This is a genomic window from Pseudomonas sp. TE21435 (assembly GCF_056279265.1).
Genome location: NZ_JBWBQZ010000001.1, coordinates 615,831 through 673,501, shown reverse-complemented (window position 1 = coordinate 673,501; position 57,671 = coordinate 615,831). Strand labels below are relative to the sequence as shown.

Below are 57,671 nucleotides of genomic sequence, written 5' to 3'. Positions count from 1 at the left end.
CGGGCATGGCGCCTCCTCTCCTAGTGGTGACCCCTACCAAAGGTCACGTGGGTTGGGATGAGCCAGTACAAGATCCGCCCTGCCTTTCCCGCGGGAAAGCCTGCCTCACAGTGGCAGAGACCTTTCGGCCTGCCAGGGACGAACCAGAGTGACTGGAAGGTATAAAAAGAAATGCGCCCGCACAGGGCGTGGCGCAAGGGAGGCATGCTAGCACGGGGCTAGAGCGGCCGGCAGAAATATTTGGAATTTACGCCTTGGCGGTGAACTCTTGCGGAAAATTTCCTATCAGACTTTCTGAAGCAACCTACTCTTGATGAGACCATTAACCAAGGAGTGTCCGGTTATGCGACTTCAGTCCCTTCTGGCTGCCTGCGCCGCGAGCGCCCTGCTGCTGCCCCTGGCTGCCAACGCAGGCAATTTCCCCGCCGGCAAGGAAGCGTCCTATATGGCGCAGTGCCAACAAGTGGCGAGCGGTCAAGGCGTGGATGCGGCGACAGCCAAGAAGCACTGCGAGTGTGGTGCCCAAGCCATCAAGAAGAATTTCAACGACAAGGAGATCGAGGACCTCGACAGCCAGGACGGCGTAGACGCCAAGCTGATGCAGAAGGCCCAGCAGGTGGTCCAGGCCAGCTGCAAGCCGAAATAGGCCGGATTTTCCGGCGATCCGTCGCATCTTTTGCCCTGGATCAACATCCTGCGAAGGTAATAGGGGCTAGATGCGAAGAATTAGACTATAGTGTCGTCGGTGCCACTGAAGCTTAGGCGACACTGCACCCCGATAAAAAATCATGTTTCTGGAGATTCACCCCATGTCCAATCGCCAAACCGGCACCGTCAAGTGGTTCAACGATGAAAAAGGCTTCGGCTTCATCACTCCTCAAGGCGGCGGCGACGACCTGTTCGTACACTTCAAGGCCATCGAAACCGACGGTTTCAAAAGCCTGAAAGAAGGCCAAACTGTTTCCTTCGTAGCCGAAAAAGGCCAGAAGGGCATGCAGGCTGCGCAGGTTCGTCCGGAGTAATTTTCGGATAGCTGCAAAAAAACCCGCCCTCGTGGCGGGTTTTTTATTGGGCGCCTGCCAAGGCAGGCTGTACCCCTGGACCCGCAATACCCCTCCGCTCCCCCCCTCCAAGCCCTCCTCATGGCCGGCAAGCGCGACAGCGCGACCTGGGCAAACCGTGATGAATTGCACATATACGCTCCTACCCCCCGTTGGCACTCTGCATCGCAGCCCCGCCCTGGGTACCGACACTCGGTCCCGCGGCGTTTGTCCTGCCGACGAGCGATGGAGAGCGATACGTGGACATACTCGGTTGCGATGCCAACACCCTGTCAGAAGCGGTCAAGCGCGGCGCGATCCGTCCGACACAGGTGCTGGACGCCTATTTCCGTCAGGTCGACAAGGTCAACCCGCAGATCAACGCGCTGATCCAGAGCAACCGGGCAACGGCCTACGAACAGGCGGCATGGATCGAGCGCAACCTGCCCCGCCTGCAGCACAAGCGCCTGCTCGGCGTGCCCTTCAGCGTCAAGAACACCTGCCACGCCCTGGGCTACAGCCCGGACAAAGGCTGCGCCGGCCTCGCCGGCCAGCCCAGCGAGGCCGACGCCACCGTAGTGGCACGCCTGCGTGGCGAAGGCGCGCTGCTGCTGGGCCTGACCAACACCCCCGAGCTGAGCATCGGCTACGAGACCGACAACCTGCTCTACGGGCAAACCCGCAACCCCCATGACCTGAGCCGCAGCCCTGGCGGCAGCAGCGGTGGCGAAGCCGCGCTGATCGCCGCCGGCGGCTCGCTGCTGGGCATCGGCTCCGATGCCAGCGGCAGCCTGCGGGTGCCGGCACACAACAGCGGCATCTGCACCTTGCGCCTGACCCAGGGCCGCGTGCCCTTGACCGGGCATTTCCCGCTCGACTGCATGGGCATGTTCAGCCCGTTCATCAGCTTCGGGCCGATGGCCCGGAGCATCGCCGACCTGCGCCTGGCCGCGCCGCTGCTGGCCGGCCCCGATGGTCGCGACCCCCATGTGGCCCCGGTGCCCTGGCAGACCGCGCCGGTGCAAGCGCTGGCGAGCCTGCGGGTGGCCTGGTATGCCGACGACGGCATCGCCCCCGCCGAAGCGGACGTGCGCCAGGCCGTGGGCCGCGCCGCCGATGCCCTGCGCGGCGAAGTCGCGCGGCTCGACGAGCGGCGCCCCGAGGTGCTCGGGCAGATTCAGCAACTGCTGGCCGACAGCGTCCTGCTCGGCGGAGACGAGGGCCAGTGGCTCACCGACCTGATCCAGCAACTGAACCTGCGCGAGGTCTCGCCACTGCTGCGCGAGTACCACGCCCTGACCCGTCGCAGCCGCCTCACGGTCACCCAGCTGCGCGGTATCTGGATGCAGTTGGACCGCTGTCGCCAGGCAATGCTGCGGTTTCTCGACGACTACGACGTGATCATCTGCCCGGTGGCCGCGACGGTAGCCAAGGGCCACGGCCGCTCCTACGCCGAGGTCGGCGACTTCAGCTATTCGATCTGCTACAGCCTGGTCAACTGGCCGGTGGCGGTGGTGCCTGTGGGCCAGTCCCGCGACGGCCTGCCGATCGGCGTCCAGGTGATCGCCCGGCCCTGGCGCGAAGACCTCGCCCTGCAAGTGGCCGGCCACCTGGAGCAACTGGCGGGCTGGCGCCTGCCGGCCCTGGCCCGGGACGCCTGACCGCCCTTCCCCCTCCCCCACGAATCCGCAGGTATGCCATGGAAGCGCTCGACAACCGTTCACTGCACAGCCACGCCGGCCATCCCTTCACCCTGGTCGCCGCCACCCCCCTGCAAAGCCGCCTGCGGCGTGTGCTCGGTGTGCTCGCCGCGCCCTGGCTGCTGCCCCAGCGCTGGCGCAATTCGCGTGCGCTGCGCGACCGCACCCGCCCCTACCACTACATCGGTCAACTGGCGCGGCGCGCCGATGGCAGCTGGCGTCGCTACCTGCGCCTGCCGACCTTCGCCGGCGACTACCACGTGCTGATCGGCGTCGAGGAAATCCGCGGGCTGATGCAGCACCCGCGGATGGGCCAGGGCGAGCTGGTCGGCGATGGCCGGCAATTCCTGGTGATCGCCGACGCCCTGGGGCGCATGCGCCTGAGCAAGGAACGCCAGGACGCCAAGCAGAAACGCAACATCATCGCCCATCTGGTCAGCGGCCCGGAACGCTTCATCCAGACCATGCGCAGCCTCAGCGAACAACGGGTGCGGCGCTGGTGGCAAGGTGCCCCGACCCTGCTGGTGAACCCCGAGCTGAGCGAGTTCACCGCCGAGGTGTACCTGCGCTCGGTGATGGACCTGCAAGGCCCGGTGGAGGGCGTGGGGCAGATGCTCGAAGAGCAGGTCGACCTGCTCGGGCAGGCGTTCGCCTACCACAAGCCGGCGCACTTCAACCGCCGCTTCGATGAACTCAAGCGCCAGTTGGTGGCGCGCATCGGCAACGACCCGGGGTTGCTCAACAGCACCGACTACACGCACCGCCTCAGTGCCTACATCGACCAGCACTACCAGTCGCAGCAGGACGAGGCGTTTGCCACCGGCCTCAATGGCGCGGTGCTGGCCGGCTATGTCGCGCCGTTTCCGTCGTTCCTCGCCCTGGTCGACGAGCTGGGCCGCCATCGCCACTACCAACAGGCCCTGCGCGAGGAGCTGCGTACGCAAGGCCAGGACCACAGCGCCTACATCCGCCGCGACGACACGCTGCTGCATGCCTGTGTCCACGAAGTGTTGCGCCTGCATCCGGCGCAGCCGTTCCTGTTCCGCGCGGCCAGCCGCGACCTGCTGCTCAACGGCCGGTTCGTTCGCCAGGGCAGCGAGCTGGTGGCCGACATCTACCACGTGCTGCGCCTGCCCGAACTGTGGGGCGAGGATCCCGAGCGTTTCCGCCCCGAACGTTTCCAGGAGGCCCCCGAACGCTACCGCCAGCCGTTCCTGGCCTATTCCAGCGGGCCCAACAACTGCACCGGGCAGATGTTTTCGCGCTACTCGCTCAAGGTGCTGCTGGCCGAGCTGGTGCGGGCCGGCGACTGGGAGGCCAGTGACGAGCCCCTCGAACACCACTTCCACTTCGCCCTGGCCATGAACCGCCCGGTGCGGATCCGCCTGAAGGAGCAGCAACATGCTTGAGGCCCGCGCCAACCCCTACCAGCACCGGTTCTTCCTCGAATGGCAACTGGCCCCCGACAGCACCCTGTACAACACCCCGCTGGTCTACCGGATCGCCGGCGAGCTCGACCTGCCAGCGCTGCGCACGGCCCTGGGGCACTTCGTCAACCATTACTACAGCGCCTGTCTGGGGCGCTTCGAACTGCGCGGCGAGGCGCTCTGGCAACTGCCCGGGCAGCCGCTGGATGACGTGCTCGCGGTACGCGAAGTGGCCAACGACCAAGACCTGGACGCGGCCATCGACCAGGTGCTGGCCCATGCGTTCGACCTGCAGGCCGGCCCGCTGTTTCGCTTCGACCTGCTGCGCCAGGGCGGCCAGCAGCGTCTGGTGCTGAACTTCCACCACATCATCGCCGACGCCACCTCGGCCCTGCAGTTCGTCCAGGTACTGGCCGCCAGCTACCAGTGCCAGCGCGAGGGCCACCCACTGCCGCTGCCGGAGCCGCTGGCCAAGCCGCTGGCGGTCGGCGCCAGCGATGCCGCCGATGTCGGCCACTGGTGCGCGCGCCTGGCTGGCCGGGCGCTGAATGTCGAGCTGCCGCGCCAGCGCGACGCCCAGGGGGCCGCGCACGGGCTCGGTGCCTCGCACTATTTCGACCTCGACGATACGCTGGCCCGCAACGTGCGCCGTTATGCCCGCAGCCAGGGTGCCACGCCGTTCGTGGTGCTCGCCGCGGCGCTGGCCGAGGTGCTGCGCGGCTACAGCGGCGCCCGTTCGCTGGTGCTGAACTATCCGGTGGATGAACGCCCCGCCGGTACCCGCCGGGTGCTCGGCTGCCACATCAACAACTACCCGCTGCCGGTCGAGATCAACCCCGGCGACAGCCTGCAGTCGCTGGTCGCTGCGCTACGTGAAGAACGCAAGGCGGCGCGCGGGCACGCCCGCTTCACCCTCACCGAGGTGATGCGCCACCTGCGGGCGCAAGGCCTGAGCGTCGAGCGGCCGTTCAATGTCAGCCTGGTCGAGGCCTACTTCGGCGACGATCAGTTGGCCCTCGGCGCGGCAACCCTGACGCCCCACGGCCTGGGGCGGCGCCAGGTTGTCGGCGACCTGGTGGTCGCCTACCAGGTCGAGGCGCAACGTATCCGTCTGCGCCTGGACTACCCGCTCGAGCGTTTCAGCCCAGCCTTCATCGAGCGCCTGGGCGCCAGCCTGGCGCACCTGCTGGAGCATGCCTTGGCCGAGCCCGAGGCGCCACTTGACGCCCGCTGGCTGTTGCCACCGGCCATGGCCAAGCAGCTGCGGGGCTTCACCGGCGAGCCCGGCAGCCGCGCCCTCGGCCAGGACGGCGTGATGCGCCGCTTCCTCGACCAGGTACAGCGCCAGCCCGAGGCGCCGGCCCTGCAATACCGCCAGGCCACCCTCGGCTATCGCCAGCTGGCCAGCGCCGCCTCGGCACTGGCCGAACGCCTGGGCGAGTGCCCTGCTGCGGCGTGCATCGGTGTCCATCTGCGCCGCAAGGACCAGGCCGTGATCGCCATGCTCGCGGTGCTGGGCAAAGGTGCCGCCTACGTACCGATCGACCCGGACATGCCGCTGGAACGCCTACGCGACATTGTCGCCGACAGCGCCATGGACCTGCTGATCACCGACCAGGCGCTGCCCATCGACGTGCGCCAGCTGTGCCACTCGCCGCTGCCCGCCCGCGCCACGCCCCACCCGGTGACCCTGCAGGCGCCCACGGCTGGGCAACTGGCGTACCTGATCTATACCTCCGGCTCCACCGGCAAGCCCAAGGGCGTGCGCATCACCCACGGGGCCCTGGGCAACCTGGTCGCCGATTTCGTTGCCGACCTGGGCCTGAACACCCAGGACCGGGTCCTCGGCGCCACCGCGGTCGGCTTCGACATCTTCGGCCTGGAGCTCTTCGGCGCGCTGACCTGCGGCGCCTGCCTGCAACTGATCGACGAGCAACTGCGCGAACCAGCGACCCTGGCCTGCACCCTCGATGAACTGCGCCCCACGTTGCTGCAGGGCACGCCCTCGTTCTGGTCGCTGCTGGCCCTGGCCGGCTGGCGCCCGGCCGAGCCCGAACGGGTACGCCTGCTGTGCGGGGGCGAAGCGCTGTCGGCCAACCTGGCCAGCTACCTGCTGGGTTGCGCCTCCCAGGTGGTGCAGGTCTACGGCCCCACCGAGACCACCATCTGGTCGACCCGCCAGCACCTGAGCGACGCGGGCCAGCACGCGCTGATCGGCCGCCCGGTCGGCGCCACCCGCTGCTATGTGCTCGATGAGCAGGGGCAGGCGCTGCCCTGGGGCGCCAGTGGCGAACTGTACATCGGCGGCGCCGGCCTGGCCGAGGGTTACCACCGGCGCGCGGCGCTCAATGCCGAACGCTTCCCGCTGCTCGACCCGCTTGGCCTGGAAGGCCAGCCGGCGCGCCTGTACCGCACCGGCGACCGGGTGTGCTGGGACGACCACGGCCGGCTGGTCTACCACGGGCGCCTGGATTTCCAGGTCAAGGTGCGTGGCCACCGCATCGAACTGGGCGAGGTCGAGCACGCGCTGCACCAGCTGCCCGGCATCCGCCAGGCCGTGGTACTGGCCTGGGACAGCGACGGCCAGACCGAGCTGAGCGCCCATGTGGTGCCGCGCGACGCCGGCCAGGGCGACCCTGCCGCGTGGCGCGCGGCGTTGCTTGAGCGGTTGCCGGCCTACATGGTGCCGCAACGCTTCGAATGCCTGGCGCGTCTGCCGCGCTCGCTCAATGGCAAGGTCGATCGCCAGGCCCTGAAACGCCCACCCCGCAGCGACCTGGTGGCCCAGGTAGCGCCGCAGGGGCCGACCCAGCTGCGCCTGGCGGCCATCTGGCAGACGCTGCTCGAGCTGCCCCAGGTCGGCGCCGAACAGTCTTTCTTCGAGCTCGGCGGTCATTCGCTGCTGGCCGCGCAACTGCTGGTGAGCATCGACCAGCAGTTCGGCGTACGCCTGAGCCTGGCCGACCTGCTGCGCCAGCCCAGCGTGGCGGAACTGGCCGCCCACCTGGACGCCGCCGGCCAGCGCGCCGTGCCCGCCGAACCACGCAGTGTGGCCGCGCGCTTGCCGCTGTGCGCCGCGCAACGCCAGCTGTACTTCAGCGACCGCTATGACGAAGGCGGGCCGCAACGCTTCAACCTGGCGGTGGTGCAGCGCCTCGACGGGCCGCTGGATGTCGAAGCCCTGCAATGGGCCTGGCAGCAGGTCGCGGCGCGCCACCGGCAATTGCACATGCGCATCGAGGCCGACGTCGAGGGCCTGTGGCAGGTCTACGACCCCGTCGCCGAACCGGCCCTGACGCCAATCGAGGTGGCACCCGCGCAACTGCCCGAGTTGCTGCGCCGGGCCCTGCGCACGCCGCTGCCGCTCGACCGCGCGCCACTGTATCGCCTGCGCCTGCTGCGCCTGAATGCCCAGCAGCACGTGCTGTTGCTGCAACTGCCGCACCTGCTGGCCGACGGCTGGTCGTTCGAGCTGCTGCGCGAGCAACTGAGCCAGGCCTACAACGCCCGACGCCGCGGCCAGCCGCTGGCGGCCGTGGCCGTCAAGCAGCACTATGCCGATGCCCTCGCCGAGCAGCAGGCCTGGCTCGACGGCACCGATGGCCAACAGGCGGTAGCCTTCTGGCGTGAACTGCTGGCCGGCTACGAGGGCCTCGACCTGCCCCGCGACAGCGGCCTTGAGCAGGCTGGCGACGAGGATGGCGGTCACTGCCACTTCGACCTGCCGGCAACCTTGATCGAGCGCCTGGAACAGCATTGCACGGCACGCGGGACTTCACTGTTCTGCGCGCTGTACGCCGCCTATGCGGTATTGCTGGGCCGCTATTGCAACACCCGCGACCTGGTGATCAGCGTGCCATCGGCCAACCGCGGCGCCGGCAACGATCAGGTGCTCGGGTTATTCACCAGCACCCTGCCGCTGCGCCTGCACCTGGACGAACACGCCGGCTTCGGCCAACTGCTCGCCCAGGTCACCCAGCTCGCACGCCAGGCCCAGGCCTGCCAGGGCGTACCGCTGGAAGCGATGGGCGAGGTCGCCGGTGACGGTCGCGTGCACCCCTGGATGCAGGCGGTATTCACCCTGCAGAACGCCAACGAACAGCACACCTTGGCGCTGGACGACGTGCAGGCACGCTTCGTCGAAGTGCACGACGGCATCGCCCGCTATCCGCTGTTCCTGTCCTTGCGCCGCCACGATGGCGGGCTGCGCGCCACCCTGGAGTACGACCGAGGGCGCTTCGCCGCCGCACGCATGGCCCGCCTGGGCGAGCATTACCAGTACCTGCTGGAGCAACTGCTCGAGGCCGACGTGCCACTGCGCGACCTGCAGTTGCTGCGCGCCGAACAGCGCCAGGCCTTGCTGCAGCCGGTGCGAATGCTGGCCAGCACGCCAGGTATTTCGCTGGTCGAGGCGTTTGCCGAGGTCGCCGGGCGCATGCCTGGGCGGGTGGCGCTCGAGGACGGCCGCCGGCGCCTGAGCTACGCCGAGCTGGACCGCGCCAGCGACCACTTGGCCCGCCGCCTGCGCCGGCGCCATCGGCAACTGCACGGCCAGGCACTGGCGGCCGACACGCTGGTTGGCCTCTGCGCCGACCGCGGCATCGAGCTGCTGGTGGGCATGCTGGGCATCCTCAAGGCCGGCGCCGCGTATGTGCCGCTGGACCCCGACTACCCCCACGCGCGCCTGGCCGCGGTGTGCCAGGACAGCGCCCTGACCTTGCTGGTGGCACAAGGCGCCGCCCTGGAGCGCAGCGGGTTGCGGGACATGCCGGTGGTGCTGCTCGACGGCGCTGACGACGACGGCGATGCGCACGACGAGCAGCCGCTCCCGCGCATCGCGCCGACGCAACTGGCCTACGTGATCCATACCTCCGGCTCCACCGGCACGCCCAAGGGCGCGATGCTCAGCCATCACAACGTGATGCGTCTGTTCACCACCAGCCGCGCGCTGTTCGATTTCGACGAGCACGACAGCTGGTGCCTGTTCCATTCCTACGCCTTCGACTTCTCGGTCTGGGAGATCTGGGGCGCGCTGCTGCACGGCGCGCGCCTGGTGATCGTGCCACAGCCCACCAGCCGGGACCCCGAGGCACTGCGCGCGTTGCTGCTGGAGCATGGCGTGACGGTGCTCAACCAGACCCCCAGCGCGTTCGTGCGGTTGCTCGCCGAAGACCTGCGCCACCCCGGCCACCTGCCCCTGCGCCAGGTGATCTTCGGCGGCGAGGCCCTGCAGGCCGGGGCACTGGCGCCGTGGTTCGGCAAGTACGGCGAGCGTGTGCGCCTGAGCAACATGTATGGCATCACCGAGACCACCGTGCACGTCACCCATACCGTGGTGCGCGACGACGACCTCGGCGGCAACCGCATCGGCCGGCCGCTGCCCGACCTCGCCGTGCTGGTACTCGACGCCCACGGCCAGCTGTGCCCAGCAGGCGTCACCGGCGAGCTGCACGTTGCCGGCGCCGGGTTGGCGCGGGGCTACCTCAATCAGCCGGCGCTGACCGCCCACGCCTTTGTCGAACGACATGGCCTGCGCCTGTACCGCAGCGGCGACCTCGGCCGCTGGCTGGAGGATGGCACGCTGGAGTACCAGGGGCGCAACGACCATCAGGTGAAGGTGCGCGGCTTCCGTATCGAACTGGGTGATATCCAGGCCGCGCTGCTGCGCCTGGCGCAAATCGACGACGCGGTGGTGCGCCACGACGCCAGCCGCGGCGTGCTGCAGGCCTGGTTCAGCGCCAGCCGGCCAGTGCCCCTGGCCAGCGTCCAGGCGCACCTGCGCGACCACCTGCCGGCTCACATGCAGCCCCAGCAGTTGCGCCAGGTCGAACGCCTGCCGCTGACCGCCAACGGCAAGGTCGACATCGCCGCCTTGCGTGCCTTGGCGCCGCTGGCGGCGGAGCGCGCCGAAGCGGGTCGGGCGCCGGCCGGTGAGCGCGAAACGCTGCTCGCCGATATCTGGCGCAAGGTGCTGGAACTGCCGCAAGTCGCCGCCGACGACGACTTCTTCGCCTGCGGCGGCGACTCGTTGCGCATCCTCGATGTCCAGCGCCTGGTGCGCGCCGCCGGTTTTACCTTCAGCCCGCGCCAGTTGTATCGCCACCCTACCCTGGCGGCCCTCGCCGTTGAACTGGCGCCCTGGCAGGCATGCGCCAGCGCCGCCTGCGCGCCATTCGCCCTGCTCGACCCTGAACGCGCGGCGCTCGCGCGCCAGGCCGGCGACCAGGACGGGTACCCACTGACCGCGTTGCAGGAGGGCATGCTGTTCCATTCCCAGCTCGAACAGGCGGCCACCTACCTGGATATCATGTCCTGTCGCGTTCGCGGCCCGTTCGACGAAGCGGCGCTGCGCGAGGAGCTGCAGGCGCTGATGTGCGACCACGCGGTGCTGCGCACGTTGTTCGCCGCCAGCGCCCAGGGCCACTGGCAGCGCGTGCGCGCGGCGCTGCCGCTGCCGCTGCAAGTGGAAGACCTGCGCGCGCTAGAGCCGGCAGCCCAGGAACGCTGGCTGGAAGCTTTCCACCGGGACGAGCTGCAACGTCCGCTAAACGGTGATCAGGCACCGTTGTGGCGGGCGACCGCGCATGTCCTGCACGGTGGCTGGTACCTGACGCTGACCTGCCACCACGCCATCCTCGACGGTTGGAGCGTGGCGCGCCTGTTCACCACCGTGTTGGAGAACCTCGACCGTCGCCTGCAGGGCGAAGGGACGCAGGCATCGGCCGCGGCGCTGGACTTCAGCGCCTATGTGGCTCGCGAGCGCCACTGGCGTGCCCAGGCTGAGCTGGGGGCGTTCTGGCAAACCACCTGCGACAGCCTGGAGCCTACCCTGCTGGCCGAAGCCCCGCGCCACGCGGAGGGTCACCTGCGGCGTCTCGAGGTGCCGCTGGACGGCGCCCTGGACGCCGCCCTGCGCGATACTGCCCGCGGCCTGGGGGTGAGCCTCGACCTGGTGCTGCTGGCCGCTCACCTGCAGGCCCTGAGCCGCTTCACCGGGCGGCGCCAGGTCGCTTGCGGCATGCCCTCCCATGGGCGGCTGGTGGAGGACGAGGGGCAGCGCATGCTTGGCCTGTTCCTCAACACCACCCCCTGCGTGGTCACCCTCAGCGCCGACGAGCCGCCGCGCCAGCTGGTGCAACGCCTGCGCGACTACCGCGCCGGGCTCGGCGACGCCGCCCAGTACCCGCTGCGGGAAATCCTCCGCGAGCGCGGTGGCGGCGCGCTGTTCGACAGCCTGTTCAACTTCGTCCACTTCCATGTCTTCGACCGCCTGCAGCACCTGCGCCACTTGCAGGTCAGCCCTGGGCACTGCCACGAGCAGACCAACTTCACCCTGGTCAACCAGACTGGCATCGACCCCCACAGCGGCGCGCTGCGCATCGAGCTGGTGCACCGTTGCGAACAGTGGTGCGACGCTTCGGCGCAACGTTTCGCCCTGTACCTGCGCCAGGCGCTATGCGACCTCGCCGAAGTAGCCCCGGACCGCGCCCTGCGCACGGCGTTGCAGGCCCTGTACCCACCCGTGGCCTGGCAAGGCCGGGCCGACCAGGCCGCAGCTGGCGGCATGCTGCTGCGCTTTGCTGAGATCGTTGCCCGCCATGGCCAGCGCCTGGCCTTGCGCGGCACCGACCAAGCGCTCAGCTACGCCGAACTCGATCGCTGGTCGGACAACCTCGCCCTGGCGCTGCAGGCAAGCCACGGCGCGAGCCTGGCCGGGCAGCACGTCGGCGTGTTCACCGGCCCCGGCATGGCGACCATCGCCACCCTGCTGGCGGTGCTCAAGGCCGGTGCAAGCTACTTGCCGCTGGACCCTGGATACCCCACCGCACGCTTGCGCCAGTTGCTCGATGACGCCCGTCCGGCGCTGCTGGCTGGCGCGGTGATGGCGCTGGAGCGCCATGCCGAGCTCAACCTGCCGGCGCGGGTCATCGACGACGCGCCACTGCTGCAAATGCCAGCCCGAGCGTTGCCGCCAGCAGACGCCAATGCCCTTGCCTACGTGATGTACACCTCGGGCTCCAGCGGCCAGCCGAAAGGCGTGATGGTCGAGCAGGCCGGCATCCTGCGCCTGGTGGTGGAGGCCGACTATGTGCGCATCGGCCCCGGCGACGTGCTCGGCCAGCTGGCCACCCTGAGCTTCGACGCGGCCACCTTCGAGCTCTGGGGGGCGTTGCTCAACGGCGCCACCCTGGCGCTGGCGCCGGCGGGTTGCGCCCTCGACAGCCCGGCGCTGGCCCGCTACCTGCGTGAACAGGCGGTGAGCGTGCTGTTCATCACCACCCGCCTGTTCGATCGCCATGTCGCCGCCGGCCACGCCGCGATGTTCCGCGGCCTGCGCTACCTGATGATCGGCGGCGAAGTGATGGACCCAGTGACCGTCGACCAGCTGCTGGCCTGCGCCGAAGGCTGCCCGCAACAGGTGTACAACGTCTACGGTCCGACCGAGAACACCACCTTCAGCACCTTCCAGCCCTTGGACCGCGAGTACCTGGCACGCGAGGGCAGCGACATCGCCATCGGCCGACCGATCCGCGGCACCAGCGCCCATGTCCTGGACGAACGCGGCCTGCCCGCCGCCATCGGCCAGGTCGGCGAGCTGTACCTCGGCGGCCCGGGCCTGGCACGTGGCTACCTGAACGACCCGACACGCAGCGCGGCCGCCTTCGTTACCCTCGATCCGGGCGACGGCCTGGGACGGCGCCGGCTCTACCGCACCGGCGACGCGGTACGCTGGCAAACCGACGGCAGCCTCGGCTACCGCGGCCGCATCGATCGCACGGTCAAGATCAATGGTTATCGGGTCAACCTTGGCGAGCTGGAAAACACCGCCCGGCAGTGCGCGGGGGTCGACCAGTGCATCGCCGTTGGGGGCCAGGGCCTGCTGCTGTATTTCAGCGGCACCACCGACGCCCAGGCGCTGCGCCAGGCCCTGGCCAGCCAGTTGCCGGGGTACATGCTGCCGGCGCGGTTGATCGCGGTCGACACTTTCGAACTCAACCGCAACGGCAAGATCGACAGCACCCGTCTGCCGGCGCCGGACACCCTCAGCGCGCCGCCACGCAGTTTCAGCGACCCCAGCGAGCAGCGCCTGCACCAGATCTGGAGCGCGCTGCTCGGCCATGGCGAGATCGACGCCGAGGATAACTTCTTCGAGCGCGGCGGCGACTCGTTGCTGGCCATGCAACTGCAGCAGCACATCAGCCTGGCCTTCGCCCGCGAGCTGACGGTGGTGGAGGTGTTCCGCCACCCCACCCTGCGCAGCATGGCGCGTTTTCTCGACGGCGCCGCCAGCCAGGCGCAGCCCGACAACGACGAACAGCGCCGCGCCGCGGCCTTCAGCGCACGCCGTGCGCGCCTGACCACCTGAACAAGGAATGCAGCGATGAACCCGTCCATGGATAATGCCGTCGCCATCATCGGCATGGCTTGCCGCCTCCCCTTCGCCGACAACCCCGAACAGTTCTGGCAGGCCCTGGCCCAGGGCCAGGAAGCCATCGAGTCGTACAGCGACGAGCAGTTGCGCGAACGCGGCGTGCCCGCCGAGCGCCTGGCCGACCCGCACTTCGTCAGGGCCGGCGTGCCGCTGCCGGGCCGCCAGTTGTTCGACGCCGGTTTCTTCGGTTTCTCGCCGCGCGACGCCAGCTTGATGGACCCCCAGCAGCGCCTGTTGCTGGAAACCGCCTGGCACGCCTTCGAGCGCGCCGGCCTGGCCCCCGAGCGCAACGGCCGCGAGACCGGCGTGTTCGTCGGCGCCGACGCCAGCAGCTACTTCGTCAACAACCTGCTGCCCAACGCCCAGGCCATGGCCGGCACCGACCCGGTGCAACTGCTCTACGCCAATAGCGGCAACGCCACGCAGATCGCCTACAAGCTCAACCTGCGCGGCCCGGCGCTGGACATCGCCACCGCCTGCTCCACCTCGCTGGTGGCCATCCACCAGGCCTGCCGCAGCCTGCTGCTGCACGAATGCGACATGGCCCTGGCCGGTGGCGCCTCGGTGCAGGCCGCCGAGCAGCAGGGCTACCTGCATCGCCCTGACAGCATCCTGTCGCCGGACGGCCACTGCCGCCCCTTTGACCAACAGGCACGCGGCACGGTGGCCGGCCAGGGCGTCGCCCTGGTGCTGCTCAAGCGCTACGAGGACGCGGTGCGCGACAACGACCGCATCGAGGCGGTCATCCGCGGCTCGGCGATCAACAACGATGGGGCACGCAAGGTCGGCTATACCGCCCCGAGCATCGACGGGCAGGTCGCAGTGCTGCGCCGGGCGCTGGCCATGGCCGGCCTGCAGGCGCCAGAGGTCGGCTACATCGAGTGCCACGGCACCGGCACCGCGCTCGGCGACCCGATCGAGCTGACCGCCCTCGACGAGGTGTACGGTGGCCAGCCGCGCGCTACGGACGCGCCCTGCTACCTGGGTTCGCTCAAGAGCAACCTCGGCCACCTCAACGCCGCCGCCGGCGCCGCCGGGCTGATCAAGGCCGTGCTGTGCCTGCAGCAACGGCAGATTCCCGCCTCGCTGCACTTCACCCGGCTCACCGACAAGGCCAGCCTCCACGGCCTGCAGGTCAATGCCCGGTTGCGCCCGTGGCCGGCGGCCGATCGCATCGCGCGGGCGGCGGTCAGCTCGTTCGGCATCGGCGGCACCAACGCCCACGTGCTGCTGGAGGCGGCGCCGCCACGCCCCGCCAGCCAGGCCGACGCGGGCCCGCGGCTGCTGACCCTGTCGGCCAAATCGGCCGACGCCGTGGCGCGCAAACAGGCGCAGCTGGCCGACTGGCTGGAACGTAACCCCGAAGCCGCGCTGGCGGATGTCTGCCACACCGCCAACCGACGCAGCCAGCAGGTACATCGCCTGGCGCTGCTGGCGCGCAGCGGCGCCGAACTGCTCGCACGCCTGCGCGAAGGCACGCCTGCGCGCCTGGCCGCGCCGCCGCCAACCGACCTGGTACTGGTGCTGCGCGACGGCCCAGGCTTGGTCGAAGGTGTCGCGGCGCTGGCCGCGCACTGCCGCCCGGTGGCCTGCGCCCTCGCCGCCAGCGCCGACGCCTTCGGGCCCGACGCCGGCCTGGCGCAGCGTGGCTTCGCCGCCCTGCACGCCCTGGCCGGGCTGTGGCACGCGTGGGGCCTGCGCCCGCACCTGGTGCTGTGCGACGCCCTTGGCGAACTGGCCATGGCCTGCCAGGCCGGGCGCCTGACCCTGGGCGACGCGGCGCGCCTGCTCGCCGGCCAGGCCAGCGAGGTGAGCGCGCCACGCGCCGCTGGCGGCGAGCAGACCGGCACCTGGCTGTCGAGCCTGGACGGCAAGCCGGTGAGCCCCGTGCGCCCGCTCGATGCCGACTACTGGCGCCAACCGCGCGATAGCGCGCAGTTCAGCGCCAGCCTGGCGCGCCTGGCCAAGGCGCCCGGGCACTGCCTGGTGGACGCCGCGGCACTGCCCTGGCCGCAAGCCTGCGCCGCCTGCCTGGACAGCGCCCAGGCAACCCTGCACGAGCAACTGCTCGACCTGGCCGGGCAGCTCTGGGCCCGCGGCGTCGCCCTCGATCTCGACGCCATGCACGATGGCCAGGGCCAGCGCATGGTGCTGCCGGGCTACCCGTTCGAGCGCAGCCGGCACTGGGTCGACGCGCCGCGCGAGGCCCTGGCCGCACCAGCGTCGGCCAGCCCCGCCGGCGACGCTGCGGCGTTGCCTGAAGTGCTACCGCGCAACGAACTGGAACGGGAGATCGCCGGTTTCTGGTCGGAGCTGCTGGGCATCGAGCAGATCGGCGTGACCGAGGATTTCTTCGATCTCGGCGGCCATTCGCTGCTGGCGACCCAGCTCAATGCGCGCATCCACCAGCGTTTCGGCGTCGAGCTGAGCCTTGAGGACCTGTTCGACCACCCCACCGTGGAGGCCACCGTGAACCTGCTGCTGCGCAGCGAGGCCGCGGTGCCCGACACCTCCTACTGACCCTCGCAAGGACGCTTACATGGTGATTTCTTCTCCCGCCGACCTGGTGTTCGACGATGTGTTCCTGGAGCTGCGCGAAGTGCTGCCCCACACCCCGGTATTCGTCAAGCTCGAGGGTTTCTCGCTCAGCGGCTCGATCAAGGTCAAGCCGGCCCTGCGCATGGTCGAGCGGCTCGAGCTCGAAGGCCGCCTGGGGCCTGGCAAGGCCCTGGTGGAAAGCTCCTCGGGCAATCTCGGCCTGGCCCTGGCGATGGTCTGCGCCAGCAAGGGCTATCCGTTCATCTGCGTCAGCGACCCGAACATCTCGCCGCAGACCGCCAAGCTGATCCGCGCCTATGGCGCACGCCTGGTGATCGTCGAGCAGCGCGACCGCAACGGCGGCTTCCTCGGCAGCCGCATCGGCCTGATCGAACGCATGCTCGGCGAAGACCCGAACCTGGTCTGGACCAACCAGTACGGCAACATCAACAACGTCGAGGCGCACATGCTCAGTACCGGGCCGGCGATCCTGCGCCAGTTTCCGCAACCTGACCTGGTATTCGTCGGTGCCGGCACCACCGGCACCCTGGCCGGGGTTTCGCGCTACCTGCGCGAGCACTCGCCGCACACCCAGGTGGTCGCGGTGGACAGTGTCGGCTCGGTGACCTTCGGCCAACCGTCCGGCCCCCGTCACATCCCCGGCCTGGGCACCAGTCAGGCGCCGAAAATCCGCCATCACTGCCGCCATCACCAACTGCTGATGGTGCCCGAGGAAGAAGCCGTGACCCTGTGCCACGACCTGGCCCGGCGCGGCATCCTGCTCGGTGGCTCCTCCGGCACGGTGCTGGCCGGCGTACGCCGGCACGCCCGGCACATTGCCCCCGGCGCCTGCGTGGTGGCGATCGCCCCCGACCTCGGCGACCGCTACGTCGACACCCTCTACAACCCCGAGTGGGTGTACCGCCACTTTCCCCATCTGCACACCGGCCAGCCCGTCGCGGCCGCCGAATCATGCGCCTGAGCCGCCAGGAGACCCCCATGGACAACCACCCGCCCGCCTTGTCGCTGCTTGGCGCCGCCCCCATCGAAGCCTGGCTGCAGGCCAATCCCGGCCGCCTGCTGGAACTGGTCGCGCAGGCATACCTGGACGCCGCCGAAGGCCGCGCCGGCAACCCCGACAGCTACTTCCTGCGTTTCGCCGACAGCGACCGCAACCGCATCATCGCCTTGCCCGCGGTGCTCGACGACGCGCAGCCGATCGCCGGTTTGAAGTGGATCGCCAGCTTTCCGGAAAACACCCGCCACGGTCTGGACCGGGCCTCCGCGCTGATCATCCTCAACGACCGCCGCACCGGTTATCCGCTGGCCTGCCTCGAAGGCAGCCTTATCAGCGCCGCGCGCACCGCGGCCTCGGCAGTGCTCGGCGCGCGCTGCCTGCACCCCACGCCAGGGCGCAGCGCGGCCTTCGGCGTGGTCGGCTGCGGGCCGATCGCCTGGCGCACACTGCGCCTGCTGCTGCAGTCGGGCTGGGCGCTGGAGCAGGTCAACCTGTGCGATCTGGACCCTGCGCGTGCCGAGCGCCTGCGCCGGCACTGCCAGGCGCTGGGCCTGGATGCCCAGGTGCAGCCGCTGGAGCGGTGCGTGCGTGACAGCGACTTGCTGCTGTTCGCCACCTCGGCAGTGCGCCCGGGCATCGACCAGACCGCCTGGTTCGACCACGCCCCCACCGTGCTGCACCTGTCGCTGCGCGACCTGGCCCCTGGGGTGATGCTGGCGGCGCAGAACCTTGCCGACGACGTCGGCCACTGCCTCAAGGCCGCCACCTCACTGGAACTGGCCTGGCGACAGGCCGGCCACCAGCGCTTCATCGCCGGCGACATCAGCCAGGCCCTGCGCGGACAGGTCACTCCGGACCCGACCCGGCCGCGGATCTTCTCGCCCTTCGGCATGGGCGTGCTCGATCTCGCCGTGGCCAGGGCCATTCACCACGACTGCGCGGCACAACCGCACCTGCGGGTGACGGACTTCTTCCCCCGGCCCTACCAGGCCGACCAGGCATGAGCGCCACCACCAGCAAAGGGATGTGACGATGAACCCATCAGAGCAGGATCCACACCACCACGCCCAGCCAGCGCAAAGCCTGGCGCAACGGCGCCGACGCGGCCAGGGCGGGCTGCAGGCCAGCGCAGCGCCGCCGTGCCTGTCGGCCGCCCAGCAACGGCTCTGGCTGCACCAGCGCCTGGAGCAGGTCGGCGGCCTGTACAACATGCCCTGCGCCTTGCGCGTGCGCGGCGCCATCGACGTCGAGGCGCTGCGCCAGGCGATCGAGCTGCACGTGCAGCGTCACGCCGTGCTGCGCACGCTGATCGAGGACCGCGACGGTCAGCCGCAGGCACGCTGCGAACCGCTGCCGCGCCTGGAACTGCCGATCCTCGAGATGGCCGATGAGCAGCAGGCCCTGGACTGGCTGCGCGGCGAGGCCGATGCGCCGATCGAGCTGGACCGGGCGCCGCTGCTGCGCACCCACCTGTTGCGCCTGGACAGCCGCCATCACCTGCTGTCGCTGACCGTGCACCACATCGCCTGCGACGGCTGGTCGGTTGGGGTGATGCTGCGCGAGATCGGCCAGGCCTACGAGGCCCTGAGCCAGGGCCTGCCGGCATCGCTGCCGGCGCTGGCGGTGCAGTACGCCGACTACGCCCACTGGCAGCGCGAGTGGCTGGACGGCAGCCGGGTCGAGCGCCAGCTGGCGTTCTGGCGCGAGCGGCTGGCCGACGCCCCGGCGCTGCTGGCCCTGCCTCTGGACCATCCGCGCCCGGCGCAGCAGTGCTACACCGGCAAGACCCTGCGCCTGGCGCTGCCTGCCGAGCTGAGCACGCAACTGCGCCAGTTCGCCCGGGCCCAGGGGGTGACGCCCTACATGCTGTTGCTGGCAGTGTTCAACATCCTGCTGTCACGCTACAGCGCCAGCGAGGACATCCTCGTCGGCTCGCCGGTGGCCAACCGCTTCCCACAGGAGACCGAGGCGCTGGTGGGGTTCTTCGTCAACACCCTGGTGATGCGCAACCAGCCACGCGCCGAACTGGCCTTCGACGCCTTCTTGCAGCAGGTCAAGCAGCAGGCGCTGGCCGCCTATGCCCACCAGGACGTGCCGTTCGACCGTGTGGTGGAGGCCGTGCAACCGCCACGCAGCAACAGCCACGCGCCGCTGTTCCAGGTCGAGTTCGTGCTGCAGCAGGCCCTGGCCCGGCGCTTTGCCCTCGGCAGCGCCAGCGTCGAGCCGTTGCCGCGCGCCAGTGGTTTCACCAAGTTCGACCTGACCCTGGCGCTGGAAGACAGCCCCGGCGCGATCACCGGCCAGATCGAGTACAACGCGGCGCTGTTCGACGATGCCTTCGCCCAGCGCATGATCGGTCACCTGCGTACCCTGCTGGTCTCGGCCATCGCCACCCCAAAGGCGCGCCTGGCCGATCTGGAGATGCTCGACGACGACGAAAAGACCTGCCTGCGCCGCTGGGGCAGTGCCGGCCATGACCCCTTGCCCGACCGTCACCTGCTCACCTGGCTGGCCGACTGGGTGGCCGTCCAGCCCGAGGCCATCGCCATCGAGCACCACGACCTGAGCCTGAGTTACCTGGAGCTGGACCGTTTGGCCAACCGCATCGCCCACGCCGTTCGCCAGCAAGGCGTGGCCAGGGGCGAGCGAGTGGCGCTGTTCATGTCCCGCGGCTGCCACTACCTGGCGGCCATGCTCGCGCTGTTCAAGCTGGGGACGCCGTTCGTGCCCTTCGACCCGGACCAGGGCGCCGAACGCAACGGGCGCATGCTGCAACGCAGCGCACCGGCGCTGATCCTCTGCGACCCGGCCTGTGCGCCAGCGCTGGAACACCTGCAGGCGCCCTGCCCGACCCTGTGCCTGGAGCCGACCAGCCTCGAGCGCCACCCCGCCGAGTGGCCCCACGCACCGGCCAGCGAGCTGGGCGACACCGCCTACATGATCTTCACCTCCGGTTCCACCGGGGAGCCCAAGGCAGCCATGGTCAGCCACCTGGGCATGGTCAATCACCTGTTGGCCAAGGCCCACGACCTGCAGTTGCGCGGCGACGACTGCGTGGCACAGATCGCCGTGCAGACCTTCGACGTGGCAGTGTGGCAGTTTCTCGTCGCGCTCCTGCCCGGGGCGCGCACCCGCGTGCTCACCGGCCTGCAGGCGTGGGAGCCGCAGGCGCTGTGGGACCAGCTGGAGCACTGCCAGGTCAGCGTGGTCGAGACGGTGCCTTCGCACCTGGAGCTGCTGCTCGATGAACACCAGCGCCAACCCCGCGCACTGCCCCGGCTGCGCTGGATGATCAGCAACGGCGAGCCGCTGGCCACCGCCCTGGCGCGGCGCTGGTTCGAGCATTGCCCGGGCACCGCGCTGATGAACGCCTACGGCCCCAGCGAGTGCTCCGACGACGTCACCCACCTGTGCCTGTACGCCGCGCCTGCCGCCACCCAGCCGTACCAGCCGATCGGCCGCCCCATCGGCAACGCCCGCCTGTACGTGCTCGACGCCAACCTGCGGCGGGTACCGGCCGGGGTCACCGGCGAGATCCACATCGGTGGGCTGTGCGTCGGCCAGGGCTACTTCGGCGACCCAGGGCGCAGCGCCGAGCGCTTCATCGACGACCCGTTCGACAGCCAGCCAGGCGGGCACCTGTACAAGACCGGCGACCTTGGCCGCTGGGACGCCACCGGCCAGCTGCACATGCTCGGCCGTTGCGACTTCCAGCTGAAGATCCGCGGCTGCCGCATCGAGGCCGGCGAGGTGGAGGCGGTGCTGCGCCGCCATCCAGCGGTCGAGCAGAGCCTGGTCATGGGCGCCAGCGACAGCAACGCCCAGCAGCAACTGGTCGCCTACGTGATCGCCCCACAGCGCCCGGCGCCTTCGGCCCAGAGTCTGCGTGCCTTCTGCCGGCAGCACCTGCCCGACTACATGGTGCCTGCCGCGATCTGCCTGCTGGATGCCTTCGCCCTGCTGCCCAACGGCAAGATCGACCGCGCCGCGCTGCCACCGCTGGCCAGCTTCGCCCCGTCCGGCGAGGTGCCCTACCGCGCCCCGCGCGATCAGCGCGAGGCGCGCCTGGCGGCAATCTGGGCCGAGATGCTTGGCCTCGAGCGGGTCGGTATCGATGACAGCTTCTTCCTGCTCGGCGGCCATTCGCTGCTGGCTGTCGAGCTGACCAGCCGCTGCCGCGAAGTACTCGGCCAGGGGCTGGAGGTGCGCCACCTGTTCAACCACCCAAGCATCGCCGAACTGCATGACTACTGCGCCCAGGCGCTGGAGGAAACCGCATGACCCCGCAAGCCCTGGCCCCGAGCCAGATCCCCGAGTGGTTCGCCTACCAGCTGGCGCCGGAAAGCGCGGTCTACAACGTCAGCTTCAACCACTTTTTCCTCGACCGGGTCGACCGCGCAGCGTTTCTCGCCGCCTGGCAGCAGTTGCTCGACCGTCACGACGTATTCCGCCTGCGCCTGGGCTACGCCGATGGCCGACCCTGCCAGTTCCTGGGCGAGCCGCAGGTACTCGACCCGGCACAGCTGTTCATCGAACGCACCACCCTGGCCCCGGAACAGGTGCTGGCCGAACAGCAGCAACTGGCCCGGGCATACGCCCTGGCCCCGTTCGACTTCGCCAGCGAGGTGCTCTACCGCCTGCACCTGGTGGCGTACCCGGGCGATGAGTTCCAGCTGATCTTCACCGTGCACCACATCATCTGGGACGAAACCAGCACACTGAACCTGATCCGTGAGTTCGCCACGCTCTACGGCGCCGCCTGCCAGGGCCGGCAGGCACAGCTGCCGCCACTTCGCGGCAGCTTCCTCGACTACGCCAGACGCTGCAACGACGCGCTGCACAGCGGCGAACTGGAGGTGCATCGGCAGTACTGGCTGCGCCAGTTCGCCGACCTGCCAGCACCACTGGAACTGCCCACAGACAGGCCGCGGCCGGTGGTCCAGACCTACAACGGCAACACTGCCAAGACCTGGCTGCCGCGCGGCCTGGCGCGCGATCTGGGGCGTTTCTGCGCCAGCCGCAACAGCACCCCGTTCATGTTCCTGCTAAGCGTGCTGAACCTGTACCTGCACCGGGTCTGCGGCCAGGACGACCTGGTGCTCGGTTGCCCGATCGCCGGGCGCTCGCCCCAGGACCAGGACAGCCTGGGCTGCTATGCCGTGCCCATGCCGATCCGCACCCGGATCGCCCCCGACATGACCTTCGCCACCTTGCTGGAGCAGGTCGGCGGCACGGTGATGGAAGCGTTCGAGCACTACCGCTACCCCTGCGTCAACGTGATCGAGGCCCTCGACCACCACAAGGACCTGTCACGACCCAAGCTGTTCTCGGTGATGGCCGGGGTGCAGAACGACAAGTCGGATTTCGTCAGTGTCGACCTCGGCCAGGGCCAGCTCTATCCGAAGGAGGTGTTCGCCGCCGAGAACCACGGCGCCCGCTTCGACCTGGCCATCGGCCTTGATCCGGTGGGCAGCGACGTGAAGTTCTTCTGCACCTACAACAGCGACCTGTTCGACGCCGACACCATCGAGCGTTTGCTCGACAGCTTGCAGACCTTGTTCCAGGCGACGATCGACGACCCGCACCAACCCTTGGCGAGCTACCCGTTGCTGTCCGCCGAGGCCGCGCGGCAGGTGCTGCGGGGCTTCAACCCGCCGACGCGGGCCGGCACCCCTGTGCCCGGCACCGTGCTCGAGCTGATCGAGGCCCGCTGCCGCCAGGCACCCACCGCCGCGGCCCTGGCCAGCGTCCACGGCAGCCTTGACCAGGCGGCCGTGGCCGGCGAGGTCGACCGCCTGGCGCGCGCGCTGGTCGCCAGCGGCGTTGGCGCCGGCCAGGCGGTAGGCGTGCTGCTCGATGGCGGTGCCGAAGCGGTCATTGCCCTGCTGGCGGTGCTCAGGCTCGGAGCGCTGTACGTGCCGCTGCACCCGGACTGGCCACTGACCCGCCTGCGCGCGGTGGCCGACCAGGCCCGGCTGGCCATCCTGGTCAGCCGCGAGGCCCAGGACGAACAGGCCCACGCCCTGGGCGTACCGACCCTGTTCATCGAGCGCCTTGCGCAACAGCCTGCGGGCCAGCCCCGCCTGGCCAGCCAAGCCAGCGCCGGGCAACTGGCGTACTTGCTGTTCACCTCCGGCACCACCGGCCAGCCCAAGGGCATCCCCGTGCACCATGCCGGGTTGCTGGCGCTGATCGAGGCGACCCAGGCCAGGCATGCGCTGCAACCTGGCGAACGCATGCTGTTCTGGACCGCGACAACCTTCGACGCATCGCTGCTGGACATGCTCTGGCCGCTGTGCGCGGGCGCCGAGGTGGTGCCCTGGCCGCCGGGGCTGGCGCGCACCGCCGAGCACCTGCTGCAGGTATTGGAGGCGCAACGTATCGCCGTGCTGCAGACCGTGCCGGCCATGCTCGAGGCGCTGGTCGAGGCCGCGCGGCGCGGGGGGCGCCGCCTGCCGGCCCTGCGCCTGATCATCTGTGGCGCGGCGGCCCTGCACCGGTCGCTGGCCGAGCGCGCCCTGGCCACGTTCGACTGCCGCCTGGCCAACCACTACGGCCCCACAGAGGCCACGGTCGATGCCTTGTGGCACGATTGCGCGCAGCCCTGCGTCGGCGAACGGGTGCCCATCGGCCGGCCACTGCCGCATGTGCAGGCGTTCATTCTCGACCGCCACGACCAGCCCCTGCCGATCGGCGTTCCCGGCCAGTTGTGCCTGGCCTCCGCAAGCCTCAGCCCAGGCTACTGGCAGGCGCCGGAGCAGACCCGCCAGGCCTTCTTCAGCAAGGCCTTGCTGCCGGGCGAGGCGCCACTGCGGCTGTACCGCACCGGCGACCTGGCGCGCTTCGACGCCGAGGGCCAGGTGCACTACATCGGCCGCCTCGACCACCAGGTCAAGGTGCGCGGCAACCGCGTCGAGCTGGGCGATATCGAGTCGGCGCTGGCCAGCCACCCGGATGTAGCCCGCGCCGCCGTCACCTGGCAGGAAGACGACGGCGGCCGGCTGCGCGCCTTCGTCGAGCTGCGCGAGCGCCAGGTGGCGCGCATCGAAGCCCGCGGCCAGGTACTGCGCCAGTTCAGCGTGGCCCAGCGTCCGGAACTGCGGGTACACATGAACCTCATCCACCAGGGCACCTGGCCGCGCTACTTCGCTGGCAGCCAGGTGCTGACGCGGCATTGGCAATCGTTGTACAGCCTGTTCCCTCACTACCAGTTCTGCCTGGTCGACGCCGCCGACCAGGTTGCCTGCGTGGCCAACGGCGTGCCGCTGTACTGGGACGGCCAACCACAGACCGTGCCCGCCGGTTGGGACGCAGCCCTGCAGTTGGCACTGCAACAGCACCACGCGGGCATCACGCCGAACACCGTGGTCGGGCTGGCCGGCATCGTCGCCGAACATTGCCAGGGCCAGGGCCTGGCCAGCACCCTGGCCAAAGGTTTCCGGGCCCTGGCCAGACGCCATGGGCTGGAGCACTTCCTTGGCCCGGTACGCCCGGTGGGGATGCCCGTGGGCATGCCCGTGCAGCAATGGGCGGACAGCCGCGACGAGCAGGGCGAACCCCTGGACTTCTGGCTGCGCGTGCACCTGCGCCTGGGTGCCCGGGAACTGGGGGTGGCGCTGGAGTCGCAGCGTATCGAGGGCAGCCTGGCGCAGTGGCGGGAATGGACCGGCGCGCGCTTCGAGCATGCCGGCCCGTACCAGGTCGACGAGGCGTTGCAGCCGGTGCAGGTTGACCTGGCCAATGACCGCGCCTACTACCACGACCCCTCGATCTGGGTCGGCCACAGCGGCCTGCGCGAACCGACCCCGCCCGCCCCGCCATGCGACCCGGCTGCGCTGCGCCAGTACCTGGCCGAGTGCCTGCCCGCCTACATGCTGCCCGATGAACTGCTGATCATCGGCCAGATGCCCCTGACCGAGAACGGCAAGCCCGACCTGCGCCGCCTGCACAGCCAGGCAGTGCCTCACGACGCCCCGGCGAGCCAGGCGAGCACCCCGTTGCAGCAGCGGTTGCAGGCGCTGTGGCAGCGCCTGCTGGGCAGCGACGGCTTCGGTATCGACCATGACTTCTTCGCGCTCGGCGGCCAGTCGTTGAAAGTCATCGAGATGCTCGCCGCGGTCGAGCAGGTTCATGGCCACAAAGTGCGCCTGCAGGCGTTCTACCGCCAACCCACCATCCGCCATCTGGAACAGTTGCTGAAGGACCAGGAGCCGACATGTTCGAAATGACCCGACACCACCTGCGCCAGGTGCGCTACCGCTGGCTGAGCTGGCGTGCCGACCCGTTGTACCTGCTGTTCGAACGCATGTACCGCTGCGACCCTGGCGCCCTGCCCACGGTCACCCCGCACCCGAGCCAGCGCGGTTTCCTGCTGACCCAGTTCAGCTGCGCCGATTTCGCCCAGTACCGCGGCCGCGAGATCGCCTTCTTCAACCCACGCCAGGTTGCCGTGTACTGGCTGCCCGGCGCGGCGCACAGCGGTGGCGGCCATGTCGCCGACGGCGACTACGAGGTGACAGTCGCCGGGCATGCGGTTCGCCGCCCGGTGCGCCTGCAGGTGCGCAAGGAGGCCCAGCGCACCTCGATTCGCGCGGTGGCCACCGACGCCCGACGCGCCGACCGGGTCCAGGGCGGCTTCATTGCCTTCGCCATCATCGCCCGCGAGCTGCGCTGCCTGGCCTTGCAGTGGCTGGAGCAGCTGCCCCGGCGCCTGGACCAGGGCGGCGGCGGCCAAGGCTGGCGACAAGTGCTGGAGCAAGCCACGCACCTGGTGGGTGAAAGCGAAGTGCGGCGCCAGGCCGAGCGCCTGCTGCGCGACGGTGCGGCGCGATGACGCCCGCCGAGTTCAAGGCCCTGGCACGGCTTGAGCGAGCCAATGTGGTCAGCCTGCACCAGCGCCCGCTGCGCAGCGACCCGGCGGCGGTCGGCGCGCTGCTGGCCGGCTTCGACGCCGCAGACTCCCCCTTGTGGCCGCACGCCACTTGGCCGCGAGACCGCTGCGAGGGGCCCATGGGCGAAGGCTGCATCGGCGGCCACGGCGCGACCCGCTATCGCCTGGAACGCTACGTGCCGGGCCAGGAGGCGCTGTTCCGCTTCATCACCCCGCAAGGCTACCAGGGCGTGCATGGCTTTCGCATCCAGGCCCTGGAGGACGGACGCACCTGCCTGAGCCATTTCACCTGCCTGCGCCTGAGTCCGTACCACTGGCTGATGTGGCACCTGCTGGTGCGCTGGGTGCACGACGCGCTGATCGGCGACCTGCTCGATGGCGCTGAAGGCCACTTGTGCAACGGCGTGCGCCGGCACCGCCGTTGGAAGTGGCGGGTACACCTGATTCGTCATGCGCTGGGAGGCGCGCGTCTGCTGGCTGAAGCGGCCGGCCTGAAAAGGAGGAACCACCATGCAAGCCATTGAGATCCACCAGCGGTGGGCGGTCAACGACCTGTGCAAGGTCATCGTCGGGTTTCGCAACTACAGCACCCACGCCACCCGCTCGCGCTACGTGTCGTTCGCCGTGCTCGAGCAGCCGCGGATGTGCGAGTTGCTGGTGCGCCTGGCCCGCGGCCAGGTCGACGGCGACGCGGTGCGAGACTATCCGGAGCACCTGTTCGAACAACTGATCGACTACGGCTTCCTCGCCCCGCTCGACCGCCTCGGCTGGCGTGGCCAGGCCCGGCGCCTGTGGCGCGTGCTCGACAGCGGGCGCCTGCGCCGCGTGCCGTTTCGCGGGCGCGACTATCATGTCACCTCGCTGGTGTTCATGGCGTTCTACACCCAGCGCCCCGGGCAATTCCTCGAAGAGCGGGTGATCCTGCCCGCCTGGTCGCCGGGCTATGCCGAACACGCCTTGCGCATCGCCGCCAACGGCCTGGACGAGCCCGGCTACCGCGCGTTGCCAGGCCGGGTAAGGCGGCGGCTGGACAAGCACGGCCTGGTCACCGCGGTCGAGCGCCTGCCGCGGCGCGAGCGTTTCCTTGCCGAGCGCTGCCAGCTCGACCCGGCGCTGTTCGACGAACTGCCGGCCTACTATCGCCCGACGCTGCACACCGGCGGCCTCGACGGCCCTGGCCTGGCGCTGGTGCCAGGCCTCTACGAGCGCTTCGAGCAGGTACCTGAGGCCCTGCGCCGCCAGGTGGTCGACCCCGACTGGGCGCAGTCCTGCGCGCCGACCCTGTGGCTCGAGGACCCGGTCAAGGGCATCGTCGCCATGCGCTGGCTGACCGCGCAACAGCAGCAGGCCCTGGCCGCGCTGCGCGAGGGCCGCTTGACGCCGGCAACGCTCGACCCGGCCACCCGCGCGCTGTTCCTGCAAGCCGGCATCCTGCACGAGCCGGCCAGCCTGGCCACGCGCCGCGAAGCCTGGCGAAGGCACCTGCAGACCTTGAGCGCACGCATGGCAGAGGATGGCTGCGTGACCTTCGAACAGGTGCTGCCGCCCCTGGAGCTGGCGATTGCCCGCCGCTACCTGCGCTTCATGATGGAGGGGCGCTTCCTGCTGCTGGACCGGGTCAACGGCAAGACCGAGCAACGCTTCTGGTGCCACCGCGACGCGTTTACCTTCTACCTGCACGGCATGGTCTGCGCCTTGCTCAACCAGGTCCTGCCCGAGCCCGTCAAGCCAGGCCACAACGCGCTGACCATCTACCAGGATGGTGCCACCCTGCCCCGCCACCAGGACGATGTGCAGGCATTCGCCTGGGTGATGTCGCTGCCCATCGAAGCCCGGCCGGAGCATGACCGCCAGCTGGCTTGGCCGATCTGCGTGGAAACCCCGCGCCAGGTTCACCAGGCACGCTTGCTGCCCGGCGACGGTCACCTCATCGACCCGCAGATGCCCCACTGGCGCGACAAGCTCGAACAAGGCCGGCTGGGCATTCTGTTCCTGTGGTTCGTGCCGGCCGACTACCGCGGTTTTGTCAATGGCAGCTGGGTGGCGTGAATCAGCCTCTTCGCCCCGGCCTTGCCGGGGCGAAGGTTAGCCAAACTAGCTGTTTAATAACTTTGCGTTTTACAGGAAACTTCAGAAATTGACCTGTCTTGCAAACTTTGCCGATGAACCACGGTCATAATACCCCTATACTTTCCCCGTGCCAGCGTCGCATATCCGGACTAGAGTATGAGTGCCTGGCCCGGTTCCAGGGTATGGAATTACAATATCAAGGAAGACCCCTCATGATCCGCAAGCAAATTGATTCATCGTGCAACTCCCCCTCCGTCAGCACCGCGGCCATGCCCTCGTCGCGTCACGAGTCGCCCGCCCGCTGAACCTGCCCACGCGCCCAGGCATATCAATGTCTGCGCAGGTTCAGGCAGCGCAGGCCGCCATCGCCTTTGGTTCACCCCGCGCCGGTGACGAGGATTGAAACGATGCACTTTCAGACTGTAAAAAGAATATTGCTCGTCGAAGATCATCCCTTGGTGGCCGATGCCACCCGAACACTCTTGTTGAAGATGGACAGCTCACTGAATGTATTCATTTGCGACAGTGCCCCCAGCGCCATCGAAACTTTCAAAGATCAACATGACTGGCATCGGATATTACTTGATATCAATGTGCCGCATGCCTGCGGGCTCTCCTTGGTGAGAACTTTCCATCGCCTGGGCGTGGCACAACGCTGTGCGGTGGTGACGGCCACCCACAATCAGGACTGGAGCGCGCAGGCTCAGGCCATGGGGCTGCTCGGCTATGTGGTCAAGGCCGCCAACCTGGAGGACTTCACCACGGCCATGCAGCAAATCCTGCAAGGCCGCAAAACCTTTCCGATCAGCGATGACCGCGCCCCCGCCAACGCCGTGCGCCTGACCCGCCGGCAGCAGGAGATCCTGCAGTTGCTGCACCGCGGCCTGGCCTCCAAGGAGGTCGCCGCCGAGCTGGGCCTGAGCCTGGGCACGGTGAACAACCATGTCACCGGCCTGATGCGTGTGCTGGGTGTGACCAACCGCACCCACGCGGTGTCCCGTGCAATGGACCTTGGGTATCTGCATGACTACGACACACCAACCGCTTGGCACTGAGGCGCTTGCCCTGCCACTGGCCAGGGCCCGCAGCCGCTCCTGGCGCGCCGCCCTGGCGGTGACGCTGGGCCTTTCGCTGCTTTTCGCACTGTTGGGCGGTGCCGTCTTGCAGCGTTTCAAGGCCGGATTGCTGGAAAACCTGCGCGGGGCCCAGCAGATCCTTGCCTGTGAAATGGTCGCGGGCCTGCCGCAGCGCCTCGACGGCGACGCGCTCGCCCACTACCTCGACACCCACCTGGCACCGTCCCTGCGCGCCCATCGCCAGCTGTACCTGCTTGACGCCGAAGGGCACGTCGCCTACGCCGCCGCACGCAAGCCGTCAGCGGTCGCCCAGGCGTTGGCGGATAGCCCGGCGTTCGGCCGCAGCCAGCATGTGCCGGTGGCCAGCAGCATCAGCGAGGACACCCACGGCGACAGCTACCTGCTGACCTTCCGCCGGGTGCCCGACAGCGACGTGACCCTGGTGCTCGGCAGCGCCCTGGCGCCGGTGCTGGCGCCTTACCAGAGCTTGGGCCGCCAGGCCTTGCTGGCGCTTCTGCTGGCCTGCGTGGCGGTGCTGATGGCTTTGCGCAGTCGCGCCCAGGAGCTGTTTGCCGAGATCGAACGCAACCTTGCCCAGTTGCGCGGCCACAACCAGGAGCTGTCGCGTCAGCGCCGCGAGCTGGCCTGCCAGGTCGACCGCGACTGCCGGTTCTTCCAGGAAGCCTCCCACGACTTCCGCCAGCGCCTGCACGCCATGCAACTGCTGCTGCACACCGTGCAGCAGTGCGATGCGCACGAAGGCCGCGTGCTGCTGGGCAAGACCCTGTACGTGGTACTCAATCTGCAGGCCTACGTGCGCGACTTCCTCGACCTGGCGCGCCTGCGCGGCGACACGGCGCCACCCTGCTGCCAGGTGCTGCAGGCGCAGTCGCTGCTGCAGGAGCTGGAGCTGGGCTTCGAGGATGTCGCCCTGCAACGTGGCCTGGACCTGCGCGTGCGCGCCAGCGCCCTGAGCCTGCACAGCGACCATCATCGCCTGGCGCGGGTGATGGAGAACCTGCTGGCCAATGCCTGCAAGTTCGCCCGGGGCCGAGTCCTGGTGGCGGCCAGGCGCACCGGCCGCGGCGTGGCGCTGGAGGTGTGGGACGATGGCCCGGGTATCGCCAAGCAGGACCGCCAGCGGATCTTCAGCCCTTATTACCAGGCGGCGGACGGCCCTTGCCCGCCAGAAGGGGTTGGCCTGGGCCTGGCCATCGTCCTGCGCCTGTGCGCGATCCTCGGCCACGAAGTCAGTGTGCACGAACGTCACGGCCTCACCCTGGTTCGCGTGCATGTTCCCGGCGATACCGCGCAACCATGAGGAATTGCACCTGTCGCCACCGCTCCCGGCGCTCTAGCCTTCATCGCTGCGGCTCACCTGTACCACGGACCCTCCATGACTGAAACCACACTCGGCACCTGGTGCCGCGAAATCATCAAGCTGGCCACGCCGATCCTCGGCGTGCGCGTGCTGCACATCGCCGTGAACGTCATCGGCATGCTGCTGATCGCCCGCCTGGGGCCCGACGAGCTGGCCGCCGGTGCCCTGGTCACGGTGCTGTGCACCAGCATCCAGGTCATCGCCCTGTCGCCACTGCTGGCCACCGGTATCTGCATTGCCCGGCGCCTGGGCCAGGGCGATGCCGAGGGGGTGGGCATCGACCTGCGCCAGGGCTTGTTCATGAGCGTGGCCATCGGCATCCTTGCCGCCCTCGCGCTGCTGGCCCTGCCGACGCTGATGCCGCTGCTCGGCGAACCCCAGGCCCTGCAGGCGCTGACCGCCGGTTACTGGCGCGGCATGGCCTGGGGCATGCTGCCCTTCATGTGTACCGCCTGCTGCCACCAGCTGTTCTTCCCAGCCGGCAAGGGGCGCCTGGTGATGCTGTTCAGCGCCATCAACCTGGGCGGCGTGCTGCTGCTCGGCCACGGTTTGCTGCAAGGCGCCTGGGGCTTGCCCGCGCTGGGCATGGCCGGCTGGGCGCACGCGGTGTCGGCGCTGAACTGGGTGATCCTGGCGCTGACCCTGGGCTACCTGGCCCTGGCTCCGGCCATGCGCCGCTACCGGCTGTTCACCCGTGAGCGGCTGTGGGCGCCGGATCGGCTCAAGGCATTCTTCGTCCTGGGGGTGCCGATCACCGTGCAGTTCGCCAGCGAGCTGCTGGCCTTCAGCCTGGTCAACATCATGGTCGGCTGGCTGGGCGTCGGCGCGCTGAGCGTGCAGCAGATCGTCATCCAGTGCGCCACCGTGGCGCTGATGATCCCGATGGGCGCCGGCCAGGCCTGCACGTTGCTGATCAGCCGGGCCATGGGCCGTGGCGACGGCCAGGCGGTGCGCCGCATCGGCCTGGCCGCGTCGCTGCTGGTCGGCACGGTGATGGCCGCGCTCGCCTTGGTCTACCTGCTGCTGCCAGGGCAGATCATCAACGCCTACCTCGATCCGGCGCGGGCCGACTACCCGGCCCTGGCAACGCTGGCCACCGGCATGCTGGCAGTGGTCGCCTTCAGCCAGGCCCTCGACGCGCTACGCAACCTGATGCTCGCGGCGTTGCGCGGGCTGCCCGATATATGGGGCCCGATGTGGCTGAACATGGGGTTGCTGTGGGTGCTCGGCATGCCGCTGTGCTACCTGCTGGCGTTCCCCGGTGGCCTGGGCCTGTGGGGCATCAACGGCGGCCTGTTGGTGGCCTTCGGCCTGGGCGCGGTGCTGATGCTCGGCCGCTTCCACCAGCGCACCGCGCCCTTGGTCGGCGCCCACTCACGCCAACCTGTCCCAGAATAAGGAGCCCGCGACCATGTCCGATGCCCGCCAGTTGCGCCTGTGGATCTTCGGTTTCCAGATATCCCAGGCCATTCATGTGGCCGCGCGCCTGGGCGTGGCCGAGCACATCGGCCAACAACCGGTAGCCATCGAGCCACTCGCCCGCGCCTGCGGCTGCCCGGTCGACGGTTTGCAGCGCCTGCTGCGGGCGCTGTGCGGTATCGGCCTGTTCGCCGAGCACGAGGACGGGTTCGTGCATGCCGGCGCCTCGCCACTGCTGCGCCGCGACCATCCGCAATCGCAATACCTGGCGGCCAGCCTCTACGGTGCCGAGCACTACGCCAGCTGGGGCGACCTGTACCAGGCCGTGCGCCTCGGCTGGCCGGTATTCGAGCAGCGCCACGGCCTGCCCTACTACCGCTATCTGCAGCACTGCGCCGGCCGCCCGGGGTTGCATGCCGACTACCTGGCGGCCGACGCCCAGGCCCAGGACCAGGCGATCCAGGCGGCCTTCGACCTCGCCGGCTGCGCCTGCCTTGTGCGTATCGAGGATGCCGCGCAGGCACTGCCGAGCGCTGCCGACGCCTACCTGCTGACCCACCAGTTGCACCGCCTGGACGACGCCCACGCCGGCGCCCTGCTCGGCCGCTGCGCCACCGCCATGGGCGCGGACAGCCGCCTGCTGCTGGTGGAACTGATGCTTGCGCCCGACCCCGGCTTCGACTTGGCGCGCTGGCTCGACCTGCACAACCTGCTGATCGGCGCGGGCCGCGAGCGCAGCCAGGCGCACTACCTGGCCCTCGCCGCCGAGGCCGGGTTGGCCCTTGCCGAAGCCTGCCGGCTGGACAACGGCATGACCCTGCTGGACCTGCGCCTGGCGAGGTGAACCATGCCCCACCGCTATGACATCGAACTGACCGCCATCGATACCCTGCGCGCCAGCGAGGCAATCGACGAAGGCCATGCGCGGGCGCTGGCGCGTGACATTCTCAGCCAACAGCAGTGGCGTACCGCACTGCCGGTCGAGCGCGGCAGCGGCCTGGTGATGGACGGCAATCATCGCCTGTTCGCCGCGCGCCTGCTGGGCCTGCGGCAGATCCCCTGCGTGCTGCTGGACTACGCCGACGGCCGGGTCAGCGTGAGCGCCTGGGCCGATGGCCAGGCCTTCGACCTGGCTCGCCTGTACGGCACCATCGCCGCCGGCCAGGTGCTGCCCTACAAGACCACGCGCCACCGTTTCCAGCCAGCATTGCCGTCGATCAACCTGCCCCTGGCGCTGCTGCGCCAGGATCAGCCCCTGCCGCCTCGCCAAGGATGAGCCGATGCCCCCTCGCGATACCTGGTTCATACGCCGTACCGTCAGCGCGCCACGCCTGCGCCTGTTCTGCTTCAGCCACGCCGGCGGCAGCGCCGCCGACTACCTGCACTGGCACCCGCACCTGGGCCCGCACCTGGAACTGTGCGCGGTACAGCTGCCAGGACGCGGCTCGCGCATGGCCGAGACGCCGCGCGACGACCTGCCACGCCTGGTCGCCGAACTGCTGCAAATGCTGCGCGCCAGCGACGACGGGCTGCCCTTCGCCTTCTTCGGCCACAGCCTCGGCGCGCTGCTGGCCTTCGAGCTGAGCCAGGCCCTGCGCGAGCAAGGCCTGGCCCTGCCGCTGCGGCTGTTCGCCTCCGGTTGCGCCGCGCCCTCGGTATGCCGCCTCGAGCCGCCACTGCACCGGCTCGACGACATACAGTTGCTGGAGCAGTTGCGCGGCTACAACGGCACGCCCCCGGGCGTGCTGGCCAACCCGGACCTGCTCGGCCTGGTGCTGCCGACCCTGCGCGCCGACTTTCGCCTGGTGGGCGACTACCATTACCGGCAGCGCCCGGCGCTGCCGGTGCCGATCCACGTGCTGGCCGGCCACGACGATCCCCATGTTGCCCCCGCCGACCTCGTCGCCTGGGCCGACGAGACCAGCGCCGGCTGCAGCCACCACGGTTTCGCCGGCGACCACTTCTTCATCCGGCCCCAGGCCGCGGCCATCCGGCGCATCCTGCTCGATGCCCTGGCCACGACGCTGACCGGCCCGGCCAGGAGGGCCGCCATCCAATGGCAATGATCGAACTGCTCGGCGTGGGTTTGCACCATGGCCGCAAACACTGTTTCAGCGAACTCGACGCGCGCATCGAATGGGGGCAGCGCATCGCCATCATCGGCGACAACGGCAGCGGCAAGTCGTCACTGCTGCGCCTGCTGCAGGGCAGCCTGGCGCCCAGCGAGGGGCACCTCGAGCGCCACGGCGGTTTGCGTGTCGGCCATGTGGCCCAGGTACTGGACGGCGAGTCGTCACTCAGCGGCGGGCAGCGTGTCAACCAGGCATTGAGCCAGGCCCTGGCCCTGGGCCCCGACCTGCTGCTGCTGGACGAGCCGACCAACCATCTGGATGCCGCCAACCGCCGCTCGCTGGCGCGCATGCTCGAGCATTTCCACGGCACCCTGGTGCTGGTGACCCACGACGTGGCCCTGATGAACCAGACCTGTGACACGCTCTGGCACTTGCACCACGGGCGCCTGGATGTGTTCAACGGCAGCTACGCCGACTACATGGCCGAGCGCGACCTGCAGCGCGGCGTGCTCGACAAGCGCATCGCCGAGGTGCGCCGTGCCCGTGACGACGCCCACGACTCGCTGATGCAGGAACAGGCCCGCGCCGCCGGCGCCCGCAAGCGCGGGGTCAAGGCGATCCAGAACAGCAAGTGGGCGACCGTGCGCTCGCCGACCAAGCTGGGCCGCGGCAACACCACCGCCGGGCGCAAGCAGGCGCAGATCCTGCAGCAGCAGCGCGAGCTCGGCGAGCAACTGGCCGAGCTGCGCCCGGAGCCGGTGATCGTGCCACGCTTCCACCTGCCGGCGACGGGCCAGTCGTCGCGGGTGCTGATCCAGGTGCGTGGCGGCAGCGTCGGCTACGCCGATGCGCCGGTGCTCAGCGGCATCGACCTGCAGCTGGACGGCGGCGAACGCCTGGCCCTGACCGGCAACAACGGCAGCGGCAAGTCCACCCTGGCGCGGGCGATCCTCGGCGACCCGCGGGTCTGGCGCCGTGGCGACTGGCTGCTGCCGGCGCCCGAGCAGATCGGCTACATCGACCAGCACTACGACACCCTGCCCGCCGATGCCAATGTGCAGGAAGCCCTGGCGCGACTAGTGCCGGATTGGCCGCAGGAACAGTTACGCGCGCACCTGGCGGACTTCCTGTTCCGCCAGGCCGATGCGGTGCAGACTCCGGTGGCGGGGCTGTCCGGCGGCGAGAAGGCGCGCCTGTCCCTGGCCTGCATCGCCGCCCGGCCGCCGCAGCTACTGATCCTCGACGAGCCGACCAACAACCTCGACCTGCGCATGCGCACCCACCTGCTGGAAGTGCTGGTGGACTACCCCAACGCGCTGCTGGTGATTTCCCACGACCAGGACTTCCTCGACGGCCTGGGCATCGACCGTCACTTTCACTGCGCCAGGGACCACTCGGCCAAGGGCCAGTAGCGGCCCTTGCGTGACTCGTACAAGGTGAAGTGGCGGGCGATGAGGTGGAACGCCGGCGCCTCGGCCGCCTCCGGCAAGGGGCCAGGAAAATCCCGGGACAGGGTCAAGTGCGGCCGGTAATCGCGCACCTGCGGCTCGATACCCAGGGGCAGCAGCGCCTGCTGCAAGCCGTACACCAGCTGGCGCAGGGCCAGCGGCGCCTGCTCGGGCGCAAGCACCAACGCCGAAGCCCGCGGCCACACCTGCAACTGGTCGAGGACCAGGCGCAGGTTGGCCTCAGGAAGCCGCAGCGTATCCACCGCAGCGCACACCGCCGGCACCTGGGCGGCATCGACATCGCCCAGGAACAGCAAGGTGACATGGAAGTTCTCGCTTGGCACTGGCTTGCCGCTGCGCAGGCCCAGACCACGCCGCCACTGGCTGATGCCACGGCGCTGTTCGTCGCCCAGCGACAGGGCGAAGAACAGCCGCTTGAAGGGGGCCCCATTAGGGCGTGCGTCCTGAATCATCGGGAGTTCCTTGCTGGATGGACGGCCACCGGATTGTAAACGCCGGGTCGTCAGAAATACCCACTCATGCGGATGAATCGTTTGCGCAAGCTGTAGGCCATGCCACCTAAGTCGGGCCGTTTTGTCGTAACAATAAGTACAAACCCTGGCCACGATTGTTTATGCTGGCGGGCTTACGCCATGGCGCATGGCCATTTTTTCGACAAGTAAACGTCCATGAAAATTGCATTCGTACTGATCTTCGTCCTCTCGATCGCCTATGTTCACCTGCGCGGTCGGGTTCGTCACAAGCTGACCCGCCAGCTCGGTGACCACTCCAGCTTCCTGGCCCCGGTCAACGCCTTCCTGTACCTGTTCTCCAAGCACCCGGCCAAGCCTTACCTGCCGGTCAGCGCCTTCCCTGAGCTGCAAGTGCTGCAGGACCACTGGCAGGAGATCCGCAAGGAAGGCCAGCAATTGCTGCAGGCCGGCGAGATCAAGAAGTCCGACAACTATGACGATGTCGGCTTCAACTCGTTCTTCAAGACCGGCTGGAAGCGCTTCTACCTGAAGTGGTACGGCGAGAGCCACCCCTCGGCGATGACCCTGTGCCCGCGTACCACCGAACTGCTGGCCGGCATCGGCACAGTCAAGGCGGCGATGTTCGCCACCCTGCCGCCGGGCGCCAAGCTGGTACGCCACCGTGACCCGTACGCCGGCTCCTACCGCTACCACCTGGGCCTGGACACGCCCAACGACGATGGCTGCTACATCGACGTGGACGGCGAGAAGTACTCCTGGCGCGACGGTGAGGGCGTGGTGTTCGACGAAACCTACATCCACTACGCCGCCAACACCACCGAGCACAACCGCATCATCCTGTTCTGCGACGTCGAGCGTCCACTGAAGTACCGCTGGGCGGCTGCGTTCAACCGCTGGTTCAGCCGCAACGTGATGGCCGCCGCTGCCGCGCCCAACGATGCCAATGACAAAACCGGCGGCATCAACCGCCTGTTCACTCGTATCTACAAGATCCGTGAGCGCGGCAAGGCCATGAAAAAGCGCAACCGCACCCGCTACTACCTGGAGAAGTGGGCAGTGGTCGCGGCGCTGGTGCTGGTGTTCATCTACATCTGATCCGGTCGTCATCCTCGCGGGGCAACCCCGCTCCTGCCAGCAGTGGGAGCAGGCTTGCCCCGCGAGTGTTTTCCCCGCTGCACATCCCGTCTTCGACTAGCCTGAAAGCTCCTGTTGCCAACCTGACAAGGTGAAGACGATGAGCATGATGGACTGGGACGCCTACCGTAAGCAGTTGATGGCCGGCATCGGCGATCTCAAGCAACTCTCCCCCGATACCGTGGCCGGCTACATGACCGCCAGTGGCGCCGGGGCCAAGACCAACCACCTGGACGCCAAGACCCGCGAGCTGATCTCCCTGGCCGTGGCCGTCACTACCCGCTGCGACGGCTGCATCGCCGTGCATTCGCAGCAGGCGGTCAAGCATGGCGCCACCCGCGAGGAGATCGCCGAGGCCCTGGGCGTGGCGGTGGCGATGAACGCCGGCGCGGCACTGGTCTACTCGGCCCGAGCCCTGGACGCGGTGGGCAAGGCCGGCGCCTGACACACCAAGGCGTCGCCGCCCTTGCGCGACGACGCCCTGGCACCCAGACTTGGCGGCTCAGCCCGTGCAGGAACCGCCATGATCCAGATTCGCCCCATGACCCCGGAAGACTTCGAGCGCTTCTGGCCGACCTTCCAGGCCATTGTCCAGGCTCGCCAGACCTATGCCTTCGACCCCGCTCTTAATATCGACCAGGCCCGCACGCTGTGGCTGGAGAGCCCGTTGCGCACCCTGGTGGCCGAGGCAGATGGCGAACTGCTCGGTTCCTACTTCCTCAAGGCCAATGCCGCCGGGCCCGGAGCGCACGTGGGCAACTGCGGCTACATGGTGTGCGAAAACGCCCGTGGCCGTGGCGTGGCCAGGCTGATGTGCGAGCATTCGCAGAAGCTCGCCCGCCAGGAAGGCTTCCTGGCCCTGCAGTTCAATTCGGTGGTGGCGACCAACGAAGTGGCCGTGGCGCTGTGGCACAAGCTCGGCTTCGAGACCGTCGGCCGCCTGCCCAAGGCCTACCGCCATGCTGAATTCGGCCTGGTCGACTGCCTGGTGATGTACAAGTGGCTGGCCGACGAGCCGGTTGTGGAGAAACCGCCGCTGTTGATCGGGCGCAAGAACATCGAAGCGCGGGTGTCGCGGCGGCGCGGCCGCTAGCGGCTGCTCCAACGGGTCGCCGAGCGGCCCGCCCCAACCCCTGGCCGCGTCATCACCCGGCAAAACACTGCAGCACGTCAACGACGCGGTCGCGTCAAGCTGCCACACTAAGGCCATTGCCTTTCGTGCCTGTGTGAAGGAACACCCCCTCCCCATGAACCATGAGCTGCTCTGGGTCCTTGGCCTGCTGGCCGTCGTCGTCACCCTGTTCATCCTCAACCGCCCGCGCATGGACGTGGTCGCCCTGCTGGTGATCGTCGCCCTGCCGCTGTCGGGCATCCTCACCGTGGAGCAGGCCATGGCCGGCTTCAGCGACCCCAACGTGGTGCTGATCGCAGCCCTGTTCGTGATCGGCGAAGGGCTGGTGCGCACCGGCATCGCCTACCGCATCGGCGAGTGGATGAGCGAGCGCGCAGGCAACAGCGAGGCGCGCCTGCTGGTGCTGCTGATGGTGGCCGTGGCCGGCCTGGGTTCGGTGATGAGTTCCACCGGCGTGGTGGCGATCTTCATCCCGGTGGTGCTGAGCATTGCCGCGCGCCAGCAGCTTTCGCCCAGCCGGCTGATGATGCCGCTGAGCTTCGCCGGCCTGATCAGTGGCATGCTGAGCCTGGTGGCGACACCACCGAACGTGGTGGTGCACAGCGAGCTGGTGCGCCACGGCGAGAGCGGCTTCGGCTTTTTCAGCTTCACCCCCTTTGGCCTGGTGGTGCTGGTGCTCGGTATCGGCTACATGCTGCTGACCCGCCACTGGCTCAACGGCGAGGTGCGCAAGGACGGCCGGGTCGAAAGCCGCCGCACCCTGCTCGACCTGGTGCTGGACTACAAACTCAACGGCCGCGAGCGCCGCCTGCGCATCCGCCCCCATTCGCCGCTGATCGGCCATACCCTCGGCGAGCTGGAGCTGCGCACCCGCCACGGCGCCAACGTGATCGGCATCGAACGCCAGCACAAGTTCACCACCCGGGTGATCGGCGCCGACTCCGGCACCTTGCTGCAGCAGGGCGACGTGCTGTTGCTGGACCTGTTCGCCAACCGCGACGACCTGCGCAGCCTGTGCCAGACCATGCTGCTCGAGCCCCTGCACTTCAAGGCCGCCTACTTCATCGACCAGTCCCAGGAACTGGGCATGGCAGAGATATCGCTGCCGCCGGGCTCACAACTGATCGGCAAGAACATCCTCGAGCTGGCCTTTCGCACCCGCTACGACCTCAACGTGGTCGGCCTGCGCCGTGACCAGCAAGCCATCGAAGGGCAACTGGTGGAAGAAAAGTTGCGCCTGGGCGACACCCTGCTGGTGGTCGGCCCGTGGAAGGCGGTGCGCCAGCTGCAGGGCAAGCCGCGCGACTTCCTGGTACTGAGCCTGCCGGCGGAAATCGACCAGGTCGCGCCGGCACGCGCCCGGGCACCCTATGCGCTGATCAGCCTGGCGGTAATGGTCGGGCTGATGGTCAGCGGCCTGGTGCCCAACGTCATCGCCGCGCTGATCGGCTGCCTGCTGATGGGCGCCGGGCGCTGCATCGACATGAACAGCGCCTACCGCGCCATCCACTGGCAGAGCCTGGTGCTGATCGTCGGCATGCTGCCCTTTGCCCTGGCCCTGCAGAAGACCGGCGGCATCGACCTGGCCGTCGGTGCGCTGGTCGGTGCGCTCGGCGGCGCCGGGCCCAGCGTGATCCTCGCCTGCCTGTTCGCGGTGACGGCGCTGATCGGACTGTTCATCTCCAATACCGCCACCGCGGTGCTGATGGCCCCGGTGGCGGTGAGCACCGCGCAGCAGCTGGGCATGTCGCCCTACCCGTTCGCCATGACCGTGGCCCTGGCGGCGTCGGCGGCGTTCATGACGCCGGTGTCGTCTCCGGTCAACACCCTGGTGCTGGGGCCCGGCCAGTACCGCTTCGCCGACTTCGTCAAGGTCGGCGTGCCGTTCACCCTGCTGGTGATGCTGGTGACCGTGCTGATGGTGCCGTGGGTGTTCGAGCTGTAGTCGTGAGCACGATCCGGGCCGATTGCGGCGAATTGACATCAATTGACCAGTTGAAAGACACTGACACGACATCGTCCCAGGTGCCTACAGCCGTTTTCCTGGATTCTGTCTTCGCTTGTCGGTCGAGCCCATGGTGTCTCCAGTTCCGTCACGCCTGCTACCCCCGCTGATTCTGTTCGGCTTGACCCTGGCGCTGACTCTGGGCGGCATCCTCGCCCGCCCGATCGAATCTCTGTCGCTGTTCTGGCCGGTGAACGCGGTACTCGCCGGCGTGCTGCTGCGCAACCCACGCCAAGCCAGCCCCGGCGGCTTTGCCCTGGTCTATCTGGCCATGGTCGGTGCCGACCTGGCCTGCGGCAGCGCCTGGCGCCCGGCCTTGTGGTTCAACCTGTGCAACCTCGGCGCCATCGCCACCATCTGGTACCTGATGGCTCGGCTGCCGCGCGTGCATCGTCGCCTGCGCACCCCGCACGGCACTCTGTGCCTGTTCGGTGCCTGCGCCGTCGGTGCGGTGGTCGCCGCGAGCCTGGCCTGCATGATGGCCGCGCCGTGGTTCGAACAATCGCTGCGCGCCACCTGGCTGGCCTGGTTCAGCGAACAGTTCTCCACCAGCGTGCTAGTCCTGCCGGTGCTGCTCACCGCGCCATCGCCCAGGGCCCTGACCCGCCCCGGCAGCACCGGCCAGACGGTGCGCCTGGCGCCGTTGCTGGTGCTGTTCGCCTCGCTGAGCGTCAGTATCATCTTCGGCGGGCCCGGCGCCATCGCTTTCCCGATTGCCGCGCTGTTGTGGTGCGCGCTCAGCTATTCGCCCTTTCTCGTGTCGCTGCTGGCCCTCACCGCGGGCAGCACGTTGATCGTCGCCGTGGCGCAGAACCTCATGCACTTCAACATCCCGCAGAGCGAGTCGGGGGTCACTACCTTGATGTCGGCGCGCCTGGGCATCGCCATGCTGGTGCTCGGCCCGCTGGTGCTGGCCTGCGTCAGCAGCGCCAACCGCAGCCTGATGGCGCGCCTGGCGCACCAGGCGACCATCGACCACCTGACCGGGGCCCTCAGCCGCAGCGCCTTCATCCGCCGCGCCCACGCCCTGCTCGACAACCGCCAGCAAGCGCCGCTGACCTTGATGATGCTCGACATCGATCACTTCAAGACCATCAACGACCAGCATGGCCACGCAATCGGCGACCAGGTGCTGCGCCAGTTCGCCATGACCCTGCAGGACCAGCTGCACGATGGCGAGCTGTTCGCCCGCCTGGGCGGCGAGGAGTTCGTCATCGTCGTGCCGGGGCTGGCGCCGGAGCTGGCCAGGTTCACCGCCGAGCGCCTGCGCCGGGCGGTGCAGGACCAGCACATCGCGCAGCCCGGGCAGTCGCTGCGGATCACCGTGAGCATCGGTGTGAGCGGTTGCGCCGCCGGCACCCCGGCACCCAGCCTCGACGTGCTGCTGGCCAGCGCCGACCAGGCGCTCTACCGGGCCAAGGCCCAGGGCCGTAACCGTGTCGAACAAGCCGATGGGCAGCGCCAGGTGGTGTGAGTCAACCGGCCAGCAGGTCCCAGCTCAGCTTGGCGATCAGCACGCACAGCAGCACCAGGAACAGCCCCCGCACGAACCCCGCGCCCTTGCGCACCGCCAGCCAGGTGCCGGTCAGCGCGCCAAGGACATTGAAAAGCGCCATCGGCAGCGCGATGGCCCACAGCACATTGCCCGACGGGATGAAGAACACCAGCGCGGCCAGGTTGGTGGCGATGTTGACCAGCTTCGCCGAGGCCGAGGCATGCAGGAAATCCAGGGCGAAGAAGCGGATGAACAGGAAGATCAGGAAACTGCCGGTGCCCGGCCCGAACAGCCCGTCATAGAAGCCGATGGCGCCACCGATCAGCACCGCCAGGCACTGTTCCTTGCGGCCGATGGCCATGGGTTTGTGCAGGGTGCCGAAATCCTTCTTGCAGAAGGTGTAGATGGCCATCAGCACGATCAGCGCCAGCACCATCGGGCGCATCACGCTCGCCGGCACCAGGGATACGGTGGCCGCGCCGAGGAACGACATCACGAAGGCGCTCAGCGCCGCTGGCACGATCAACCCCCAGTCCAGCTTGACCTTGCGGATGAACGAACGCGCCGCGAACGTGGTACCGCACACCGAGGCCAGCTTGTTGCTGCCCAGCAGTGCCGCCGGCTGGGCGTTGGGCAGCACGTTGAACAGCGCGGGGATCTGGATCAGCCCGCCACCACCGACGGCAGCGTCGATCAGGCCAGCGGCGAAGGCAAACAGCGAAAGCAGGGCAATATCCATCATCTCGAAGGTCCAGGCGGCACAAAACAGGCTGCCAGACTAATCAAAGCGCCGTGCTTGTGTTGAAATGCCATATTGCGAAAACTGCAACAAGGAGCCCTTGCATGGCGCTGGACATGCTGCGTGAAATACAAGCGTTCGTCAGCGTTGCGCACAAGCGCAGCTTTGTCAGCGCCGCCCGTGCCCTGGGTCGTTCGCCCAGCGCAGTAACTCGTGCGGTGCAGGCGCTGGAGGACAACAGCGGCGCCAAGCTGTTCAACCGCAGCGCCAGCGCGGTGTCATTGACCGAGGCCGGCGAGCGTCTGCTGCCTCACGCCGAACGCTTGCTGGATGTGCAACGTGATGCCGCCGACGAGTTGGCCGCGTTGACCGGCAACGCCAAGGGCTGGATCCGCCTGGCCGCGCCCGAGGTTCTGGCCCAGCAGATATTGCCGGGAGTGCTGGCCGAGTTCTCTCGTCGCCACCCTCATGTCACCCTTGACGTGCAGTACAACGATCAGGCTCTGGATCCGCTGCAAGGCAAGCTGGACTTCGTGATCCGCGGAGCCTTCCCACAGTCCAGCGAACTGATCGGCTACCCGCTATGGCGTTACCGCCGCCACCTGTACGCCAGTCCTGAGTACCTGGCGCAGGCCGGCACGCCCCAAGGGCTGGAAGACCTGGAACGGCATGCGCTGATCCTGCATACCGCACCGCGCATCCTCAAGGCCTGGCATTTCAGCAAGGATGGGCGCATCTCCAGCCTGCGCCCACGGCCGCGGCTGCGCCTGGGCTCAGGGGTGGCAGTACTGCAAACCACCCTGGCGGGCGCCGGCATCGCGCGGCTGGCCGATTGGCTGGGGGAACCGGAGGTGCGAGCCGGACGGTTGGTGCGGGTCTGCCCCGATTTTCACCTGACATCCAGCACCGGGCACGACCCGCAGATGCATGCCGTGTACCCCGCCGGCGACCTGCCGGCACGGGCTCGCGAGCTGCTGCAGGCCCTGCGCGATGCCCGTCCGCGCCTATGGGAACAGCCCTGAACAGGCCTGCTCAATTTCTGCTCAATCTAACAGAGTGCTTGCCAATACTGGCCTGTAGCGTTTTATCCACAGACCTACCCACGATTTTTGTGGACAGTTTCCGCAAGCCTTGAAGGAAAAATTACAAGCGCAGCAAGGCCACGTTGGCCAGCTTGACCAACTCGATCCATTCGCTTGCGCTGATCACACCGGAACGCTCCAACTCTTCGGCACGGCGCAGTGCCTGATCGTAGTCCTCTTCGTGGAGGATGCCCTCGCCGAGAAAACGACCGCGCCACTCCAGCATCGCTGCAGTGCCTTTCTTGCATTCCATAGTGTGTATTGTCTCCAAGGCAAGTGAATGGCCCGTGTGCCCGGGCCCTTTGATTGGGGGCGGGAGATTACACGAGCGACTTGCACTTGAGAACGACTTGCAGCTACCGCTTGTCTAGACGACTGCGGTATTCGGCGGGAAAACCGGGAGGGAAGAGTCTGGCCCGCCATTGCGCCAGGCGGGCCGGGACAGGAAAAAGTTGCGGCTCAGCTTGGCGGAATGGTGCCCAGCAGGCCAATCATGATAGTCAGCAGCAGAAAACCACCCAGAAACAGCGCGAGCTTGCCCATCGGAACCTCTACAGTGTGATGACGTAACGGCGGGGCTGGCCGCTGCGGTAGTGCAGCGGGGCAGCCTGCCCAGCGCACACCGGATTGGAAGGCTGGGCCTGGGCGTATTGTCCGGCAGCGGCTGATACGGTTACAGATTCAGGTTCGTGGAAAAAAAGCGGATCAGATGGTAATCGACCATCGCGGTGCAAGCCCGCTCTCACGAGTGCACAACGTGAGGTCAACGCGGTCGGCGTGGGAGCGGGCTTGCCCCGCGATACATCCGCGCAGGCAACACACCTATGCTACGGTCCGAAGCCCAGACAAGGAGAACCACCGCAAATGACCGCGCTCGCCAGCAACGCCGCCCTGCTGATCATCGACATGCAGAACGGCATCAACCACCCTCGCCTGGGCCGTCGCAACAACCCCGAAGCCGAACAGCGCATCAGCGAACTGCTCGCCTTTTGGCGCGCGAGCACGCGCCCGGTGGTGCACGTGCGCCATATCTCCCGCGATCCGGATTCGGTGTTCCGGCCAGGTCAGCCCGGCTGCGAGTTCCAGCCCGCCTTCACCCCGCAGGCGAACGAGGCCGTGTTTGAAAAACACCTGCCCGACGCTTTCTGCAACAGCGGCCTGGAAAACTGGCTGCACCAGCGCGGCATCCAGCAACTGGTCATCACCGGCGTGATCACCAACAACTCGGTAGAGTCGAGCGCACGCTCGGCGGGCAACCTGGGGTTCGCAACGGTGGTGGTGGGCGACGCCTGCTACACCTTCGACCAGCATGATCTGCAAGGCCGGCTGTGGCCGGCGGAGGATGTCCATGCCCTGGCGCTGAGCAACCTGGCCATGGACTATGCGCGCGTTCTGCACAGTGCGGCGGTGCTGGCCGCACGCTGATCACGCCAGCGCGCGCAGCTTGGCCAGCGGCACCCAGCCGAGCTCGCCATTGCTCACCCGGCGACACCAGGCCCAGCCATTCAAGGGGCGCAGACTATCGAGCTGCTGGCCGGGGTCGACGTCCAGTTCATGGGCCGAATAGGCTTCCAGCGCCCTGCCCCGGCCCACGCCCAGCCGTTCGATGAACTGGGCTGGCACCCACCCTGCTGCCTGGCCCTGGCAACTGCACAGGTACCAGTCCTCCCACTGCTCGTCGCCCTCGTAGCGCTGGCCGATCTCCAGCAGCGTGCCACGGGCGAAGGTGATGGGCGCAGGATACTCACTGCGGTGTGTCTCGATCACGACGTACTTCACAGGCCTCTCCCTGGCTGCGAAAAGCGTCGATGCTAGTCGAAGGGCCTCTACAGCACCATGACCATTTCATGCCAGGCCATGCCGCCATGGTCGGAAGCCGACGGGCGTACATAGGCGTAGCCCATCTTCTCGTACAACCCGACATGGCGCTCCTTGCACATCAGGTGGATGGTGGCCTTGCCGCGCTCGCGCATCTGCGCGACGAAGCGCGCCATCAACCGGCTGGCATGGCCCTGGCCCTGGTACGCGGGGTCAAGCACCACCGACATGATCACCACATTGGGCGCCTGCGGGTCATGCCCGACCAGTTCCTTGAAAGCCTCGTCCGACATCACCACCTGGTCGGCGCAACCGCTGTTGATGAAGCCGATCACCTGGCCCTCGGCCTCCAGCACGAGGAAGCCCTCCGGGTACTGGGCGATGCGCGTGGCGATCTTTTCCCGGGTGGCGGCTTCGTCGCCTTCGTAGGCGCTGGTCTCGATCTGGTAGCAGCGGTCCACATCGCTGGAGGTGGCCTGGCGGAATGTCGGTGTGCTCATGGGCGGAATCCGGATAGCGGGAAACAGGGGCGACATCCTAACGGAAGTCGCCGCCCTGCCACAGGCTCGCCATGTCACCTACACCGAACGGGTAATCCCCCCATCAACCCGCAGGTTCTGCCCGGTGATGTAACCCGCGCCCTCGGAGGCAAGGAAGCCGACAGTGGCCGCGATTTCCTCGGCCTTACCGTACCGCTCCATGGGAATCCGGCTACGGAATTCCTCCTTCTCCGGCAGGCTGTCGATGAAGCCTGGCAGCACGTTGTTCATGCGGATGTTCTCGGCCGCGTAACGGTCGGCGAACAGTTTGGTGAAGGCCGCGAGCCCGGCACGGAACACGCCGGAGGTCGGGAATGCCGGATCCGGCTCGAAGGTGGCGAAGGTCGAGATATTGATGATGGTCCCGCCCTGCTGCCGCTGCATGATCGGGGTCACCAGGCGGGTCGGGCGCACCACGTTGAGGAAGTACACCTCCATGCCCCGGTGCCAGTCCTCGTCGCTGAGCTCGAGCACCGGCGCACGCGGGCCATGCCCGGCGCTGTTGACCAGCACATCGATACGCCCCCATTGCTGCATCACGGTATCGACCAGACGCTGCAGGTCCTCTGCCGACTGGTTGGAGCCCGTCACACCGATGCCGCCCAGCTCGGCCGCCAGGGCCTCGCCCTTGCCCGAGGACGACAGGATCGCCACCCTGAAACCGTCGGCAGCCAACCGCCGCGCAGCCTCCGCGCCCATGCCACTGCCACCTGCGGTGATGATTGCCACTTTCTGAGAAGACATATGCCGCTCCTTCCGGGAGTTGATCAAGTGGGCCCATGAAGCCAGAATCCGGCTCAACGCACCAATCACGAATACTGGCAGCAGCCTGCAGGAAATCTACTGGATGAGCGCGCCCAAGCGACGCAACGCCCCCGCCATCGTCAATCACCTGGTGGCCTTCGAGGCCGCCGCCCGCCTGGGCAGCTTTCGCGCTGCCGCCGACGAGCTGCATGTCACGCCGGGCGCGGTCGCCCAGCAGGTGCGCACCCTGGAAGACAAACTTGGCCGCCCCTTGTTCGAGCGCCTGCCCCGTGGCCTGCGGCCCAACCGGGACGGCGCCGACTACCTGGCCCGCGTGCGCCTGGCCCTGGAGATCATCGAGGACGCCACCGGCGAACTGCTGGAGCGCGACAACCAGCGCGATCCGCAGCAGGTCCTGCTCAGCACCACCCCCGCCTTCGCCAGCCGCTGGCTGATCCCGCGCCTGGGGCGCCTGGCCGAGGCGCATCCGCAGGTGGCCCTGATGATCGACGCCTCCGACAGTACCCGCCCCCTGAGCGGCAAGGGTGCGGTGGACCTGGCCGTGCGCTGGGGGGCGCCGCCCTTCGCCGAGGCCTACGCCCTGCCCCTGCTGCCCGGCGTGGCGGTGCCGGTGTGCGCGCCGGGGTTGCGCGGTGAGCACCCTTGGCGGCAAGCCGCGGAGCTTGCGCAACACCCGCTGATCTCCGACAGCCACAACAACTGGAAGCGCTGGTTCGACCACTACGCGTTGCCCGGCACACGGTTCAACGGCCCGGTGTTCTCGCAAACCATCCTCGCCATCGAGGCCGCCGAGCAAGGCATGGGCATCGCCTTGGTGCCGCGCCTGCTGGTGGAGAATGCCCTGAAAGCCGGGGCCTTGGTGCTGGCGCTGGAAGGCCATGAATTGCGCAGCGACGCCGGCTTCCACTTGCTGGCCAGCCATGCGCCGCTGGCAGGCTCGGCCGCCGAGCAGGTGGTGAACTGGCTGCTGGCCCAGGTGAACGCTGATGCTCAAGCACTTTCAAATCGTGACTCTTTGATTTAGCGGGCTTTAGTAATCTGCGTGGGAGCGGCCACAACCTGCCGCAGGAAGCGCCCGAGGCGTTCGTCAAGGCGTTGGTGGATGCGGACCACCTCTAGGGGCAATTGCAACATACCGTTTCAGTGGCGCGTGTTGGGTGCCGGGCAACACGGATTATCGCTACGACTCGTCTTTTACGCGGCAGGCCTTGTACTTCGGGGCCTGCCGCAAAATGAGCGGAAGCATCCCGAAACACTCACCCAAGCCATCCTGTAAGACGCCTCTTTTGTCGATGTAGGACGTTTCTACGGGATTGTGAGCCAGTGTATGAATAATCAGTATTGGCGGGAGAATTGACCTGATACCGTCGAGCCTTTCTTACAACGGCACGGATGCCCACGACCAACGAGTACAGCATGGACAACTACGACAGCTCGGCACTTGGACTGCAAAAATGCCTGTTGAACCTGCGAAGAGATCATGCCCGGATGAAGGCGTCAGGAGAACTGGAAAGAGCGGCGATACTGGCGCAGGTGATCGGGCGGATGGAACAGGGATTGAAGAAGGCTTCCCAGGGGAGGAAGCCCGAGACGTTGCAGTGAAGTGATGCCCGGCGGATGGCGATGGATATGCGGTGCTCCGCGCACCCCATCGCTCAGCCCCGAAGCAGGGTCAACAGCCAGGCGGCATTGCCGAAGGCGCCCGCAGACCAACGTTCCAGTTCCAGGGTACGCCGCCCTCCTTGAAGCGACGGCACACCACCTCATCGTTCAACTCGAACATGCCCTTGGCCAGATGTCGGCCTGCTCGCGGAACGTCTTCAAAAGCAAGGTAGTTGCGGTCTTGCCCATAGGCCAGCCATTGCGCCTGCCCCTCGGCCCGCGGCTGGCCCGTGCGGATGAACGAACCCCAGTATTGGTTCAAGGCTTCGCTGAAGCGCGCCTCGCCACGGGTCAGCGGAGGGCGCGGCCAAGCGGCCGGCGTACGGTCGAAGGTAGCGAAAATGTAGGGGATTTCCGCCGCATGGAACGCGTGAAGCTTGGCGTCGTTGGTCGCGCGGTAAGCGTGATCGAAGTAATAGAAGTAGGCAGGCTGGCCAAGTTCGGTCTGTTTGCGCACCAGCTTCTCGGCCGTCCAGCCGTACATGGCGTCCCGAACGACGGTCTGGACACTTTCTGTCATCGCGGATGACGGATGCTGACGCAGGAACGCATCGGCAAGGTCCCCATACCGTGCCCGGATGGTGGCTTCATACGCCTGCGCAGTGGCCGGAGCCGGCGGAGCCAGGAACGGCAACGAGCGGATTTCGCCGTCATTGAAGCCCGCCAGCAGCGGTACCGGTGCCTGCTCGCCGCGGTTGAAGGTCTCGACAAGCTGGCGCGGCAGAATCTTGCCATCGACAGTCCCCGATGGCATGAAATGGATTGCCTCGGCAGCCCTGACCAGCGCCATTGCCTCCATCTTGCGCAGGCCCGCGATATCCAGCTTCAGGCGCTGCGCCAATCGCCGGCCGCTCTCCTGTGCCGGTACATCGCCATGGCTGGAGCGTTGCAACTCAGGCGTGGAGATCATGTAGGCGCTCTGCGCCACAGCCTTGTGAAACAGCCCTCGCGCCTGGGGCGAAGCCATCAGGTAGAGCACGCTGAGACCACCTGCGGATTCCCCCGCGATGCTTACATTGGATGGATCACCACCAAAAGCCGCGATGTTGTCACGCACCCATTTCAGCGCCTGGATCTGATCAAGCAAGCCATAGTTGCCCGAAATACCCTCAAGGTTCTCGGCGCTCAATTCAGGGTGGGCCAAGTAGCCCAGCACGCCGAGACGGTAGTTGATCGTCACCACAACCACGCCCTGGGCGGCCAGCGCCGCACCATCATAAAGGCCATCGTTGCCGGCACCGGCCATCAGGCTGCCGCCGTGGATCCAGACCATGACCGGCGCCTTCTCGACCTTCACCGGCGCCCAGATGTTGAGGTACAGGCAGTCCTCGGACATCTTGGCCAGCGCTGGCGCGTAAAGGCTCGGGGTGGCCGGCCTTGGCTGGGGGCAAGCGGCGGCGAAATCGTCCGCGACACGCGTCTGTGTCCAGGCCGACAGCGCCACCGGCGCCCGCCAGCGCAGCGGACCGACCGGCGCCTGGGCATAGGGCAAGCCCTTGTAGGCGGTCACGTTGTCGATGACGACACCCTGGACCGGCCCTGCCGGTGCCTGGACCAGCGTCTGCGCGACGGACTCCGCCGAGACCGCCAATAGAACACTCAGTACCCCCAGGTGCAGCCTCTTGATCATGGTCGATCTCATCCTGCGTTCTCCTTGCGAGACTCAAATGATGCAACACGCCAGCGGCCCGGCCAGGGCTCGGACAGTTCGGGAAACTGCCCCACAGCCGAAACCGTGGGGCATCCTTGTCATGGATACCCTCCCTGGCGGCAAGCGAAGCCCAGCGCGGCCTCGGCCTACTCGTTTCCTCCTTGGACACACATGCCTTCCATGGGCGGCGGCCATCCTAGAACCCATTTTTTGCTGGATTATTTCAATCGAACGGGTTGTTGCGACGCAGGGCGATCAGACCCCTCCATGCGCTCATGCGCACGCGCCATGCCCGATTTCAGCGCGTTTTTCTAACCCAATGATCAGCTCAAACGCCGAATCGGCTTTTAATTCAAAGACCTCGGGTGATTTGGTACAGACTATGCAAACGTTTGCTCCGAGCCATTGAGCGAACAATCGCTGCAGCTCTCGACACATCGCAGCCCCCAGGGGCTTACCACTGCATGAACAAGGATTTTCAATGCACCGACCGCCTTTACCCGCAACGGCCCGCTCCCCCCTGGCTGCCAAACTGCTACTGGGCGCTGTTACGGGACTACTCAGCGTCACCACCCAGGCCCAGGATAATCCCCCCAGCGAGTCGGCCCAGGAAGAGACCTTGAGCCCGGCCGCCGCGCCGGCCAAATCGGGACCCTACCTGTCGGACTGGTACAACCAGAACTTCACCCTGATCGGCACCAAGGACATCAGTTTCGGCCCCCGCCCTGTCGACGATATCTACCTCGAATACGAGTACTTCGGCCGCAAGGGGCCGTTCGAGCTTTACGGCTACATCGACATCCCGAAGATCCTCGATATCGGCAACAGCCATGACAAAGGCGCGTGGGACCACGGCTCACCACTGTTCATGGAGCATGAGCCGCGGATCTCCATCGACTACCTGGCCGGACGCAGCCTGGCCGTCGGCCCGTTCAAGGAGTGGTACGTAGCTTTCGACTGGATCTACGACCACGGCAGCAACAGCGCCAACCGTGCCAATACCCTCTACAGCGGCCTGGGCACCGACATCGACACCCATTCGCGGGTCAACCTGTCGGCCAACTTCTACGGCCGCTACCAGTGGGAAAACTATGGCGCCAGCAACGAGTATTCGTGGGACGGTTACCGGGCCCAGCTCAAGTACATCGTGCCCCTCGGCAAGTTCGACAACGGCGCCTCGCTGACCTATATCGGTTTCACCAACTTCGATTTCGGCTCGGACCTGCACAAGGACAATCCCAACCGCACGGCCAATGCCACGGTATCCACCAACGTGTTGCTGTACGCCTTCACCCACCTGCGCTTCACCCTGGTGGGCCGCCATTTCCACAATGGCGGCAACTGGCAGGACGGCAGCCAGCTGAATTTCGGTGACGGCGATTTCCGCGGTCGGTCCGATGGCTGGGGGTATTACGCCGGGGTTGGTTATCAGTTCTGATTACCTGGGCCATGGAAGCTTGCATGCGCGTGATGCACCGTCTATCCCCATGCTCGCTTTCAAGGCCCGAGCCACCTGACCCGCTGGCGCTGCCCGCCACCGCCTTATGGTTTTCTGGTCGACTCGGGCTTGATGCCGCCCATCAAGAAAACGGCCGCTGGCCCTATCAGCCAACTCACCGTCGTGCCGGGGCTGACCGTCGGAATCATAAAATAAGCGGCCAACAGGGCTACTCCTGCCCATATACGTCTGCGTGGCGTGAACCACTCTCGGACCTTATCCAATCTTTTGCCCATTAGCGCTCACTCTCCCTATCGCCTGCCGTACTGCGAGGTTCCAGGGGACCAAGATGGCCGGGCGGCGACAACTCAAGCCTGAGCCACTCCAGGTACTCGAGAATCTCAGCGTCATTACGTTTGCAATATGACCATTTATGCTGCTTTGAAACCGATATGAACCCCGCCTGCTTGAGAATTTCAAGGTGCCGGCTCGCTGTGGGCTGGGCAATACCCAACGCACTTGCGATAAGGGTCATGCAGACGCCGAACTCGACGGGGTCTGCCGACCATTGATCGGCGAAGTGCTCACGCGGCGCTGCGAGCAAGCGAAGGATCGCCATGCGGACCTCACTGCTCATCGCTTTCATCTGTGTTGATCTGTCCATGCCCGCATCATATAGTCATTTAGCTAAATGACAATGTGAGGTGAGCCATGTTGGATCTACCCTACGCATCGAGCATCGAAGGCAACACCGTCAGATGGGGGAAATTGGGGACAGGCGTGCCGCTGGTCGCTATCCACGGCACCCCCTTCTCTTCGCAGGTATGGAGGCGCGTCATACCGCACCTCGCTGACCGCAGAACCGTGTATTACTTCGACCTGGTTGGCTATGGCCTGTCTGAAATGCGGGAGGGCCAGGACGTTTCATTGGCGATTCAGAACAACGTCATGGCTGCGCTTTTCGAGGAGTGGGGCATCGAACGCCCCGACGTCCTGGCCCATGATTTTGGCGGCGCGACAGCGCTGCGCGCGTACTACCTGAACGGTCTGCGCTATGCGTCCCTCACCCTTTTTGATGCGGTGGCCCTGGCCCCCTGGGGCTCGGCGTTCGTACAACATGTCCGTCAACATGAGGCCGCTTTTTCCGGGATGCCCGACTACATGCACCGCGCACTGCTGGCCGCCTATCTGCAAACCTCTGCAGCCAATCCACTCAGTGACGAAGCCCTGCAGGTTTACAGCGCACCATGGCTGGGGCCGATTGGCCAGGCGGCCTTTTACCGCCAGATCGCGCAGATGGATCAGGTCTATACCGAGGAAATTGAACCGCTTTACGGGAAGCTGGATTGCCCCGTGTCAGTACTTTGGGGCGCGGAGGACGCCTGGATTCCGTATTCCCAAGGGGAGCGTCTTGCAGAGCTTATTTCCCAGCAGCCCTGCGCGCGAGTGGAGAACTCAGGCCACCTGATGCAGGAAGACAGGCCGGAAGCGATTGTAGCTGGGGTCTTGAAGCAGATTGAGCCTTGAGAGGTTCGCTGATCTTCTTCGGGCCAGTCGCACGGACCATCACCCGCCAAGAAGTCGAAAAGCTTTCCCCTCTTGAACTGGCCGAGGGTTAAAAGCGATTGCGAGCCTTTGGGTGGACACCCGAGCAAATCGCCAAGAAGGTTTTCCGGCAATCCGTGAAGGATCATAAAAAAGGCCCAGCCCAAAGCTGACGCTATAGCAAAGAACTCCAAGATTGCTTTGGTATCGACCTCCTTCAATTACTCAAGTGGGCGCTTGTCATGGCTATAAGGCGCATTGTTGGATGCCCGCGATGAGTCCGGCGGGCCTTGCCTGTGATCGCCTCGAAAGGGCCGGTTTTTGAGGTTGTCATCATGCTCCTCTGCTCGTGCTCTTCTGCTCAGATCGTCAAAAACGTCTGGAGAACCATTACTTTCAGATGGCTTGCCCCTCAACCTGTCACTATCTATCCCATACCTATCTCTGGTCATACACACCTCTCAACGCTCAGAAATTCCGAGCTAACTTAGTATGCACCCATAGCAATTGAAGAAATTATTTATCAGACCACCGGACATGACTGAACGAAACAAGGGAATTACGTTCGCACGAACGCTACAGCCATGAATGACGTGCAATTCAAGAAGCTGCAGACCGATTTATGCAGTGCGCGATCGTCGGCGAAAAATGCGCAAGCCTATTGCAATGACCCAGTGGCCGAACAGTTCGATCATTGAAATCAACCTAATCAGGCGTATATCCGCCCCATCCCGCTGCAGTACTCTCCTCACTAGGCTGTTCGTACAGCGATATGCCGGCAAGGCACCATCGTACCCACAGCAAGCTCAAATGCGAAAAGCAGACCTACCTCCGCCCACCCATCACGAATGCTTTCGCCCGCAGCCCCAGACCAAGGCTCGACTCATAGTTCCGTTCGACCTGAAGTTGCAAGACACCTGTGCAGTTCGGTCGTTATTTTTGCAGCGCCCTCCTATAAATATTTGTGTTTCATCAGTCCGCGAAGTTTGGGCTTGCACGTCGATATTTCTGCAGCCTTCAAGAACTTCGTCGTAATGACGAAAGTGAAGCGCCGGGCTTACCCAAAAGAGGGATAGATAGTAATTTCGCTTAAATGCGACCAATGGGCGAATAACGCCCCCGAGTCACTGCACGCTAGAAAGCCGCCTTTTGAAGACGGCTCTGACCATCGTGATCACGATTTTACAGATTGCCCTTTGGCCCAGTGGGCCTTAGGTAAGCTTCGGTTAAAGCCGCTGACACCTGAGGGGACATTCTGAATTTCCCCGCCTTTGGATAAGAACTGTTCAATCTTTTGCTTCAGATGCAAATGCGCCTGATGCGTCGCGGATTCGTACATGTTCTTACCCCTTCGATGAGCCGGACGAATGCCGACTCGCTCCCCAATATACCCCCTTTACCCCGATTGCAGGCTAAAGACGCGATCTGGAACACGGTGTACGCGAAAGCGGTGGGTGAGCTGAAGGACGCCATGGACTTGGCATATTTGACGGTCCAGCGTCCGGCAGACGTACTGCAATGATCAGGGACGACATCGAGGACAAGGCCCTCGGCATAAAGCAGCAGAAGGCCAAAAGAAGCTGCGGATCATGCTTGAGGTGGACGGAGTAGAGAGCAGTTTGGGCACGCTGATCAGAAAGATCCTGGAGAGCAACGCTCCGCACCGCTTCCCATACCTCTGCTGACTGATAACGATAAACGTGGCACGCCACCGATGCTTCGCCACCGATGGGACGATGCCCAGAACGCCACGAAGGAAGCTGTAGTAGCCGGAGACCAGGTGCTAGCGGGCCGGATCAGCCAATCCAGTTCCGCGACATTCGCCCGAAGGCGGTCTCGGAAATCACCAATGTCGACCATGTCAGCCTGCTGCTTGGCCATATCAAGGGCGACATCGCAGAGCGGGTTTCGCCGAGTTGGAGCCCTGGAGAAACCCAACAAATAGGGAAAGTGTCGGAAGCGCTTCCCATTCCCAAGGGTGTTCCCATGGGTAGTTTTACCATGCCCCAAAAACGCAAAAAACCCTGAAAAATCAGGGCTTTGAATGTGGCGGAAGCGTAGAGATTCGAACTCTAGGATAGTTGCCCATCGACGGTTTTCAAGACCGTACCATAAGCGCCCATTTATCAAGGCGTCAACGTAAAAATCGATTCCAAAACGAACACAAGATGACTCGGCTACAAGCCGCATAGCATAAGGGTCACACTTTCGATTTTGGAATCGATTTTCCCCTCCACAGCGCTCTGCTGACCACGATCCGTTCTGGCTCGTTCACCTTCCACCGCCACCTTGTCCAACCAATGTAAAGGGCCTATTCCCACTCAAGTAACGCCCACACCCTGGCCGCTTCGGCTAGCTCAAGCATGTCAGAAAGTACACCGGAGTCGATCTCGTAGCGCCGGCTGGCTGCATAGGCCATTTCGGCCAGCACTGCGGCGCGCCCGTCCGGGTCGGTGACCAGGGCAGGGCCGTCGTACAGCTCGTCGAGCCACGGGCGCGGGATGCCCGCCAGGCTACTCAACACGGCACCACCAGGATTGCGAGTACAGCACGCCGTCGATCTCTTCCAAGCCGGTGATGTTCATGCCCCGCTGAGCCATGCCGTTAACGCAGGCGTCCTGCAAGCGCGGAATGATGTCGCCGCTGGGTGTCGGATTGAAGACCCAGGCCTCAATGCACGGGCGGCCGAGCACCTTGCTGTGCACGTACTCGATGTGCACGTCTGCGCGCAGCGGCTTGACCTTGGTGAGCTTTTCGTTGGGGATGGCTACGCCGAGCTCACGGCGGCGAACTAAAAGGAAGTACATACGGCACCAGCACTGTATATAAATACAGTATTTGAGCATCCAAACGGATGGTCAGGCCAGTACCGCTTGGCGGGCTATCCTTTCAGTTCGAGCGGGAGGGATGGGTAATGTGCGGAAGGCTGAGCCAGTACCGTGGTATCCATGACTTCGTGGAGGCCCTGAGCATGCCGGAGGCCTGGCGTAACAACGTCGGGGACCAAGACCTGGGGCGGTACAACGTCGCGCCGACCACGCAGGTCGCCGTGCTCCGGGTGGGTGACGCAGGCCCGAGGGCAGACCTGGTGAAATGGGGATGGCGGCCGCATTGGGCGACCGACCGCGCCGCGCCGATTAACGCCCGCGTCGAGAAGGTGGCTCACGGCCCCTTCTTCCGGGCGATCTGGCCACACCGGGCGATCACCCCCGTGGATGGCTGGTATGAGTGGGTGGATGAAGGCGGCCCGAAGAAGCAGCCCTATTACATCTGCCGGCGAGATGGGCGCCCTGCCCTGTGCGCCTCGATAGGTCAGTTCGCCGGCAATGAGCACGACGGGTTTGTGATCATCACTGCCGACGCCCAGGGCGGCCTGGTCGATGTGCACGACCGCCGACCGGTCGTGCTATCGCCTGATCTGGCGGTTGAGTGGATCGCAGCAGGGATGCCCAGCGAGCACGCGGAACAATTGGTGCTGAATCTGGGCGAACCGGCAGAGGCGTTCGAGTGGTACCGCGTTGGAACTGCCGTTGGCAACGTGCGGAACGAGGGAGCAACGCTGATAGAGCCAGCTCAGTGACGGATCAGAGGCTGGTGCCCCAGCGCGAAGAGTTGGTAGTCGGTCACAGCCTGGTAAGCGGACTCGGCGATTCTTCGAAGGCGTTCGACCTCCTCTGCCGGAGCCCCGGCGTCCTGAGCATTATGGTAGGTGCGCAAGGCCTCAATTGCCTCGCGTATCATCGGCTCACCCGCCTCAATCATTCCCTCTATGGTTCGCTTCACGACATTTCTCCTGCCGAAAGATGCTGATCGCGCCATTGTGCATCAAGTACCAGCCCCTACCCCTAAAGCGGCATCCACATGATACATCCCCCTGCCGCTTGGGCGATCAACCAGTCATGTTCACGCTTACCGAATGGCCGAGGCATACCAATAGACTCTCGATAGGCAAACTGATGGGTGACCTTCAATTCCAGCGCGGTGGGTGTTGCCTCTCCCAGCTTGCCTTTGCTCAACCCCGCCAAAGCGCCCGTTAATGCGAGCTGTTGTTTAACCCCATCATCACTATCTTCCAAAATGGATACAGCAATAAACGCAGCATTCGCACAACGATCCACTTTCAATACCTGCGGCTTTGCACTGTCCATTTCAAAATTCGAACCTTGGGCAACGGCTGACAAACACAGTGCAGCACACATCAACAAACTACGCATCGACGACGTCCTTTCGACCTGAGCAGAGCAAAAGACTCACACCTTCATACCCCCTCGAACGGCCGAAACCTATCCTGGCGGCTTAACCAAGGCATTATAGGATTTCTCACACGCAAGCCCAGCTATTCTGGCGCGGTCAAACGCTGCCGCCAGCTCTCCCGCTCGAGCATCAGCCCGTGCGAGCAAGTCGGAGAGCACCATTGCGGCGCGTCGGGCTGCCTCGCTTCGAGCGGCAACTGTGGGATCCGGGCCGGAGCAACCGACGCTGGTGGCGAGCTTGCCGGCTTCGTCGCGCAGCCGTTGGCCAACAGCATCAGACCCAGTAGCAGCACCTTCGGCAATCGTTCGTTGTTTCTGAGCATGCGCCCTCACCTCCTCTTGCGCTTCGACGCGCTGTTGTTCCTTTGCCCGCTCCCCTCGCTCACCCAGCACCTCAGCCAGGCGGT

General features: G+C 66.8%; 46 protein-coding genes and 1 pseudogene (2 of these 47 cut by a window edge). 32 read left to right on the top strand and 15 right to left on the bottom strand.

Annotated elements, in window-relative coordinates; all coding sequences use genetic code 11:
• Positions 1 to 7: the start of a threonine--tRNA ligase gene (gene thrS / locus ACZ9C1_RS03155; RefSeq protein WP_046856069.1), read on the bottom strand. 1,916 nt of this gene lie to the left of the window's left edge; the window shows 7 of its 1,923 coding nt (coding positions 1-7); it begins with the start codon at positions 5 to 7; the stop codon falls past the left edge of the window.
• A gap of 336 nt (positions 8 to 343) precedes the next feature.
• Here thrS and ACZ9C1_RS03150 point away from each other — a divergent pair, with 336 nt between their 5' ends.
• From ACZ9C1_RS03150 to ACZ9C1_RS03055, 20 genes are all read left to right on the top strand, one after another.
• Positions 344 to 646 carry a hypothetical protein gene (locus tag ACZ9C1_RS03150; protein WP_046856070.1) on the top strand — a complete coding sequence of 101 codons (303 nt, stop codon included), beginning with the start codon at positions 344 to 346 and terminating at the stop codon, positions 644 to 646.
• Positions 647 to 809: 163 nt separating this feature from the next.
• Positions 810 to 1,022 carry a cold-shock protein gene (locus ACZ9C1_RS03145; protein ID WP_007956027.1) on the top strand — a complete coding sequence of 71 codons (213 nt, stop codon included), beginning with the start codon at positions 810 to 812 and terminating at the stop codon, positions 1,020 to 1,022.
• A gap of 278 nt (positions 1,023 to 1,300) precedes the next feature.
• Positions 1,301 to 2,701, top strand: coding sequence for an amidase (locus ACZ9C1_RS03140; RefSeq protein WP_476253569.1), 1,401 nt, complete (start codon positions 1,301 to 1,303; stop codon positions 2,699 to 2,701).
• A gap of 38 nt (positions 2,702 to 2,739) precedes the next feature.
• Positions 2,740 to 4,149, top strand: a complete 1,410-nt coding sequence (locus ACZ9C1_RS03135) for a cytochrome P450 (RefSeq protein WP_476253568.1) — start codon at positions 2,740 to 2,742, stop codon at positions 4,147 to 4,149.
• Positions 4,142 to 13,534 carry a non-ribosomal peptide synthetase gene (locus tag ACZ9C1_RS03130; RefSeq protein ID WP_476253567.1) on the top strand — a complete coding sequence of 3,131 codons (9,393 nt, stop codon included), beginning with the start codon at positions 4,142 to 4,144 and terminating at the stop codon, positions 13,532 to 13,534. Before ACZ9C1_RS03135 ends, ACZ9C1_RS03130 begins: the two co-directional genes overlap by 8 nt.
• 15 nt (positions 13,535 to 13,549) lie before the next feature.
• A complete protein-coding gene (locus ACZ9C1_RS03125) occupies positions 13,550 to 16,120 on the top strand; it encodes a type I polyketide synthase (protein WP_476253566.1) in 2,571 nt (856 codons plus the stop codon).
• Between the two features lie 19 nt (positions 16,121 to 16,139).
• On the top strand, positions 16,140 to 17,120 hold the full coding sequence (gene sbnA / locus ACZ9C1_RS03120; RefSeq protein WP_277503462.1) for a 2,3-diaminopropionate biosynthesis protein SbnA: 981 nt from the start codon (positions 16,140 to 16,142) through the stop codon (positions 17,118 to 17,120).
• A 17-nt stretch (positions 17,121 to 17,137) separates the two neighbouring features.
• Positions 17,138 to 18,160 carry a 2,3-diaminopropionate biosynthesis protein SbnB gene (gene sbnB / locus ACZ9C1_RS03115; RefSeq protein ID WP_139671572.1) on the top strand — a complete coding sequence of 341 codons (1,023 nt, stop codon included), beginning with the start codon at positions 17,138 to 17,140 and terminating at the stop codon, positions 18,158 to 18,160.
• A 28-nt stretch (positions 18,161 to 18,188) separates the two neighbouring features.
• Positions 18,189 to 21,437, top strand: coding sequence for a non-ribosomal peptide synthetase (locus ACZ9C1_RS03110; protein ID WP_476253565.1), 3,249 nt, complete (start codon positions 18,189 to 18,191; stop codon positions 21,435 to 21,437).
• Positions 21,434 to 25,384, top strand: a complete 3,951-nt coding sequence (locus ACZ9C1_RS03105; RefSeq protein WP_476253564.1) for a non-ribosomal peptide synthetase — start codon at positions 21,434 to 21,436, stop codon at positions 25,382 to 25,384. Before ACZ9C1_RS03110 ends, ACZ9C1_RS03105 begins: the two co-directional genes overlap by 4 nt.
• Positions 25,372 to 25,989, top strand: a complete 618-nt coding sequence (locus ACZ9C1_RS03100) for a hypothetical protein (protein ID WP_476253563.1) — start codon at positions 25,372 to 25,374, stop codon at positions 25,987 to 25,989. The genes ACZ9C1_RS03105 and ACZ9C1_RS03100 overlap by 13 nt, the downstream gene beginning before the upstream one ends.
• Entirely contained in the window at positions 25,986 to 26,570 is a 585-nt protein-coding gene (locus ACZ9C1_RS03095; protein ID WP_476253562.1) for an SRPBCC family protein, read from the top strand. Before ACZ9C1_RS03100 ends, ACZ9C1_RS03095 begins: the two co-directional genes overlap by 4 nt.
• Entirely contained in the window at positions 26,557 to 28,095 is a 1,539-nt protein-coding gene (locus tag ACZ9C1_RS03090) for a hypothetical protein (RefSeq protein ID WP_476253561.1), read from the top strand. The genes ACZ9C1_RS03095 and ACZ9C1_RS03090 overlap by 14 nt, the downstream gene beginning before the upstream one ends.
• Positions 28,096 to 28,523: 428 nt before the next feature.
• On the top strand, positions 28,524 to 29,171 hold the full coding sequence (locus ACZ9C1_RS03085) for a response regulator transcription factor (protein WP_256659328.1): 648 nt from the start codon (positions 28,524 to 28,526) through the stop codon (positions 29,169 to 29,171).
• The gene (locus tag ACZ9C1_RS03080; RefSeq protein ID WP_476253560.1) at positions 29,140 to 30,513 is read left to right on the top strand and encodes a sensor histidine kinase; all 1,374 of its coding nucleotides are present in this window, start codon (positions 29,140 to 29,142) and stop codon (positions 30,511 to 30,513) included. The genes ACZ9C1_RS03085 and ACZ9C1_RS03080 overlap by 32 nt, the downstream gene beginning before the upstream one ends.
• Before the next feature lie 75 nt (positions 30,514 to 30,588).
• A complete protein-coding gene (locus ACZ9C1_RS03075; protein ID WP_139671597.1) occupies positions 30,589 to 31,971 on the top strand; it encodes an MATE family efflux transporter in 1,383 nt (460 codons plus the stop codon).
• 13 nt (positions 31,972 to 31,984) lie between these two features.
• The gene (locus ACZ9C1_RS03070; RefSeq protein WP_139671600.1) at positions 31,985 to 32,836 is read left to right on the top strand and encodes a methyltransferase; all 852 of its coding nucleotides are present in this window, start codon (positions 31,985 to 31,987) and stop codon (positions 32,834 to 32,836) included.
• Between the two features lie 3 nt (positions 32,837 to 32,839).
• Complete coding sequence (locus ACZ9C1_RS03065) at positions 32,840 to 33,268, top strand: ParB N-terminal domain-containing protein (protein WP_139671603.1); 429 nt, start codon at positions 32,840 to 32,842, stop codon at positions 33,266 to 33,268.
• A 4-nt stretch (positions 33,269 to 33,272) separates the two neighbouring features.
• Complete coding sequence (locus tag ACZ9C1_RS03060; protein ID WP_139671606.1) at positions 33,273 to 34,058, top strand: thioesterase II family protein; 786 nt, start codon at positions 33,273 to 33,275, stop codon at positions 34,056 to 34,058.
• On the top strand, positions 34,049 to 35,476 hold the full coding sequence (locus tag ACZ9C1_RS03055; protein WP_457378316.1) for an ABC-F family ATP-binding cassette domain-containing protein: 1,428 nt from the start codon (positions 34,049 to 34,051) through the stop codon (positions 35,474 to 35,476). Before ACZ9C1_RS03060 ends, ACZ9C1_RS03055 begins: the two co-directional genes overlap by 10 nt.
• Here the strand turns inward: ACZ9C1_RS03055 and thpR are convergent.
• Positions 35,440 to 35,985, bottom strand: coding sequence for an RNA 2',3'-cyclic phosphodiesterase (gene thpR / locus ACZ9C1_RS03050; protein WP_277503455.1), 546 nt, complete (start codon positions 35,983 to 35,985; stop codon positions 35,440 to 35,442). The two genes, ACZ9C1_RS03055 and thpR, sit on opposite strands and share 37 nt — an antisense overlap.
• Positions 35,986 to 36,201: 216 nt before the next feature.
• Here thpR and lpxO point away from each other — a divergent pair, with 216 nt between their 5' ends.
• From lpxO to ACZ9C1_RS03025, 5 genes are all read left to right on the top strand, one after another.
• Positions 36,202 to 37,101 carry a lipid A hydroxylase LpxO gene (gene lpxO / locus ACZ9C1_RS03045; RefSeq protein ID WP_110698277.1) on the top strand — a complete coding sequence of 300 codons (900 nt, stop codon included), beginning with the start codon at positions 36,202 to 36,204 and terminating at the stop codon, positions 37,099 to 37,101.
• Between the two features lie 139 nt (positions 37,102 to 37,240).
• Positions 37,241 to 37,585, top strand: a complete 345-nt coding sequence (locus tag ACZ9C1_RS03040; protein ID WP_046856072.1) for a carboxymuconolactone decarboxylase family protein — start codon at positions 37,241 to 37,243, stop codon at positions 37,583 to 37,585.
• Positions 37,586 to 37,663: 78 nt separating this feature from the next.
• Positions 37,664 to 38,233 carry an N-acetyltransferase family protein gene (locus ACZ9C1_RS03035; RefSeq protein WP_476253559.1) on the top strand — a complete coding sequence of 190 codons (570 nt, stop codon included), beginning with the start codon at positions 37,664 to 37,666 and terminating at the stop codon, positions 38,231 to 38,233.
• Between the two features lie 154 nt (positions 38,234 to 38,387).
• Positions 38,388 to 40,217, top strand: coding sequence for an SLC13 family permease (locus tag ACZ9C1_RS03030; protein WP_476253558.1), 1,830 nt, complete (start codon positions 38,388 to 38,390; stop codon positions 40,215 to 40,217).
• Between the two features lie 115 nt (positions 40,218 to 40,332).
• Positions 40,333 to 41,751, top strand: coding sequence for a GGDEF domain-containing protein (locus ACZ9C1_RS03025; protein WP_476253557.1), 1,419 nt, complete (start codon positions 40,333 to 40,335; stop codon positions 41,749 to 41,751).
• 1 nt (position 41,752) lies between these two features.
• Here the strand turns inward: ACZ9C1_RS03025 and ACZ9C1_RS03020 are convergent, their stop codons facing one another.
• A complete protein-coding gene (locus ACZ9C1_RS03020; RefSeq protein ID WP_110698285.1) occupies positions 41,753 to 42,514 on the bottom strand; it encodes a sulfite exporter TauE/SafE family protein in 762 nt (253 codons plus the stop codon).
• A 101-nt stretch (positions 42,515 to 42,615) separates the two neighbouring features.
• Here ACZ9C1_RS03020 and ACZ9C1_RS03015 point away from each other — a divergent pair, with 101 nt between their 5' ends.
• Entirely contained in the window at positions 42,616 to 43,533 is a 918-nt protein-coding gene (locus ACZ9C1_RS03015; protein WP_102682578.1) for a LysR family transcriptional regulator, read from the top strand.
• Between the two features lie 121 nt (positions 43,534 to 43,654).
• Here the strand turns inward: ACZ9C1_RS03015 and ACZ9C1_RS03010 are convergent, their stop codons facing one another.
• Entirely contained in the window at positions 43,655 to 43,846 is a 192-nt protein-coding gene (locus ACZ9C1_RS03010) for a hypothetical protein (RefSeq protein ID WP_031315428.1), read from the bottom strand.
• A 611-nt stretch (positions 43,847 to 44,457) separates the two neighbouring features.
• Here ACZ9C1_RS03010 and ACZ9C1_RS03005 point away from each other — a divergent pair.
• Positions 44,458 to 45,018: a cysteine hydrolase family protein gene (locus ACZ9C1_RS03005; RefSeq protein ID WP_476253556.1), complete on the top strand. Its 561-nt coding sequence runs from the start codon at positions 44,458 to 44,460 to the stop codon at positions 45,016 to 45,018.
• On the opposite strand, the gene ACZ9C1_RS03000 is transcribed toward ACZ9C1_RS03005, so the two are convergent.
• The 3 genes from ACZ9C1_RS03000 to ACZ9C1_RS02990 form a co-directional block, all read right to left on the bottom strand.
• On the bottom strand, positions 45,019 to 45,372 hold the full coding sequence (locus ACZ9C1_RS03000; RefSeq protein WP_023631242.1) for an SH3 domain-containing protein: 354 nt from the start codon (positions 45,370 to 45,372) through the stop codon (positions 45,019 to 45,021).
• Between the two features lie 47 nt (positions 45,373 to 45,419).
• Positions 45,420 to 45,911 carry a GNAT family N-acetyltransferase gene (locus tag ACZ9C1_RS02995; protein WP_046856079.1) on the bottom strand — a complete coding sequence of 164 codons (492 nt, stop codon included), beginning with the start codon at positions 45,909 to 45,911 and terminating at the stop codon, positions 45,420 to 45,422.
• A gap of 78 nt (positions 45,912 to 45,989) precedes the next feature.
• Entirely contained in the window at positions 45,990 to 46,694 is a 705-nt protein-coding gene (locus ACZ9C1_RS02990; protein WP_457378313.1) for an SDR family oxidoreductase, read from the bottom strand.
• Between the two features lie 103 nt (positions 46,695 to 46,797).
• On the opposite strand from ACZ9C1_RS02990, the gene ACZ9C1_RS02985 reads away from it, so the two are divergent.
• Complete coding sequence (locus tag ACZ9C1_RS02985; protein WP_476253555.1) at positions 46,798 to 47,739, top strand: LysR substrate-binding domain-containing protein; 942 nt, start codon at positions 46,798 to 46,800, stop codon at positions 47,737 to 47,739.
• Positions 47,740 to 48,131: 392 nt separating this feature from the next.
• Positions 48,132 to 48,317: a hypothetical protein gene (locus tag ACZ9C1_RS02980; protein WP_277503448.1), complete on the top strand. Its 186-nt coding sequence runs from the start codon at positions 48,132 to 48,134 to the stop codon at positions 48,315 to 48,317.
• Between the two features lie 70 nt (positions 48,318 to 48,387).
• Here the strand turns inward: ACZ9C1_RS02980 and ACZ9C1_RS02975 are convergent, their stop codons facing one another.
• The gene (locus tag ACZ9C1_RS02975) at positions 48,388 to 50,007 is read right to left on the bottom strand and encodes a carboxylesterase/lipase family protein (protein WP_476253554.1); all 1,620 of its coding nucleotides are present in this window, start codon (positions 50,005 to 50,007) and stop codon (positions 48,388 to 48,390) included.
• A gap of 502 nt (positions 50,008 to 50,509) precedes the next feature.
• On the opposite strand from ACZ9C1_RS02975, the gene ACZ9C1_RS02970 reads away from it, so the two are divergent.
• Positions 50,510 to 51,466, top strand: a complete 957-nt coding sequence (locus ACZ9C1_RS02970; RefSeq protein ID WP_476253553.1) for a nucleoside-specific channel-forming protein Tsx — start codon at positions 50,510 to 50,512, stop codon at positions 51,464 to 51,466.
• A gap of 295 nt (positions 51,467 to 51,761) precedes the next feature.
• On the opposite strand, the gene ACZ9C1_RS02965 is transcribed toward ACZ9C1_RS02970, so the two are convergent.
• Positions 51,762 to 52,130: an ArsR/SmtB family transcription factor gene (locus ACZ9C1_RS02965; RefSeq protein WP_102682587.1), complete on the bottom strand. Its 369-nt coding sequence runs from the start codon at positions 52,128 to 52,130 to the stop codon at positions 51,762 to 51,764.
• 47 nt (positions 52,131 to 52,177) lie between these two features.
• Here ACZ9C1_RS02965 and ACZ9C1_RS02960 point away from each other — a divergent pair, with 47 nt between their 5' ends.
• Entirely contained in the window at positions 52,178 to 52,993 is an 816-nt protein-coding gene (locus tag ACZ9C1_RS02960) for an alpha/beta fold hydrolase (protein ID WP_102682588.1), read from the top strand.
• Between the two features lie 1,192 nt (positions 52,994 to 54,185).
• On the opposite strand, the gene ACZ9C1_RS02955 is transcribed toward ACZ9C1_RS02960, so the two are convergent.
• From ACZ9C1_RS02955 to ACZ9C1_RS02945, 3 genes and pseudogenes are all read right to left on the bottom strand, one after another.
• Entirely contained in the window at positions 54,186 to 54,350 is a 165-nt protein-coding gene (locus ACZ9C1_RS02955; protein ID WP_155952720.1) for a hypothetical protein, read from the bottom strand.
• Between the two features lie 861 nt (positions 54,351 to 55,211).
• A pseudogene (locus tag ACZ9C1_RS02950) lies at positions 55,212 to 55,523 on the bottom strand (hypothetical protein).
• Between the two features lies 1 nt (position 55,524).
• A complete protein-coding gene (locus tag ACZ9C1_RS02945) occupies positions 55,525 to 55,818 on the bottom strand; it encodes a hypothetical protein (RefSeq protein ID WP_476253552.1) in 294 nt (97 codons plus the stop codon).
• 107 nt (positions 55,819 to 55,925) lie between these two features.
• Between ACZ9C1_RS02945 and ACZ9C1_RS02940 the strand changes: the two genes are divergently transcribed.
• Positions 55,926 to 56,591 carry an SOS response-associated peptidase gene (locus ACZ9C1_RS02940; RefSeq protein WP_476253551.1) on the top strand — a complete coding sequence of 222 codons (666 nt, stop codon included), beginning with the start codon at positions 55,926 to 55,928 and terminating at the stop codon, positions 56,589 to 56,591.
• Here the strand turns inward: ACZ9C1_RS02940 and ACZ9C1_RS02935 are convergent.
• The 3 genes from ACZ9C1_RS02935 to ACZ9C1_RS02925 all read right to left on the bottom strand — a co-directional run.
• Positions 56,585 to 56,773 carry a hypothetical protein gene (locus tag ACZ9C1_RS02935; protein ID WP_476254554.1) on the bottom strand — a complete coding sequence of 63 codons (189 nt, stop codon included), beginning with the start codon at positions 56,771 to 56,773 and terminating at the stop codon, positions 56,585 to 56,587. The two genes, ACZ9C1_RS02940 and ACZ9C1_RS02935, sit on opposite strands and share 7 nt — an antisense overlap.
• A gap of 83 nt (positions 56,774 to 56,856) precedes the next feature.
• On the bottom strand, positions 56,857 to 57,225 hold the full coding sequence (locus ACZ9C1_RS02930) for a hypothetical protein (RefSeq protein WP_476253550.1): 369 nt from the start codon (positions 57,223 to 57,225) through the stop codon (positions 56,857 to 56,859).
• A gap of 69 nt (positions 57,226 to 57,294) precedes the next feature.
• On the bottom strand, positions 57,295 to 57,671 hold the 3' portion of the coding sequence (locus ACZ9C1_RS02925; RefSeq protein WP_476254553.1) for a DUF2514 domain-containing protein. It continues 91 nt past the right edge of the window; the window shows 377 of its 468 coding nt (coding positions 92-468); its start codon lies beyond the right edge, outside the window; its stop codon occupies positions 57,295 to 57,297.

Excerpts from the sequence above, each read along its gene's own strand:
- ACZ9C1_RS03070 (WP_139671600.1), top strand. The coding sequence starts at position 31,985 with ATGTCCGATGCCCGCCAGTTGCGCCTGTGGATCTTCGGTTTCCAGATA.
- ACZ9C1_RS03150 (WP_046856070.1), top strand. The coding sequence starts at position 344 with ATGCGACTTCAGTCCCTTCTGGCTGCCTGCGCCGCGAGCGCCCTGCTG.
- ACZ9C1_RS03055 (WP_457378316.1), top strand. The coding sequence starts at position 34,049 with ATGGCAATGATCGAACTGCTCGGCGTGGGTTTGCACCATGGCCGCAAA.
- ACZ9C1_RS02935 (WP_476254554.1), bottom strand. The coding sequence starts at position 56,773 with ATGATTGAGGCGGGTGAGCCGATGATACGCGAGGCAATTGAGGCCTTG.
- sbnB (WP_139671572.1), top strand. The coding sequence starts at position 17,138 with ATGGACAACCACCCGCCCGCCTTGTCGCTGCTTGGCGCCGCCCCCATC.
- ACZ9C1_RS02980 (WP_277503448.1), top strand. The coding sequence starts at position 48,132 with ATGGACAACTACGACAGCTCGGCACTTGGACTGCAAAAATGCCTGTTG.
- ACZ9C1_RS03005 (WP_476253556.1), top strand. The coding sequence starts at position 44,458 with ATGACCGCGCTCGCCAGCAACGCCGCCCTGCTGATCATCGACATGCAG.
- ACZ9C1_RS03040 (WP_046856072.1), top strand. The coding sequence starts at position 37,241 with ATGAGCATGATGGACTGGGACGCCTACCGTAAGCAGTTGATGGCCGGC.
- ACZ9C1_RS02945 (WP_476253552.1), bottom strand. The coding sequence starts at position 55,818 with ATGTACTTCCTTTTAGTTCGCCGCCGTGAGCTCGGCGTAGCCATCCCC.
- ACZ9C1_RS02940 (WP_476253551.1), top strand. The coding sequence starts at position 55,926 with ATGTGCGGAAGGCTGAGCCAGTACCGTGGTATCCATGACTTCGTGGAG.
- ACZ9C1_RS03130 (WP_476253567.1), top strand. The coding sequence starts at position 4,142 with ATGCTTGAGGCCCGCGCCAACCCCTACCAGCACCGGTTCTTCCTCGAA.
- ACZ9C1_RS03080 (WP_476253560.1), top strand. The coding sequence starts at position 29,140 with ATGACTACGACACACCAACCGCTTGGCACTGAGGCGCTTGCCCTGCCA.
- sbnA (WP_277503462.1), top strand. The coding sequence starts at position 16,140 with ATGGTGATTTCTTCTCCCGCCGACCTGGTGTTCGACGATGTGTTCCTG.
- ACZ9C1_RS03030 (WP_476253558.1), top strand. The coding sequence starts at position 38,388 with ATGAACCATGAGCTGCTCTGGGTCCTTGGCCTGCTGGCCGTCGTCGTC.
- ACZ9C1_RS03035 (WP_476253559.1), top strand. The coding sequence starts at position 37,664 with ATGATCCAGATTCGCCCCATGACCCCGGAAGACTTCGAGCGCTTCTGG.
- ACZ9C1_RS03060 (WP_139671606.1), top strand. The coding sequence starts at position 33,273 with ATGCCCCCTCGCGATACCTGGTTCATACGCCGTACCGTCAGCGCGCCA.
- ACZ9C1_RS02960 (WP_102682588.1), top strand. The coding sequence starts at position 52,178 with ATGTTGGATCTACCCTACGCATCGAGCATCGAAGGCAACACCGTCAGA.
- ACZ9C1_RS03015 (WP_102682578.1), top strand. The coding sequence starts at position 42,616 with ATGGCGCTGGACATGCTGCGTGAAATACAAGCGTTCGTCAGCGTTGCG.
- ACZ9C1_RS03020 (WP_110698285.1), bottom strand. The coding sequence starts at position 42,514 with ATGATGGATATTGCCCTGCTTTCGCTGTTTGCCTTCGCCGCTGGCCTG.
- ACZ9C1_RS03100 (WP_476253563.1), top strand. The coding sequence starts at position 25,372 with ATGTTCGAAATGACCCGACACCACCTGCGCCAGGTGCGCTACCGCTGG.
- ACZ9C1_RS03125 (WP_476253566.1), top strand. The coding sequence starts at position 13,550 with ATGAACCCGTCCATGGATAATGCCGTCGCCATCATCGGCATGGCTTGC.
- ACZ9C1_RS02985 (WP_476253555.1), top strand. The coding sequence starts at position 46,798 with ATGAGCGCGCCCAAGCGACGCAACGCCCCCGCCATCGTCAATCACCTG.
- ACZ9C1_RS03075 (WP_139671597.1), top strand. The coding sequence starts at position 30,589 with ATGACTGAAACCACACTCGGCACCTGGTGCCGCGAAATCATCAAGCTG.
- ACZ9C1_RS03090 (WP_476253561.1), top strand. The coding sequence starts at position 26,557 with ATGCAAGCCATTGAGATCCACCAGCGGTGGGCGGTCAACGACCTGTGC.
- ACZ9C1_RS02955 (WP_155952720.1), bottom strand. The coding sequence starts at position 54,350 with ATGTACGAATCCGCGACGCATCAGGCGCATTTGCATCTGAAGCAAAAG.
- ACZ9C1_RS02995 (WP_046856079.1), bottom strand. The coding sequence starts at position 45,911 with ATGAGCACACCGACATTCCGCCAGGCCACCTCCAGCGATGTGGACCGC.
- ACZ9C1_RS03145 (WP_007956027.1), top strand. The coding sequence starts at position 810 with ATGTCCAATCGCCAAACCGGCACCGTCAAGTGGTTCAACGATGAAAAA.
- ACZ9C1_RS02930 (WP_476253550.1), bottom strand. The coding sequence starts at position 57,225 with ATGCGTAGTTTGTTGATGTGTGCTGCACTGTGTTTGTCAGCCGTTGCC.
- ACZ9C1_RS03105 (WP_476253564.1), top strand. The coding sequence starts at position 21,434 with ATGACCCCGCAAGCCCTGGCCCCGAGCCAGATCCCCGAGTGGTTCGCC.
- ACZ9C1_RS03110 (WP_476253565.1), top strand. The coding sequence starts at position 18,189 with ATGAACCCATCAGAGCAGGATCCACACCACCACGCCCAGCCAGCGCAA.
- thpR (WP_277503455.1), bottom strand. The coding sequence starts at position 35,985 with ATGATTCAGGACGCACGCCCTAATGGGGCCCCCTTCAAGCGGCTGTTC.
- ACZ9C1_RS03010 (WP_031315428.1), bottom strand. The coding sequence starts at position 43,846 with ATGGAATGCAAGAAAGGCACTGCAGCGATGCTGGAGTGGCGCGGTCGT.
- ACZ9C1_RS02975 (WP_476253554.1), bottom strand. The coding sequence starts at position 50,007 with ATGATCAAGAGGCTGCACCTGGGGGTACTGAGTGTTCTATTGGCGGTC.
- ACZ9C1_RS02990 (WP_457378313.1), bottom strand. The coding sequence starts at position 46,694 with ATGTCTTCTCAGAAAGTGGCAATCATCACCGCAGGTGGCAGTGGCATG.
- ACZ9C1_RS03095 (WP_476253562.1), top strand. The coding sequence starts at position 25,986 with ATGACGCCCGCCGAGTTCAAGGCCCTGGCACGGCTTGAGCGAGCCAAT.
- ACZ9C1_RS02965 (WP_102682587.1), bottom strand. The coding sequence starts at position 52,130 with ATGGACAGATCAACACAGATGAAAGCGATGAGCAGTGAGGTCCGCATG.
- ACZ9C1_RS03065 (WP_139671603.1), top strand. The coding sequence starts at position 32,840 with ATGCCCCACCGCTATGACATCGAACTGACCGCCATCGATACCCTGCGC.
- ACZ9C1_RS02970 (WP_476253553.1), top strand. The coding sequence starts at position 50,510 with ATGCACCGACCGCCTTTACCCGCAACGGCCCGCTCCCCCCTGGCTGCC.
- ACZ9C1_RS03085 (WP_256659328.1), top strand. The coding sequence starts at position 28,524 with ATGCACTTTCAGACTGTAAAAAGAATATTGCTCGTCGAAGATCATCCC.
- ACZ9C1_RS03135 (WP_476253568.1), top strand. The coding sequence starts at position 2,740 with ATGGAAGCGCTCGACAACCGTTCACTGCACAGCCACGCCGGCCATCCC.
- lpxO (WP_110698277.1), top strand. The coding sequence starts at position 36,202 with ATGAAAATTGCATTCGTACTGATCTTCGTCCTCTCGATCGCCTATGTT.